General features: G+C 45.2%; 37 protein-coding genes and 1 pseudogene (2 of these 38 cut by a window edge). 27 read left to right on the top strand and 11 right to left on the bottom strand.

Translation table 11 applies throughout. The features are described from left to right. The 11 genes and pseudogenes from QTN95_RS00695 to traF all read left to right on the top strand — a co-directional run. Positions 1 to 3,220 carry the 3' portion of a condensation domain-containing protein gene (locus tag QTN95_RS00695; protein ID WP_331415972.1) on the top strand. It extends 14 nt beyond the left edge of the window, so the window shows 3,220 of its 3,234 coding nt (coding positions 15-3,234); its start codon lies beyond the left edge, outside the window; its stop codon occupies positions 3,218 to 3,220. 16 nt (positions 3,221 to 3,236) lie between these two features. Then, entirely contained in the window at positions 3,237 to 4,787 is a 1,551-nt protein-coding gene (locus QTN95_RS00690) for an aminotransferase class V-fold PLP-dependent enzyme (protein ID WP_331415971.1), read from the top strand. Then, a complete protein-coding gene (locus QTN95_RS00685; RefSeq protein ID WP_331415970.1) occupies positions 4,784 to 6,106 on the top strand; it encodes a polyketide synthase in 1,323 nt (440 codons plus the stop codon). The genes QTN95_RS00690 and QTN95_RS00685 overlap by 4 nt, the downstream gene beginning before the upstream one ends. Before the next feature lie 196 nt (positions 6,107 to 6,302). After that, positions 6,303 to 7,799 (top strand): acyltransferase domain-containing protein, encoded by a 1,497-nt coding sequence (locus QTN95_RS00680; RefSeq protein ID WP_331415969.1) that lies wholly within the window; start codon positions 6,303 to 6,305, stop codon positions 7,797 to 7,799. Continuing rightward, positions 7,783 to 12,027: a thioester reductase domain-containing protein gene (locus QTN95_RS00675; protein ID WP_331415968.1), complete on the top strand. Its 4,245-nt coding sequence runs from the start codon at positions 7,783 to 7,785 to the stop codon at positions 12,025 to 12,027. The genes QTN95_RS00680 and QTN95_RS00675 overlap by 17 nt, the downstream gene beginning before the upstream one ends. A 188-nt stretch (positions 12,028 to 12,215) precedes the next feature. Next, positions 12,216 to 14,576, top strand: a complete 2,361-nt coding sequence (locus tag QTN95_RS00670) for an efflux RND transporter permease subunit (RefSeq protein ID WP_331415967.1) — start codon at positions 12,216 to 12,218, stop codon at positions 14,574 to 14,576. Between the two features lie 11 nt (positions 14,577 to 14,587). Continuing rightward, the gene (locus tag QTN95_RS00665) at positions 14,588 to 15,343 is read left to right on the top strand and encodes an outer membrane lipoprotein-sorting protein (RefSeq protein ID WP_331415966.1); all 756 of its coding nucleotides are present in this window, start codon (positions 14,588 to 14,590) and stop codon (positions 15,341 to 15,343) included. Next, positions 15,343 to 16,554, top strand: coding sequence for a hypothetical protein (locus tag QTN95_RS00660; RefSeq protein ID WP_331415965.1), 1,212 nt, complete (start codon positions 15,343 to 15,345; stop codon positions 16,552 to 16,554). The genes QTN95_RS00665 and QTN95_RS00660 overlap by 1 nt, the downstream gene beginning before the upstream one ends. 78 nt (positions 16,555 to 16,632) lie before the next feature. Then, on the top strand, positions 16,633 to 17,400 hold the full coding sequence (locus QTN95_RS00655) for a thioesterase II family protein (protein ID WP_331415964.1): 768 nt from the start codon (positions 16,633 to 16,635) through the stop codon (positions 17,398 to 17,400). Then, positions 17,372 to 18,142, top strand: a complete 771-nt coding sequence (locus QTN95_RS00650) for a 4'-phosphopantetheinyl transferase family protein (RefSeq protein ID WP_331415963.1) — start codon at positions 17,372 to 17,374, stop codon at positions 18,140 to 18,142. The genes QTN95_RS00655 and QTN95_RS00650 overlap by 29 nt, the downstream gene beginning before the upstream one ends. Positions 18,143 to 18,233: 91 nt before the next feature. Next, positions 18,234 to 18,530 (top strand): annotated as a pseudogene (gene traF, locus QTN95_RS00645) (conjugal transfer protein TraF); the annotation flags it as partial. Between the two features lie 412 nt (positions 18,531 to 18,942). Here traF and QTN95_RS00640 read toward each other — a convergent pair. The 5 genes from QTN95_RS00640 to QTN95_RS00620 all read right to left on the bottom strand — a co-directional run bounded on the left by QTN95_RS00640 (position 18,943) and on the right by QTN95_RS00620 (position 26,099). Next, the gene (locus QTN95_RS00640; RefSeq protein WP_138972463.1) at positions 18,943 to 19,353 is read right to left on the bottom strand and encodes a hypothetical protein; all 411 of its coding nucleotides are present in this window, start codon (positions 19,351 to 19,353) and stop codon (positions 18,943 to 18,945) included. Beyond that, the gene (locus tag QTN95_RS00635) at positions 19,350 to 20,489 is read right to left on the bottom strand and encodes a PAAR domain-containing protein (RefSeq protein WP_331415962.1); all 1,140 of its coding nucleotides are present in this window, start codon (positions 20,487 to 20,489) and stop codon (positions 19,350 to 19,352) included. Before QTN95_RS00635 ends, QTN95_RS00640 begins: the two co-directional genes overlap by 4 nt. 15 nt (positions 20,490 to 20,504) lie before the next feature. Next, positions 20,505 to 21,197: a hypothetical protein gene (locus tag QTN95_RS00630; RefSeq protein WP_331415961.1), complete on the bottom strand. Its 693-nt coding sequence runs from the start codon at positions 21,195 to 21,197 to the stop codon at positions 20,505 to 20,507. Between the two features lie 254 nt (positions 21,198 to 21,451). Beyond that, positions 21,452 to 25,210: a hypothetical protein gene (locus QTN95_RS00625; protein ID WP_331415960.1), complete on the bottom strand. Its 3,759-nt coding sequence runs from the start codon at positions 25,208 to 25,210 to the stop codon at positions 21,452 to 21,454. Between the two features lie 115 nt (positions 25,211 to 25,325). After that, positions 25,326 to 26,099, bottom strand: a complete 774-nt coding sequence (locus QTN95_RS00620; RefSeq protein WP_331415959.1) for a helix-turn-helix transcriptional regulator — start codon at positions 26,097 to 26,099, stop codon at positions 25,326 to 25,328. A gap of 350 nt (positions 26,100 to 26,449) precedes the next feature. Here QTN95_RS00620 and QTN95_RS00615 point away from each other — a divergent pair, with 350 nt between their 5' ends. Beyond that, entirely contained in the window at positions 26,450 to 27,874 is a 1,425-nt protein-coding gene (locus tag QTN95_RS00615; RefSeq protein ID WP_331415958.1) for a ubiquitin-like protein, read from the top strand. 269 nt (positions 27,875 to 28,143) lie between these two features. Here the strand turns inward: QTN95_RS00615 and QTN95_RS00610 are convergent, their stop codons facing one another. Then, complete coding sequence (locus tag QTN95_RS00610) at positions 28,144 to 29,004, bottom strand: helix-turn-helix transcriptional regulator (protein ID WP_331416038.1); 861 nt, start codon at positions 29,002 to 29,004, stop codon at positions 28,144 to 28,146. A 138-nt stretch (positions 29,005 to 29,142) separates the two neighbouring features. On the opposite strand from QTN95_RS00610, the gene QTN95_RS00605 reads away from it, so the two are divergent. From QTN95_RS00605 to QTN95_RS00540, 14 genes are all read left to right on the top strand, one after another. After that, the gene (locus QTN95_RS00605) at positions 29,143 to 31,167 is read left to right on the top strand and encodes a hypothetical protein (protein WP_331415957.1); all 2,025 of its coding nucleotides are present in this window, start codon (positions 29,143 to 29,145) and stop codon (positions 31,165 to 31,167) included. Positions 31,168 to 31,267: 100 nt separating this feature from the next. Further along, a complete protein-coding gene (locus QTN95_RS00600; protein WP_331415956.1) occupies positions 31,268 to 32,392 on the top strand; it encodes a hypothetical protein in 1,125 nt (374 codons plus the stop codon). 188 nt (positions 32,393 to 32,580) lie between these two features. Next, entirely contained in the window at positions 32,581 to 32,757 is a 177-nt protein-coding gene (gene mads1 / locus QTN95_RS00595) for a methylation-associated defense system helix-turn-helix domain-containing protein MAD1 (RefSeq protein WP_009842282.1), read from the top strand. Further along, positions 32,754 to 34,253, top strand: a complete 1,500-nt coding sequence (locus tag QTN95_RS00590) for a type I restriction-modification system subunit M (RefSeq protein WP_331415955.1) — start codon at positions 32,754 to 32,756, stop codon at positions 34,251 to 34,253. The genes mads1 and QTN95_RS00590 overlap by 4 nt, the downstream gene beginning before the upstream one ends. Next, positions 34,250 to 35,125: a hypothetical protein gene (locus QTN95_RS00585; protein ID WP_331415954.1), complete on the top strand. Its 876-nt coding sequence runs from the start codon at positions 34,250 to 34,252 to the stop codon at positions 35,123 to 35,125. Before QTN95_RS00590 ends, QTN95_RS00585 begins: the two co-directional genes overlap by 4 nt. After that, positions 35,125 to 36,615, top strand: coding sequence for a type I restriction-modification system subunit M (locus tag QTN95_RS00580; RefSeq protein WP_331415953.1), 1,491 nt, complete (start codon positions 35,125 to 35,127; stop codon positions 36,613 to 36,615). Before QTN95_RS00585 ends, QTN95_RS00580 begins: the two co-directional genes overlap by 1 nt. Continuing rightward, positions 36,616 to 37,809, top strand: a complete 1,194-nt coding sequence (locus QTN95_RS00575) for a restriction endonuclease subunit S (protein WP_331415952.1) — start codon at positions 36,616 to 36,618, stop codon at positions 37,807 to 37,809. Continuing rightward, positions 37,810 to 40,872, top strand: coding sequence for a type I restriction endonuclease subunit R (locus QTN95_RS00570; RefSeq protein ID WP_331415951.1), 3,063 nt, complete (start codon positions 37,810 to 37,812; stop codon positions 40,870 to 40,872). After that, positions 40,872 to 43,490, top strand: coding sequence for a TrlF family AAA-like ATPase (locus QTN95_RS00565; RefSeq protein ID WP_331415950.1), 2,619 nt, complete (start codon positions 40,872 to 40,874; stop codon positions 43,488 to 43,490). Before QTN95_RS00570 ends, QTN95_RS00565 begins: the two co-directional genes overlap by 1 nt. After that, a complete protein-coding gene (locus QTN95_RS00560; protein WP_331415949.1) occupies positions 43,478 to 44,626 on the top strand; it encodes an RNA-binding domain-containing protein in 1,149 nt (382 codons plus the stop codon). The genes QTN95_RS00565 and QTN95_RS00560 overlap by 13 nt, the downstream gene beginning before the upstream one ends. Before the next feature lie 455 nt (positions 44,627 to 45,081). Then, a complete protein-coding gene (locus QTN95_RS00555) occupies positions 45,082 to 45,690 on the top strand; it encodes a class I SAM-dependent methyltransferase (RefSeq protein ID WP_331415948.1) in 609 nt (202 codons plus the stop codon). Positions 45,691 to 45,692: 2 nt separating this feature from the next. Next, positions 45,693 to 46,820 carry an HNH endonuclease gene (locus tag QTN95_RS00550; protein ID WP_331415947.1) on the top strand — a complete coding sequence of 376 codons (1,128 nt, stop codon included), beginning with the start codon at positions 45,693 to 45,695 and terminating at the stop codon, positions 46,818 to 46,820. Positions 46,821 to 47,054: 234 nt separating this feature from the next. Then, a complete protein-coding gene (locus QTN95_RS00545) occupies positions 47,055 to 47,528 on the top strand; it encodes an Hcp family type VI secretion system effector (protein WP_331415946.1) in 474 nt (157 codons plus the stop codon). After that, complete coding sequence (locus QTN95_RS00540; protein WP_331415945.1) at positions 47,525 to 48,304, top strand: DUF4225 domain-containing protein; 780 nt, start codon at positions 47,525 to 47,527, stop codon at positions 48,302 to 48,304. Before QTN95_RS00545 ends, QTN95_RS00540 begins: the two co-directional genes overlap by 4 nt. Positions 48,305 to 50,439: 2,135 nt before the next feature. Here the strand turns inward: QTN95_RS00540 and QTN95_RS00535 are convergent. Continuing rightward, the gene (locus QTN95_RS00535; protein WP_331415944.1) at positions 50,440 to 51,627 is read right to left on the bottom strand and encodes an MFS transporter; all 1,188 of its coding nucleotides are present in this window, start codon (positions 51,625 to 51,627) and stop codon (positions 50,440 to 50,442) included. A gap of 118 nt (positions 51,628 to 51,745) precedes the next feature. Between QTN95_RS00535 and QTN95_RS00530 the strand changes: the two genes are divergently transcribed. After that, positions 51,746 to 52,669 carry a LysR family transcriptional regulator gene (locus QTN95_RS00530; RefSeq protein ID WP_331415943.1) on the top strand — a complete coding sequence of 308 codons (924 nt, stop codon included), beginning with the start codon at positions 51,746 to 51,748 and terminating at the stop codon, positions 52,667 to 52,669. A gap of 62 nt (positions 52,670 to 52,731) precedes the next feature. Here QTN95_RS00530 and QTN95_RS00525 read toward each other — a convergent pair whose 3' ends face one another. The 4 genes from QTN95_RS00525 to manA form a co-directional block, all read right to left on the bottom strand. Then, positions 52,732 to 54,351, bottom strand: coding sequence for a methyl-accepting chemotaxis protein (locus QTN95_RS00525; RefSeq protein ID WP_331415942.1), 1,620 nt, complete (start codon positions 54,349 to 54,351; stop codon positions 52,732 to 52,734). A gap of 262 nt (positions 54,352 to 54,613) precedes the next feature. Further along, positions 54,614 to 56,008 (bottom strand): fructose-specific PTS transporter subunit EIIC, encoded by a 1,395-nt coding sequence (locus tag QTN95_RS00520; RefSeq protein WP_331415941.1) that lies wholly within the window; start codon positions 56,006 to 56,008, stop codon positions 54,614 to 54,616. A gap of 12 nt (positions 56,009 to 56,020) precedes the next feature. Then, a complete protein-coding gene (locus QTN95_RS00515; protein WP_331415940.1) occupies positions 56,021 to 56,461 on the bottom strand; it encodes a PTS sugar transporter subunit IIA in 441 nt (146 codons plus the stop codon). Positions 56,462 to 56,718: 257 nt separating this feature from the next. Continuing rightward, positions 56,719 to 57,671 carry the 3' portion of a mannose-6-phosphate isomerase, class I gene (manA, locus tag QTN95_RS00510; RefSeq protein ID WP_331415939.1) on the bottom strand. Its footprint extends 265 nt past the window's final position, so the window shows 953 of its 1,218 coding nt (coding positions 266-1,218); its start codon lies beyond the right edge, outside the window; the stop codon is at positions 56,719 to 56,721.

Below are 57,671 nucleotides of genomic sequence, written 5' to 3'. Positions count from 1 at the left end.
TATACATCAACTCAGCACACAACAACTCAATGCCCTTATCTCGAAAGTGAAAGCCAACACGGAGAGTTCGACTCAGCCGCCACAGGCAGTGAGAGTGGTGGGTGACACCTACCCGGTCAGTGCGTCTCAGCAAAGCGTTTGGTTGGTATCTCAAGACCCAAGGGCGAGTGCGGCCTATAACATCACGATGAACCTGTTGGTGAAAGGAACGCTCGATGTGATCAAATTGGGTCGAGCGTTGGATGAAGTGGTACAACGCCATACCCCCCTAAGAACGGGCTACCGTTTTGATCCGAGTGTGGGGCAAGTTCAACAGTTTCTGTGTGAAACGGCCCCCTCATCGCTGCGTGTTGAAATGTTCGACGACGAGTCAGATTGGCAGAAACGTATAGTATCACAACTCAGCCAACCGCTTAATTTCGAGCAAGGTGAGGTTTACCGAGCTCGCGTGGCCAAATTGGGTGATGGCGAACATATCTTGAGCCTAGTGTTCCATCATATTGCGTTTGACGGCTGGTCGCTGGGTATTTTCCTTCACGAGTTAAAAGCGTTTTATCTTGGTGAGCAGGGGCAGTTGCCGCCGATCAGTAACGATTACATTGACGTTGCACCGAGCGCACAAGGTGCGAAAGGCGGTGCCGCCTTAGCGTATTGGCAGCAAAAACTCGCGAACGCGCCAGTGACTCGATTACCCGCAGAAACGTCCTTTGCATCGGAAAATGCAGAGGCATTTGAAGGGGCGGTGGTGAAGCATCGTTTAGGCGTGGAACTGGCTGATGCGCTGTCTGCGCGGGGCCACGCACTGGGCATGTCAAACTTTATGCTCTTTAGCGGTGCACTTCAATATTTGGTCGGTCGCTACAATGACACTCAAGAATCGGTGATTGGCTCCTACGTATCTGGACGTGACAAGTTAGAAAGCCAATCGTTGATCGGTTGTTTTGTCAATAACATCGTGTTGCGTCAAGTCTGGTGTGAATCAGATAGCATCCAAGCTTTTTTGGAAAAGGTGAAAACCACGGGGCTTGAAGCATTAGCCAATCAAGCCGCCCCATTTCCCGAGGTCGTTAAAACGATGGGTTGGCAAGGGGATAGTCACCCAATCTATCAGGTGGGGTTAGTCATGCAACCTGAGTCGGTTTCCTTGAGCAATTGGGGGGAACTTGAATTGACTGCTTTAGATTCAGAGAGCTCTTATGCTCATATGGATCTTGAAGTGTATGTATGGCCCAAAGGCGACGCTTTTGAACTGGTGCTTAATTACGATTGTTCACGGTATAGCGCACAGCGCATTCAGTGGCTGGCTGAGCACTATGAACGTGTTCTGACCACGTTGGCTACCGCACCGCTCACTAGCCCGCTGCAAGAGCTGGAGATTATTACTTCTGAGGAGCGAGCCGTGTTGAACACGCTCGATGGCCGTCGCCTTGAGTGTCCGGACCGATTGTCGTCGCTGGCGGTGCGACTGGCAGCCGACAGCGATGATCACATTGCTGTCATCGTAAGCGAAAATGCGTTCCGTTCTAGTGCGCTAACACGACGTGTCACATTGTGGATGGAGACGTTCGCTCACCGAGCGCTTCAGACGGGCGATCGAGTGGCATTTTGGGGAGAAAGGGGCTTCGAGCAACAGGCGTTGCTCGCCGCGTGTGCGCTATACGGTGTGACCTACGTGCCAATGGACAGTTCACTGCCGGAAACGCGTTGCCAGCAAATCCTTGAGGATGCACGTCCTAATCTATTGGTCGTAGCACCGGAGAGGTTATCTGACGCGCTAAGATGGACGCAGGTGGAAGTTGTCGCATTAGAAGCCACTGCGAACCCGAGCGCGAGTTTCGCTTCCTTGCACCAAGATCTTGAGCCAAGGAAACCAAGCGATGAGTTCGCGCTGTTGTATACTTCCGGGACGACGGGGACGCCTAAAGGTGCCTCTCTTTCAGTCGCCGCAGCGAATGCACGGCTTAACTTTGCGCAGGAAACCTTGACGACTTTGCCAAGCGATCGCGTGTTGCAACGAACGCCTTTGGGGTTTGTTGATGCTCTTTGGGAAGTGCTCGACACCATGATTTCGGGTGCGACGAGTGTAGTCGCTCTAGGGGATGAGGTCGCGAATGTATCGCGCTTGACTGCCGTGATTAGCGCACAGCGTGTCACAAAATTGTACGTTGTGCCAAGCTTGCTGCGCATGCTAAGTCTCGGTGAAGCGCACTTACCTTCAGTGCGACACCTATACTCGACGGCTGAACCTTTTTCTCTGTCTCTGCTGTCGGAAGTGCAAACGACGTTTTCTAACGCGACAGTTTTCAATCTGTACGGCTCGACAGAAGTCAATGACGTTACCTGGCTTAAGCTTTGTGCTAACAGTGTGAAACACGGGTACTTAGGACAAGTTGTTCCGGGGGCCGCCCTTCGCGTGGAGGATAGATTTGGCCGTGTCATGCCAATAGGTTGCCCTGGTGAGATTGTGATCAGTGGGCAACAGCAACTTCGCCATTACACTAACCACCCACAGCGTTCTGTACACAGCAAGAATCAGCATGAAAGTGGATTCAGAATGGCCGACGTCGCGACGGTGCTGCCGAATGGCCAACTGAGGTTGCTTGGTCGCCAAGATGGCATGGTGAAGATCCGAGGAAATCGCGTCGAGGTACTGGAAGTTCAGTTGGCCTTACGTGAGGCGACGGGTGACAGTGGGGCGGTGGTGTATTTTGCCGCTGAACAACAAGCGTTGATCGGCTGTTGGACGGGGGCCAAGTGTGCGGATCATGTTCGTCAACAGCTATTACAAGCATTGCCAAACTACATGGTGCCGTCTCAGTTGTACGCATTGAACCACCTGCCTTTGCTCCCTCACGGTAAAGTCAATATGGTCGCGTTGAAACAGTTGGTGGCTGAGGCACAGCGTTTGGTAGAGTCGCAAACCTCATCGGCAGAAACCGAGCAAGAACAAGCGTTGGCAGCGATCTATGCCCGCGCATTGCAAGTGAGGTGTTGCGCCATCGATAAAAATGTCTTTGATCTCGGCCTGTCCTCATTGGAACTGAATCAGGTTCAACATGACATCAACACCACCTTGGGGCTGGCGGTGGATGTCGTGACATTGTTGCAATACCCAACCATTCGGGCGCTTGCCAACCACCTTGATGGTTCAAAAGACCAAACCACCAAACCCGCTCGACGCGGGCAGCGCACCACGATAATGCGCAGAAGAACAAAGTAAGCCAAAGGAATCTCAAATGAATATCTACTCAAACGCATTGGCGGCCGACAATAATCTTGATGTTGAAGGCTTATTTACCAAAGGATTTGGTCAGTTTGATGACTGGATTGATGAAATGTGCCAACAGTTTTTGCACTCGAATGACAGTAGTGACCCGATACCAGTTAGTGAGCTCAAAACGCTGTTTACCGACACAACGTTTCCTGACCAGCAGCAATCGATGGGGCAGTATTTGGACGAATTTCAGCATCAGATCTTGCCACATTGTTCGCATCTGGCGTCACCCACTTACGTTGGGCACATGACGTCACCGTTGCCCAATTTTGTCAGCCAATTGTCACGCTTGGTCATGATCCTCAACCAGAACATGATGAAAATCGAGTCTTGTCGAGGACTTAATTTCCTTGAGCGACAGGTGTTAGCGATGTTGCACAAAGAAGTCTTCCATTTAGATGAAGAGGCCTATCAGCAAAGCGTTCAGGATGCCAACGTCAATTTTGGCTGTTTTACCAGTGGCGGGACCGTTGCTAACATCACCGCGATGTGGGTTGCTCGAAACCAACGCCAACAGAAGCTAAAGGTGTCTGGCTCACGAGGCGTGATCATTGGTTCAGAACTGATGCATTACTCGTTTGATAAAGCTGCAGATTTGCTGGGATTGGATTTGATAAGGCTCCCGTTTGATAATCAGTATTGTCTTTCACTTCCACACCTTAAAGAGGCGTTAAATCAAGCACAGTCGAATGGCCAGCCAGTTATCGCCTTGGTAGCTATTGCAGGAACCACCGATTTTGGGAGTATCGACCCGATTGCTGATATGGCCGAACTGGCGCGCGAGCAAGGGGCTCATTTACACGTCGATGGTGCGTGGGGAGGGGCGATGGTGTTGTGCGATGAAGGCAAAGCCATGTTGTCTGACATACACTTTGCCGACTCCGTTACCATTGATGGCCATAAGCAATTGATGACGCCAATTGGCTGCGGTCTGCTGTTAACGCGCGACGTGGTTACACTAGGCAATATCCGCAAAGAAGCGCCTTATGCCATTCGCAGTTCCTCGCTGGACCAAGGCCGCTTTACTCTCGAAGGCACACGACCGGCGATGGCTTTGTATCTGCACGCAGCTTTTCATCTTATTGGCAAGTCTGGTTACGGTGAGCTGCTGTCGAAAAGCTTAGCTAGAGCGAAAATGCTGGCTCAGATACTCAATGAGACACAAGAATTTGAGTTGGTTCATGAGCCCAAAATGAACTTAATGGTTTACCGTTATTTACCCCAAGGCTATCGAGGACGGGGGCTGACGGAGGAAGAAAACGAGTTTGTGAATACGTTTAACGTGGTCTTGCAGAAACGGCAACGCTCGCTGGGTAACACCTTTGTCTCACGTACCAAGCGCGTGACCAACCTTTATCCTGATCAGCCTCTGGTTCTGTTCCGCGCGGTCATGTTGAATCCGCTAACCACACGCACGCATTTACAGACAGTCATTGCTGATCAATTGGTGATTGCTGAGAGTCTCGAAAGGGAACTGCATGAGCAAGGCCTAGATCTCGGAGGCTTGCAGTGAGCGACCAAGCGATTGCAATCGTTGGGATGGCGGGTGTCTTTCCGCGCGCCAATAGTATCGAGGCACTTTGGCAACGATTGATCAATAAACAAGAGACGATCGAAACCATTGCTCGAAAGGACTTAGTGGGCAAGGTTGACCCCTCGTGGCTCGATCACCCTCACTATGTGCGTCGGGCATCGTGCCTAGAGGAACCCGGCTTGTTCGATGCGGGATTTTTTAATATCACGCCTGGCGAAGCAGAAATGATGGATCCCCAACAACGATGGTTTCTGCAGGTCTGTTGGCAAGCGTTAGAAAATGCCGGCTACCCTGAACCTGAAATGAAGGGCCTCAAAACAGGTGTGTTTGGCGGATGCTCGATCGGGACGTATTTTGCGAACAACATTATCGGTAATCCCAAATATGCAGACCGTGACCCTGTGAGTGTCATGATGGCCAATGATAAGGACTTTTTGTGTACACGCGTGGCGTATAAGCTGAACTTGACCGGTCCGGCGATCACTATCCAAACTGCTTGCTCTACCTCGTTGGTGGCGGTACATCAAGCGTGTCAGGCCTTATTGTCTGGTGAATGCGATCTTGCGTTAGCTGGTGGTGCGTCCGTTTCTGCTTATGGTCCGGTGGGCTATCTTTATTCCCCCCAGGGGATACGTTCGCACGATGGCCGTTGCAGACCGTTTGATCATCGTTCGTCGGGTACCTTGTTTGGTGATGGTGTGGGCGCTGTGACATTAAAACGCTTGGGGGATGCACTTTCTGATCAGGACTACATTTATGCGGTTGTGCAAGGGTCTGCGATCAACAATGATGGTGCGAGCAAGGCCGGTTTTACTGCCCCAAGTCTTGCAGGCCAAACCGAAGTCATTCAAGAAGCCATGCAGGTTGCGGGCATTGAGGCATGCGACATCCAGTTTGTTGAGGCACACGGTACCGCCACTGAATTGGGGGATCCGATGGAACTGTCTGCGCTCAAAGCGGCATATGGTGAGTGTGGTACGCAGCGGTGCGCGATTGGCTCTATCAAGTCCAATATTGGTCATTTAGACTGTGCCAGTGGCATAGCGGCGTTGATCAAAGCCGCAAAATCGCTTGAACAGCGAACGTTGCCAGCTACATTGCATTACGAAAAGCCCAACCCGCGCTTGGGCTTGGAATCGAGCCCGTTTTTTGTCAACGCGCACACTGTTCACTTACCTGTGTCGGGCGAGGTATTCGGCGCCGTCAGTGCGTTTGGTTTTGGCGGTACCAATGCCCATCTGGTGTTGTCTTCTGCGCCTGAATTGCCCCGCACTTTAAGAGGGCAGTGTGATGCGTAGCCCTGATCATTATATCTGGCAGTGGTCGACCCCAAGTCACTCTCAATCACTTGAGAGTGTGCGGATTTTTGAACAAGCAGCGCCATTTGAACAGCATTCTCTCCAAGACATTGAGTGGACATTGCGGCATACAAGAAAAGCCTTTTCCCATCGGGTAGCTTGCGTAGTCGAGCCCGACCGGCCAGTGAGGGAGGGATTGTCGCGACCTATTGTCGCCTCTACAACGAGCGAGCAATTGGTGTATGCGTTCACGGGGCAGGGCAGCCAGTTCTCTGGTATGGCGAGTGGGATCTATAATCACTACTCGGCCGCGCGAGCAGTGATTGACCAAGGGTGCGCGTACATCGAAAACCGGTACGGTGTGTCGTTACTTCCCCTATTAACTCAGCGCAGTGAAGCGAATGACGCGGTTCTACAGGACACCGCGATGGCGCAGCCTGCGTTATTTATTCTTGCCATGAGTTATTTGGCGTTGCTCGAACGCAGTCAGTTGTCTTGCGATGCTCTGGTGGGCCACAGCTTGGGTGAATTTGCAGTAGCGTGCTATGCAGGGGTATGGGATTACGAAACGGCTTTAAATGTGGTGTTTTTACGCGGGCGTTTGATGGGGAGCGCCCCATCTGGTGCGATGCTGGCTTGTCAGTTGTCCGATACCCAACTAGATGAGATTTTGGGGGGGGATTGGTCGCAGCGTATCGATTTGGCGGCCATCAACAGTCAGACCCAACTGGTGTTGAGCATTCCCGAGGTTGAGCTGAACTGGGTATTGGAGGCGTTACAGAGCAAAGCGGTCCGATACACGAGGTTAAAGACCTCACATGCGTATCACAGCCGAGCAATGACTCCGATCTTACCAGCGTTTTCCTCTGTCATTGAACAGTCGTGCCCTCAGCGTCCTTCGCGTACTTGGTACAGCAATGTGACGGGGACAGAGATTGATGTGCAGTGTGTGACGACTGCCCAATATTGGTGTGAACACCTGCGCCAGACGGTGCGATTTGGTGACGCTGTTACTAATATCGCCCGTGAGTACCCCAATGCGCTGTTTTTTGAAATCGGAGCCAAATCTCAACTGAGCCCCGCGATCAGCGAAGTGACCCAGTCGGTGGCGGGAGTGGCCAATGATCCGGAGCGTTCAGGTGAAAGCCAATGGCTGACGACGTTGGCCACATTATGGGTCTATGGTTTTGAGATCGATTGGCCTGCATGGCGTAGCAATGAAGGACGGCGGCTTCCGCTGCCTGGAATTGCGCTCGCACCACAACATTACTGGGCAGACACCAAAGCGACGGTCACGCAACCCGACGTGGTACAAGCTGCGCACAGTCAACCCGCGAACGCACCACCGAATGTCAAGATGCTATGGTCGACGATTTTAGGTATCGACGTTGAGAACCTGTCTGATGAAGACCACTTTTTTGCCTTAGGGGGCAGTTCGGTTGATTTACTGGATCTGGTGCGACAAATCAGCGCATCCGGCGGACAACTGTCTATTTCTGAGGCCTATCAATGCCTGCATCTACACGCGATGGAGGAAAAGGTTAACGGTGGTTGCCGCGGTGTACCCACCGATGCGCCGTCGCAACGCGATTGGATCCTGCCATTTGAATTGAGCCGACTCTCACCACAAGAGATAACACGCATCACAGAGCAATGGAAAACGCGAGGAGAAAACTGTGGAACTTTGGAATAGCAGGGTGTCGGACGCGTTTCCGTTGACGGCAATGCAGTCGGCTATCCTCAATCAATCGTTACAATCGAAAGACGTACTGTACATTGAGCAATTAGTGGTCGAGATCAAGGGAGACTATCACGTCGAATATAATCAGCAAGCTTGGCAAGCGGTGGTGGATGCGCATCCCGCGCTGCGTACCCGTCTCTATTATTCGGGGTTGAACGAACCCCACCAAGTGGTACTCAAACCCTCTCGACACGCGATTCCCTGGACGTTCCATGACTTCAGAAACGCTGCTTTCGATATCCACCAATACGCCGAGCAAGACAAAGCCAAAGGCGTCGAACTGGAGAATGCACCTTTGTGGCGTGTTGCCGTGTTCCAAGTCGCGGACGACCACTACTACATGCTGGTTACGGTGCATCATTTGATCATCGATGGCTGGTCATTTGGCGTGTTGGCCAAAGAGCTTGCTGAGGTGTATGCCAGTCTATCGGCTAGTAAAAACGTGCAGTTGCCACCGGCACCGTCACTCGCCCACCATATCAAACGCGTGTCGTTGACTGATAGCGCGGCGACTACGGCATTTTGGCGAGATAAGTTAAAGGGCTTTGAAGTAGGGAAAGGGCTTGATGCACAGCAGGGGCATTCGGGATCTGGTCAAGCCAGTATTGAAGTGCTGCGCTCTAAGGCATGGCGCGATGAGCTTCAAGCAGGATGTCAGGCATTAGCGATCACTGAAAGCAGCTTGTTTCAAAGTGCGTGCAGCTTAGTTTTGGCGCGCTGGACGCATGATAATGACGTGGTGCTCGGTATGACCACGGTGATGAGATCGTTAGATCAGTATGATGAATCCCGTATCTTAGGCCCTTTGTTGAATACTCTGCCTCAGGCGTGGCGTTTTGACTGGTCTCAGTCGTGCAGTGCGTATCTGAAAGCACGCCATCAGGAGTTGAGTGCGAGTTTTCAACATAACCAATTGCCACTGAGCGATATCATGGCCGCGGCTAATTGGGAAGCAGGGTTGACGCCGTTTCAGGTATTAACGGTGTTTCAGTATGAAGGGCAAGTGGCCACGGACGAGTCATCGATGCCATTTCAAGTGTCGCCAGTGCTTGTTGAAGAGTCGGTCGGTTATCCTATGGCGATCTACGCATGGCCTGGTGAGTCGTTCAAAATCCAACTGAGATACGAGGCTTCACGCTGGAGTCCGGCGTTGATCACCGTGTTGGCGGATGCGGTCTGTGACGTCATGGTATCGCTGGTTCGCAACGGTGATCAGCCGCTGGGTGAACTGACGACCTCCGTTTCATCACCCCCAAGTCTGGCAAGCCAAAGTGAGACACCCCCACCGCTTGTCGGTCAGCGTTTAAGGGAACTGGTGTCCACTCAGCCTGAGTCGATCTTCATGGAAGACGCAATCTCAGGGCAGACATTCAGCTATGCTGCGGCTTGGCATGCGATCATGGGTCTTAAGGTCTTATTGGCTGAGCATGGGGTTAAAAAAGGACAGGTCGTGGCTTGCTTCAGTCGCAATGAGCCGCAATCAATTCTGCAGATGTTGGCGGTCATGGAGATTGGCGCTTGTTACTTGGGTCTTGATGTGCAATACCCAGAGCAGCGAGTGATGGATATGCTGTCCGACAGCGGAGCCGATCTTCTGCTGTTCCACAAGCAGCTCCCCTTTGGTTTGAACGACTATTGTTTGCAGCATCACATTCGCGTGATTAACGTCGCTGAAGCCTGCACGTCTAGTCAAATATCACCAAGCGTTACTGTCATTGAGCGCGATGACGTAGCCTATATGATTTACACTTCTGGGACGACGGGCAAACCCAAAGCCTCGCTAAACACCCATGATGGGCTAGCCAGTCGGTTGGCCTTCCTGTCCTCTACGATGATTTCATCTCACCGATTGTTGCAGTGTTCAGGGATGAGTTTTGATGCCGTGGTCCTTGAAGTGCTAATGTTGTTGTCGAGTGGTGGGACGCTGGTGTTTGATGATATTGACTCTGTGCGCAACCCGCAGTCGATCACAACACTGATTCAGTTGCATCGGATCACGATGATGTTCCTGCCACCCGCGCTACTGACTCATGTGGCGTTGAATGATGTTAAGCAACTTTCCTGGGTTGGGGTAGGCGGTGATCGTTGCCCGCCAGCTTTGGCTAAGGCGTGGGCTGCCCGAGGTCAGTTTTATAATTTTTATGGCCCTTCTGAAGCAAGCATTTTCTGTGTGGTCAACGCGGTCCATGATACGCATCAGTATGACAGCATTGGCTTAGCGTTACCTGACGTGCAACTTGAACTGGTCGATCAGTGTGGTCAGCCAGTACCTGCGGGGGTTTCCGGCGAGTTGCTTATTGGCGGGGTGGGCGTGGCAAAGGGGTATCATCACAGGGCTAGTTTGTCGTTGGAGCGATTTGTGTCTCGCCCTGGGTCAATGTGCTATCGAAGTGGTGACCAGTGCCAAAGAGATGATGACGGTATGATTTCAATTCTGGGTCGGCTTGATGCTCAGATAAAAATCCGGGGTGTACGCGTTGAACTGTCTGAACTTGAGCAGGCATTGGCAGCGTGTCGAACGGTTAAAGAGGCGCGAGTCATTCCAAGTACGCAAGAGGGGCAGGTAGAGGCGCTGCATGCGTTTTATCTTACAGAAGATAACCGTCCGATCTCGAGTGAGGTGTTGCGCCAAGATCTTTCCCTTCGCTTACCAAATGCGGTGATTCCATCAACGTTTACGTCTCTGCCAGCTTGGCCGCTGACCGCAAACAACAAAATCGATCTGACTGAGCTGGCCGCACGGATAAAACGCAAGCATGAATCACTCATTCCGGGCAGTGATATTGAGCAACAACTGGTGTCTGTGCTGGAGCATGTGTTGCAAAGCAAAGTAACTTCGCTGGCCGACAGTTTTTTCGCGATTGGGGGCAGCTCGCTGCAGGTAGCGCAATGTGTGAGTCAACTGAGAGAGGTGTTCGGGGTGGAAGTGGCGATGAACGAATTTTATCAACTGCCCTCTATGCAGGCACTGGCCGACTGGCTCCAACTGAGACAGCAAGGGCATGAGCCGCCTCTCGCGGACATCGTGACTCAGTATGATCTCGATGAGGAATCGGTGTTGGCGCCAGACATCGATTGCCAAGGGCTACCCTTGGCTAAAGATGGTGATTGGCTGCTGACTGGCGCGACAGGCTTTGTTGGTGCGCATTTATGCGCGAGTATTTTAAGAAATACGTCGAAACAGGTGGTGTGTCTAGTTCGTGCCCAAGATGCATTACAGGGTTTGGAGCGGGTAAAACGTCAGTTAATGGCGTTGAAGTTGTGGTGTGATGAGTATCAGGGCCGAATGTCGATTGTCGTCGGTGACTTATCTTTGCCCCAGTTGGGGTTAAGCGCCGATAGCTGGGATCGATTGGCACAGTCCGTCAGCCATATTGTCCACTGTGGCGCATGGGTAAACTTTGCGTACCCTTATGGTCTTCTCAAACAGGCGAATGTGGAGGCCACGCGCTCGCTACTGGAGCTGGCCTCGACGTCAACGCACAAATCAATGGATTTCGTCTCGACCATGAGTTTGCTCTCTGCGGCTTCGGATCTGACGTATGTGTCTGAATCTACCCCTATGCCGAATTGGCCATATTTGATTGGGGGATACAATCAGAGTAAATGGGTGGCAGAGCAATTGTGTTTGCAAGCGCAGTCACGTGGCATTGATGTGTCGATTTATCGGTTGGCGAGTATGGCTGGCGATCAAAAAACAGGCATCAATAACGAAAAAGACATCATTTGGCGATCGGTTCAGGCGTGTGATTTGTTGGGTGCGTATCCAGAATCGGGGGCCTTGGCTGATCTGACGATGACTGATGAAGTGGCTGATGTATTGGTCCGTGCTAAGGTCGATGCATTTCGCCGCCCAGTCTGGCATATGAATCAGCCTGAGCCGGTCTCTTGGTCGAGCCTCTATCAACAGACGTATGTGAAAGGCAAGGCATTGTCACCGCTGGCTGCTTCGTTGTGGCGCGAGGCTTTGTTGGCCAAACTCGATCAGTACCCTGAACTGAGCAATCTGGTGCCATATACAGTTGAAGATGATGAGGTCGCTCGGCAAGTGCCTTTAGTGGCGGACTGTTGCCTAACGCAAGGCTACATTGACGAGCTGGGCCTCTCATTGTCAGCCGTCGACCCCGTGATCTTTTCTCAATATGCGGAAGTACTGACGCCTATCGGACCAAAGAGTTGAACGATTCGGGGCTAAGAAATAACCAAAATACAACGGGCGATTGGTCATCGCTCGTTTTTGTATTCTAAACGCTACCTCAAGTGATAAAACGCCTCCCGATTCTGAATGGTAATTATTCTCGATTGAAAAGATAATCGCACACCATGGATATTTTAAGCAAAAGATAATAGAGGCGAGGGCGAAAATCGATGAGTTCACAATGGAAATTGGATGATCCACTGAATCAATCCAAAGTTAATCTCCACTTTCAAGCGTGGGTTCGTTTTATCATTCGGTTCCGGTACTGGGTGATCTTCGCTACGGTGTTGCTCGTGGCGGGTCTCTTTACCCGGTTGGAAACCTTGACCTTCGATAACAGTAACGAGAGCTTTCTCCCAGTTAACTCCTCCTTGATTAAGGATATGGAACGTTTCAAAGCGACCTTCGGCAATGAGGACACTTTGGTTTTGGCGATGCCCCTTTCTAAAACGGCGCCTGAGACGACAATTGCTCAACTGAATCAACTGACTCAGGAACTGGAAACGTCCGTCCCTTATGTCCGCGCCGCGACGGGCATTAATAATCTCGAGAAAATGCGCTCAGTCGGCGACGGCGCGATCGTGATTGATACTTATCTATCTGGGGCGGAATCAACCTCACAACTGCTCGAGAAAATCCATCAGCTATCCCAAGATGAGTTGTATCAAGGCCTGTTTGTATCGGGAGGTGGTCAGTTTTTAGGCGTGTTGGTGGAACTGTACCCATACCCGGCCAGCGAAGTGGATCCGCGTAAAAACATCGCTCCAGCCATTGCTACATTGCTCGAAAAAGACGCATATCGTGACCTTGGGATTATCGCTGTGGGTGACCCTATTTTTGACGCCGAAATGGAGCAGATCAGTAACGAAGAAACGGGAACCCTGTGGCTGATAGCGCTTGTGTTAGAGATGCTGATCATTGCCTATTTTACCCGTTCCGTCCGACTGACTTGGGTACCGATCTTAGTAATGGCATTGGCGAACATTGCGGTGTTCGGTTTGATAAGTTTTATCGGTTGGAAATTGACGTTCTTCGTCACGATTGTGCCGAGCCTGATCATGTGTATTGGTATGGCAGACTGTATTCACATCGGTTGTGCGTATCAAGATGAGCTCGCGAGTGGCAAATCGAAGAATGACGCGTTAGTGTCCGGTAGTGCGAAAGTGGCGCTGCCGTGTTTCCTGACGACCTTAACGACAGCGATTGGTTTTCTTTCTTTTCAAGGAACGGAGATCGTTCCGATTGGCCAATTGGGTGTCTATTGCGCCATAGGCGTGTTTGTCGCGTTAGCATTCAGTTACTGTTTGGTTCCTTCGCTGCTTTCGTTCGGTACTAAGCCGATTTCAGCCATGAATCGTCGCAAAAAAGACTGGATTGATGTGAGTTTAGAGAAATTGGCCGAAAGCGTGATCCGAGTACCTAAAGCATGGGCAGCGGGATTTTTAGCCAGTTCGTTGGTAATGGCGGCAGGGATAGCTTTTGTCAGCTTAGACACTAGCCCAATAGAAAACCTATCACCGAGGACGGAGCTGCGTCAAAAGGCAGATTTCATTGACCAGAATATGGGTGGTGCCATGACATTGGACATTGTTCTGAGCAGCAATGACGACACCTCGTTACTGACCGTTGATATTCTGAAACGTGTAGAGGTACTCGTTGCAGAAATTAAAACTAACCCACATGTGGTGACCGCGCGTTCTATCGTGGACATCGTCAAAGAGTCAAATCGTGTTCTACTGCCTGAACAAGGGGCGGCATTACCGACACAACAAGGCACCCTGTCAGATTTCCTCTTCCTGTATGAAATGGGTGGAGGCGAGATGTTGGATCAATTTGTTAGTTTTGATTCTAAGCAGATACGTATTGCGGTGCGTACCCGAGCCGTGTCGACGGAACAAAGTCACGCCATCATTCAGCAGGTTGAATCGTATGTGTCTACCGCGTTCGACGCAAACATCAAAGCCTCAGTAACGGGCCCTATCGTCCACATAAAGGAAACCTCGGACTACCTATATAAAGGCCAGTTTGACAGTTTTATTTGGGCGTTTTTAGCGATTTCTCTGGTGTTGATTGTGATGTTGAAGTCTTGGTCATTAGGCCTTCTGTCACTGCTACCCAACGTCTTACCCATTTTGGTCTCTGTAGGGTTGATGGGTTGGTTAGATATGCCGCTTAGCCAATCGTTAATCATTTTCTCGCCGTTGATTCTGGGTGTCGCGGTGGATGACACTATCCATTTCCTCAGTCGATTCAAAGTCGCGTTCGACCAAGAGGGAGATTACGCTGAGGCGATTCGATATGCCATCACTAAAGCGGGACGACCATTGGTGTTTACCACCACTATACTGAGCACTGGTTTTTCAGTCCTGACCTTATCTGTACTCAATGAGAGCGTCATATTTGGTTATATGTCCGGTATGGCGTTCTCGTGGGCGCTAATGGCTGATCTGATCTTACTCCCCGCCTTGTTGCTCATTTTCAAGCCCATGAAAACCACGCAGCCGCTGAACTTGGTTCAAGCAAATAGATAAAGGAAAATAACATGCAATTAAAACTGAATGTTTTACTGCTCACACTGTTAGCGCCTCTGGCGATGGCGGCACCGAGTGGAGAACAGGTCATGACCTGGTTGGACACGGCAGAATCCAGTCGTGACGTTACTCAAGACATGATCATGTTGATTAAGCGAGACGAGCAGATCTTGAAACGTGTGCTTAAGAGTGAATCGATACGCACAAAACAAGGGCGCAAATCTTTCATGGAGTTCTCACTACCCGCAGAAGTTCAGGGCACTCGATATTTAACCTGGTCGTATGATGCCCCCAAAATGGTGGACGACATGTGGTTGTATCTACCTAACGCAAATTTAACCCGCCGAATTTCAGGATCTGCCAACAAAGGCACCTTTATGCGCAGTGATTTGATTAACGAAGATCTTCAAAGCCGCTCCGTTCAGGATGACGCCCATACTTTGTTGAGAATGGAGGAGTGTGGCGATGTGCAGTGTTATGTGGTCGAAAGTGTCCCGTATGACGCCAAGCGCTCATCGTATCAAAAGCGCGTTACCTGGGTTAGAGAAGATATTCACTTGGTGCATAAGATGGAGCGTTATTCGAAGCAGGGCGAGCTTTTGAAGACAACATGGTATGGAGAGCACAAGCAATTTGGTAATTACTGGATGGCGCAGAAAATGATCACTAAGAGTGCGGTCAGTGAAAGCGAGACCCTGATTGAGTTCAAGAATATCCAAGTCAATGTCGGGCTTAACGAAGCAGACTTTTCTCAAAGCAGGTTGTAGTGAACAAGTGGTTACTTTTGTCGGTCATCAGTACCGGAGTTTATGCAGATGATCCTTTCGCCAGCTTCGACGATGTGGCGGTAGAGTCGAGTGCATCGAGTGTAGGAATGACGGGCTATGCCCAGTCATCCATGCAATACCTGCTGCGATCCAGTGAGTGGGGAAGTATGCGTCAGCGCATTTGGCTAGAGCCTTACTATCGACCAGACCATGGGAGGTTTGCCGTAGAAAGTACATTCTCGATAGATTGGGATCCAGCGGTTGGCGCGAGGGAGAATGCCAAAGAGTGGGAGCTTGAAGTACGCGAATTCTATGGCTCGATAATGCAATCTCAGCGAACTATCACGTTTGGCAAACAAATGATGATTTGGGGCTCAGGTAGTGCTTTATCCCAAGGCGCTTATTTCAACCCAACAGACAGTTCAGATCCTTTGGCATCCGGGCTGGCGGTAAACAATCTCGCTACGACAGCAATACGCTGGAGAGAGTACGTGGGTAATGATGTCTTCGATCTTATTGTTACCGCTGAGCCCAGTGTCAGCACATTGGCTAAGAAAGGTTCGATGTGGGATCGTGCACCGCCTATCGTGCGAGAGGCGTTCGAATGCGAGTCTTTTGATGAACCCGTCGAGTTTGGGCTTGGTTACAAAATCAACCGAATCGGTTTCGACCTGTTTGTCGGCGGGGCATATGTTTATCAAGATGACCCTGCGATAGTGCAACAGTCCCATGGCGTGAGACTCGAACGCGACAAATCCGCTAGTGCCTTTGTCCAATACAACGTCAATTATTGGAATGGAGTGGCGCAACTGCAGGCACGCTATGATCAGAATTTACGTGTGGTGAACACTCGTCAGGTGATCGAATCGGTTGAGCAGTGGAATTTATTGGCGGGTTGGAGTGGTTATCTTCGAGAGATCAGCACCGAAGTTGATGTCTTGTTGTCTCGTCACACTAACGGCAAAGTCATCCCGCAATTAAGTCAGAACTACCATTATGAGTGGGCGCAAGGCGTCTGGGCTGCCGATGTGGGAGGGGTGTATAACTTTTACGATCACTCTAGTCTTCTGGAAATCAAACTCAGTTATAAGCCGTCTGATAGCTTGGAGTACTCACTCGGTTACAACGGTTTTTATGGCGACATGCGCAGTAACTATGGGGCATTCAAAGCCAATACAATGGCTGTCGCACGCCTAAATGTTTATTTCTAGTCACGGTCGGTGACAACACTCAACTATGCATATCAAGAAGGGATCAATGTGAATACTCAGTGGCTGAGATGTTATAAGGTGAACCCAAACGCGAAGGTGAGACTGATCTGCTTTCCATACGCGGGGGGAAGTGCCTCTGTTTTTCATCCGTGGTTACAATGGCTGCCGGAATGGGTTGAACTGCACGCCGTTCAACTACCAGGCCGAGCGGAGCGAATCGTAGAACCTCACATCAACACCATGCAGGAATATATTAGTGGAGTTAAAGCTGAATTGATCGCATTGACCGATAAACCCTACCTGCTGTTTGGTCATAGCATGGGTGCTTTAGCCGCTTTCGAGGCATTGGTTATGGTACATCAAACAAGGTTACCTATGCCTGAACGTTGTGTTTTTTCCGCTGCCTTGGCTCCAAACCGTCCACGTCGAATGAAGCCCATCAGTGAGTTACCGCAACAAGCATTTATCGAAGAGCTTAAAAAACTGAACGGCACACCTGAGCAAGTATTTAACTCACCAGGTCTGATCGATTTCTGTTTGCCTTACATTCGGGCCGATTTTTCCGTGGTTGAACGTTTTGAGACAGGATTTTTGGGTCAATTACCGAGTCACTCGACGGTCATTTATGGTTCTGAAGACAAAATGACGGAACAGGACATGCAAGAATGGCAATCTTTTTTCTCCAACGAAATCAAAATCACGGCGTACATAGGAGACCATTTCTTTATTCATGATGACGAAAACATCAAAGCGGTGATTCACGAATTGCTCTATGGGGTCTTGCCTTTGACGAGCAAAACTAACAGGGAGGATCGCGGTGTTACTTCCGATTGTGTCCTCACGTAAGCTGATGAGCCATTTGGTTCTTGAAAAAGAGAAGCCTTTTGTCGATTTTATTGAATCTTTTCACAGGCATGAGTTTGCTGAATATTATCCTGACATCCGTGTCTATACTTGCCAATACAAAGTGGGGAAGTTCTGTGGCGATATCTATGAAAAATTACCGTTTGATGAACCCGAACATATACGCAATGCTGTTATAAAACGTCGAGCGGAGTTTCTGGCGGGCAGAATTGCAGCGATGGTGGCGTTGGAATCATTAGCTGCTCGTGAAGTTAGGGTTGCAATTGGTCCTCATCGAAACCCTATTTGGCCTGAGGGGTATCTAGGATCTATTACTCATACGAGCACAAACGCGATTGCTGTCGTTGCACCTAAAGGGAGCGTAACTTATTTGGGTATCGACCACGAAACTATGATCCCAATCAATGTAGCGACTAGAATCGCGCCTCAGATCCTGACTAGTGAAGAGATGGAACTTTACTATCAACTGAGTATTGGTTTTGACCAATTTTGTACCATAGTGTTTTCGATTAAAGAAAGCGTGTTTAAAGCTGTTTATCCGAAAGTAGAGCGATACTTAGACTTTAGTGAAGCAAAAGTTACCGATATCTGTTTTGAAAAGCGAGAATTTCGCGCTGAACTGTGCTCGGGACAATGGTGCGGTGACTTAAAAAAAGGAAAAGTGTTAAAAGGTCACTTTCGAGTGGCTGATGCATACGTTAGCACGATTGTTTGCACAAATTAAATACTCTATAACGTAGGCGGTTTGTGCGTTGAAGATGTATACACGTATTAGCTTTAGCTATGAAATTGAACCCTAGCATTTTATCCTATGGGTGACCATCCCAATCATTATTTTCTTTCTATTCATCTTGCCCGCCCATGCCAGTGATGGGCCATTCTATCAGTGTGGTCAGGAAGGCTGGTTTTGGTATCAGGTCATTCCTGAACCTGAACAGCCTGATGAGCTGATAGAGCCGGAAGCTGGTGTCGTGGAGTCCAGTCAGAGCGAACTAAAGCCCTTTAGTGCCGCATGGTTCCGAGAGCATATGCAATCGTTTATGGACAAGGCAATTGATGAGCCAACGAGTGAGAATGTCAGAGCCTATCTGTATCTTCAGCGAGCCCAGCTCCAGCTCCCCATACGATAGCACTAGACACGGCTAGAACCATCAAGCTAGCAACAACAGTAGGGGGGACAAATAACCCGCCAACTAATGCTACCCCTAAAACAGCAACGGCATGAACCAAAAGCTTAGCTTCATCAACTTTAAAGAACTTTTGAGCCATCCAGCTTGTAGCTTTAGAAACGCCTTTTCTTCCATGAAACAAGACATACTAATCGATAGCCCATGAAGGAAAGTTGGCAACCTCAATACAGCATAACGTCCTTGTATTTGTTCATGTTTCTGTAGTTTTAAAACCGACCAAACCATAACGAATAAGAAGAAAAAGGATAGGTTCGATATTGCCAACCATCCAAAAACGATAAGAAACATTAAGACAATAATATTTTCCAAATTTGCTCCTAACTAGCTACAGTAGTTAATCATTTTGGGATTTTAGCGTTTGGCACAGATCTTCAGTTATGGCATAGGTTCGGCTAGAGTAACGACTGGAGAGCTTGCGTTCACTTTTGCATTCCACATAGTTAGTTACGTTCGCGTGGGATTGATTATAAAGTCCTATAGCAAGCAATGGAGCCACAACCAAACCGAGGATCACTAAGACACGATTAGCATCTCCAATAGGTAAACGGAGAGTAAACTCATCTTTAATCACATAAATAATCAGGTATGGGCATATTAATAGCATCCCAAAGCTCGCCCAAATATTTAATAGGCCATCAAGCACAATCTTACCATCGTTTGAGAAAGCACTGGTGATTTGGTCACTGACCTGAATGTAAGCTCCAATAGTTACTAGAAGGCCAATTATTATTCGCACAAAGTTCATTCGAAATACTTTTCAGCCTCTTTTACAAAATCTTCAGAATAACCATACTCATTATCTATATGATCAAGTCCCTTACCGATGTAAAAAGAAGTTACCGTAAAAAATAATCCTGTTGCCAAAACGCCAATTGTTGCAGGGACAAAGGCTGCCGTAAGCAATGCTGCACCTCCCAATGAAATAAAGCCTTTAACCATATCGACAGAAGAGTTACCAACAAACTCTGCCATGGTAGCTTCATCTCGTAATGCATAGTCAAGGGCATTAATACCAATTGAAACAGCAAACTCTAAACCGACATTAAAGCGAACGTATCGAGTTGCTCCTTTTAGATCATTTAGCCCTAAGCTCATCTTAATAATTCTTGAGTTATTTGCTTTCCACTTATGACCACGCTCAAGAGTTTTCAGATGCTTGCGATAGTTTTTGATAATGATCCAGTCTTGACCATTAATTGTTTTTGTATAGGACTGGACTTTTAATCCACCTAAACCTTTAGCAACCATGTATGCATCATACGAACCTTTACCTAAACCCAAACCATAATTTTTTATATCACCTAACGTACTTTTGCCCCCTAAATCTTCATAGAGATTTTGGGCAAACTCTTCAGCTTCTTCAACAGATAGCCAAGCATAATCTTTAATTGGCTGCTCATAGATCACTTTCAGCTCTTTCTTTCCTTCAGGCGCTAATGGATTATAAGGAGGCCAATAAGCATTTTTAGGGTCTATCTGAGGAGTAGCAGCTTGAGAAGCCGTAGATGCATTTGAGGGGCTTAATTGCTGGCTATTAAGGCTTTGGTTCGAAGGTGCTGACGTCATCGAAACACTTGAACCAAAACTTACATTTTCTCCCACATTAACCGAACTATTTGACTCAAGAATGAAGTTATCTGGGCAATTACACAGAATCTGATATCCACTTAATGCCGCTTGCTGCCCATTAGGAAGATAGACTTTGTTACCATTGCCGACAGGAACAATAATCCCTTTACCTTTACAGCTTTTGCGCCCAGAGGCGCAAGAGCCGTATTGATGAATAGAGGTCGCTGGCTTCCCTTCAACAATCACATCATTATGACCTTCGAGTACAACACCGCCTGTTGTGGTTCCTGTCCCTTTAGTAACAAACTTCATAACAATACTCTTTGGTTAATGTTGAATGGTTTTCCAGCCTAATAATAGGAAACACGACGAAGCGTAGCGCTCTTCTTGAATCGAGGGGGAGTGCTCTGGGCATTGAAAATTGATTTTTTTGAAATGTTGAATTGCGAGATCATTTATCGTTTTATGATTCATCTTATTCACTTCTCTGACAAGAGTCAGATAGTCTCCAACTTCGGTATCAAATAGCTCGCTGATGAGCTTGAAATTCGAACTAGGGAATGTAATCGTTTCTTCCTTCCCTATTTCAATGAGCGTATCTAAAGAAACGTCTAAGTGATACGACACTGGCGCAAATATTCCGTTACGACTAAGGAGCGTTCCATCAGCAGAAGAGGCAAATCCAAAAATGAGGGAGAAACCAAACATGTCATGCCCGTAGTTAAATTTCATATTGATCGACATTTCTAAACGATTGAGATCGGAGAACGAATAAACCTTCCACTTTCCTTTTAAAGCTTCGTCACCATTTGCGTTCATACGTATACATTGAATATAAGCATCCAATTTTGAACAAAACAGAGCAAGCCCACTCCTATACCCCGCTGTGCCAATCCAAGAAGTTTCTAGCCAAGGCTTGTTAGAAATTGTTCGATCTTCTCTCGCTATACACCAAAGTGGCAGCTCAGCTTGATAGTTGTTGCCATTGGGCAGATAAAACGCGACTTTCTGATTCTTCATATGATTAATAGTGACTAAAACAAAAATCCCATCAGACTACAAAACCGGTTTAAAAGTAAGGTTAGCTTATACAAATAATTGAGTATTCCTTAGAGATAAAACGGAAAATGTGATTCCCATTCAAAGAGTTGAGCTAAGACTTAAGGTGCCTGTCCCTGCAACTTTTGCTGCAACTTTCTAGTGAGTCGTTTTTATGGCGCGGGATCAAGCGACCCAACGAAGAGGCTGCATATAAGCAGCCTCTATGGTATTGCCTACCGATAACCATCAAATCGATAAATTTGATCTAGGATTTCCCCTTGTCCGGAGCTGACATCGGGCCATGTGGTGTCATACCAGAAGGTTTTGAACGATAAGTCGCTACTGCCTGAATTAATTAGCTCGTTAAGTTCATACGATCCAGTGTAGTCTGGATGGGTCACTTCTATCGTTAAGCGCCCATCTACTACGTACCAAGTAAAACCAAACTCACCATCTTGTGCATCGACAAACGCACCTTCTCCATTGGGTTTAAAGTAGACTTGCTCCTCTTCAACAAAGATCCGTTGACCATTGCTATCTGCATAATGACCGACGAGCCAGTTGCCGCGAACATTGGGGTTTATACCAGCAAGCAACTCGGCGTTGAGCTTACTGCCATCACCCATCTGTTGATAACAGCTGACCAAGGCTGAATCGTAATCTTGCAATGTGCCATACGCAACTGGTTTGTCGTTGTCTTCATCCCACGGGGAGTTTTGTACAGAGCAACTGTTGGCCATGGACACATTCGGCTCGTAGGTGGTCAGTTCCATACCACTGATCTCACTAAATTCTACACCATCGTCTTGCCACCTAAAGAAGCCAAGTAAACTAAACTTCCCTCCTTGTTGGGCGATGTAGGCGAAATACTCTTGGTCACCACCGTTATTAATCGACACTATACCATTATCATCAATCGCCCAGCTAAAGGTGTCTCGGTAACCATCTGATTCATAATAATCGCCGCTGCCGTTGGCGAGGAACTTATAGCTAAGCCAAAAGGTATCGCTCTCCTGATAGTGCAACGTTAGCCCTTCTAAATAGCTGCTATCGATACCGATGTAACCGCAGATATACGCTGCTGCTAGATAGTCACTATACTCATCAACGTCACCTTGGAGCAGTAAGTTTTGCGATTCACAAAGGCGATAGCTAGGATTTAGGACTTGCTCTAAACGCTGCTCTGCCACCTGCTGATCGGTAAACAATTGACCAAGGTTACTGGTCCAGCTAAAGCGTTGTGGATCCATGTTTAAGTTATACATATCTATGCGTTGGCGATAGTAAGCACTCGGTGTTGGTTGGATATTATTGCCGTCAATCGGAGCGGTTAAGATAAGATCCGGACCGTTGCTGACAACATAGCTGTCGGGCAAAACACCATCGTCGGTTAAGGTAAGAGGAACCACGGTTGGCGTACCATCGGTCAAGCGTGGGTCTTGAGTAACCGCAAACCACTGACGTGGGGAGCCGTCTGCTAAGTATTGGAAAGTCTCGTTGGGCAATGAGGCGGCATAACGATTCAAGCCTGGAATGATTGAACCATCTATGTCGTACATCGATGTTCCACCAGAGCGAGCTGCTTCGATTCTTTCCGCAAGTTGAGAGACATCGGCGCTACCCCATTCATCAAAAGAGAGGGTTGTCCAAATATCATCTTGTTGGCGGCTGTAAATGCGATAAGCTTGACCTATGTTGTCACTTGCAGCTGTAAAGTTGTAGTCATCTAGCGCCAGATGTGCCCAAGTGACATACTCATTGCGTTCAGTGTCAGAAACATCATCAGAGTCCATTTGCCACCAGTGGAAGCGGTAACCTTCTGGCGACTGTCCATCCACTCGTTTGGTGTTGTCATCAGCAAGCACAAATCGTTGGCCGAAATGCTGCTGACTTCCATCAGATCGGGTAAGTAGCTGATAGTCGTACCAATAGCTAGTTAAGTTGTCCCAATTGTTCGCAGTGTAGTTAAAGTCGGCGTACTCCTCATGAATACCATCTTGTGGATTATCCCAGATCGGACGGGCATACCCATACTCGTAGCTACCATCCTGATTGTTGGTGAGACTTAAAACTGTATTAACGGTACCATCGGCCTCCCAATCTTGCTTATCTTCGACTTCAATATCGATAAGGTCCTCGATCACGGTACGATTATGGCTGATATAATCTTGTGGCTGTGTTTGACCGTTATTTAAGTCGAATCCTGCTACCACAAACTGCTTCATTGTCGTGGTCACGACTTGCTGGTTGTTATTGGTCGCAATATTTACGTTAAAGTGTTGAATAGTATCGATGCCTGTTAATTCAGTGGGGTGCTGACGTGAGCTGAAGTCAAGTCGGTCAAACTCACGTTGACCATCGCCATTTACTCCCCCTTCAGGGCTGGCATCGCTTTCGTCGACATAACGCCAAAATGTTTCAGTGTTACCACTAGGGCTGCGGCTGCCAATATCAAGCAGTTGCCCCTCGAACTGTGCGTTGCCATCGAGATTAAAGTCAAAGCTAAATTCGTGGACTCGGGTAAAGTTTCCTGCCAAAGCCCATTCGCGACTCTCGGTTTGACCATAGACTTGGTGGTCATCTGCGGTGTAAAGGTGGTTGAGCGTTGTGCGCAGCGAGCCATCATTTAATTGCTCGACTCGTTTGCTAACAGCAACATTAAGCAACATAGGTTGTCGATGATTGATGTTAAGTACGGCTCGATGTGCGTCGTTGCTTTGATAAGTGTCGGCGACGGATTTGGTGCTGTCATCAGGGTAGGCGTCGCTGTTATCACCCACGTTATCCTTATCTTGGTCTGCCCATTCGGTTGGATCGTCGTCGAATAGGTCGGCATTATCGCCTACTTGGTCACCATCGTTGTCGGCCCACTCTTCGCTATCGTTGGGGAATAGATCGATAATACTGTCTACACCGTCCCCGTCGTGGTCACCTGCGATATTGGGATTGTTGGCTTCACTGTCTTGTTCGTCTGGATAGCCGTCGTTATCATCATCCAAATCAGCATTGTCACCTACACCATCCAAATCAAAGTCTTTTGTCTCATTGGGGTTAAAAGCGAATGCATCTTGGTTGTTACCCACACCATCACCATCGCTATCCAACCATTCATCTCCGTCATTGGGAAAGGCATCGAGCGAGTTTGGCACCCCGTCTCCATCATCATCCAAGGGGGGATTATCCTGACTAGGAGGCTGGACCGGCGCTGGTGTATTGGCGAGCTGGTCCTCTTCGGTGTTATCTAACACCTGTTTGATTTTGTTGCTCACCGCTTCAACGACCATGAGTTCAGGAACCGTCTGACTCGCGTTGCTTCCCGCACTTTGTACATCCTGAACCAGATTGACCATTTGTTGTGGGGTAGAAGGTAATACCTGCTCGGATTTGACGATGTTTTGTGCCGCAAATGTCGATTTCTCGTTGCGAGTGGCGGGGTCAAGGTAGTCATCAAATAGAGCGTCAGGATCAAGCCCAAGTAAACTGGCTGCTTCATTAGCCGCTTGTTGCTTGAGCTGCTGATATTGCTCGGGGTCAGATAGTGCCGTCGGGTTCTTGTTCATGATTAGGTTGACCATCGACGACAGTGGCGTAATGTTGGCTTCGCCGGCGGGCGCAGAAAGTACCATGCTGCCTTGCATCACTTGACCACCAGGATTTGAGTTATTGATGGTGTCTTCATCGATTGTTTCACCAGCAATAGCGTGCACCACGATTTGATATTTTTGATAGTCTGGGATCGCAGAGACATCGAGCAACGCCACGCCACCTTCACCGGTTATCGCGCTCGGTTCACTTTCTGCGTCGAGCAGGAAGTCTTGGTTAATATCGAGCCATACCTTCGCGTTACGTAAGTAACCATCGATGGCTTTGACTGAGTATTGTGTTGCCGTGGTGGAGCCTGTGGAAGAGGGGTTATCTCCGCCACTGTCACACCCGACTAACAACAGGGCACCAGTTAATCCTAGCGCCAAGGCGACCTTGTTGACTCTCATTTTGCCTCCCTAGCAATTGCGCACTTCATTGGGTCACAATCAGCTTAGAAAGCAGTCAGTTAAAGCTCATCACCCATTTGGGGGATGAATGATTCTTAACTGCGCTCGGCTTGATTTATATCAATTCCGCTAGACGTGAAGGGGGACTTATCCATCGCTCAGTTGGTGCCGGTTTACGCTCAAAAAAATAACGACTCAGCAGTTGATTTTGATGGCGACAGTCGGTCTTGTGTAAGATTTGTTTGATTTGGCTGCGCACTGTCTCTTTCGATACATTACGTATTTTGGCGACCTCGCTGCCATCGTAGCCTTGTGACAGCAAGTAGAGGACTGCCAACTCCGCGCTGGTTAACAGTTCTAATGGCAATCCTGGAGAGGTGTGTGTGGTTAATTGAGCAAAGCGGTTCTCCATCTCGCGCTCCTCTAACCAAAAGTTGCCCCAACAACCTAGAAACTGCCAAACGTTTTGCAACTGAGATTGGTCACGCGGACTTAACCTCGCGTCGCCATGGCTACTTAGCATCAGGTAGTGTCCATGGTTTAGACGTACCAATCCACTATGAGAATGGTGAAGGTCGAGTGTGGGCACCAAGATGTCTTGAAAAATTGGGTCGCGAATGGTTTTAACCGGTAGCATCTGTTGCATGTACGTTAAGTCACCCATCAATCCAATCTTCATGTAGTGGTGAAAAAAAGCATCATGGTCGATGTGTTGCTGATAGATAGCCATTTGATGCATAGAAAAACCATGAACATATTGGTAGATGGGATTTTGACTGGCATCGATAATCATTAGCACAAAATAATCCAATCCCAATCGATTCAGCTCGGAGGTGAGTAAACACTCTAAATTGCGGCCAGACAGATTGACGTATGTTGACCGTTGCATGCAGTCATTCATTGGCACCACCTTGATTTGCATCCCACCTGAATCGTGGGCATTGACTCGCTACCCTAATGATAAAACTAGCCAAAAATAAGCAATATCAATACAACCTAGATCAAACTATTGAAATACCAAACGTAATAAGCCCCAATTGATTGACTTGCGTGCACCTTTGCGAACTAGAGTGCAGCGGCTGTTCCGTTACCTACCGAGCACGACTGTTCTGATCCTGATACACCCCACACAATACGAATTATTGAATGAATTGTTAATAGTGACGAGAGTTCTATATACTTCGCACCTTATAACTGGTCGGAGCTATAACGCTCGCTTGATGATTTGAGATCCATAAAATGCAAAAAACTATTAGTGTTGTTGTTTCAATGCTTTGTCTACTCGCGCCCCTTCCTGCATTTGCTATGCAGATTTTTGTTAAAGTGCCTAGTGGAAAAACGATCACCTTGGATGTTGAAGCGTCCGATAGTGTTGAAAATGTAAAAGCCAAAATTGAAGATAAAGAAGGCATAGCGATTGATAGCCAGAGTTTGATGTTTTCTGGTCTTGTGCTTGAAGATGGCAGAACCCTTTCTGACTACAATATACAAAAAGAAACCATTCTTCAGGTCACGTTAAAAAGTACTGATCCGGTTGAACCTCCAGCTATCGATCCTGATCGTGATAGCGTTCAGGACACTCCTCGCGCTCATGAGGTTGTTCAGCAACACATCGCAACTAACGCGACGCAACAAGCCAACCTTTTGTTGGCCGTGTTGCCTTCGACTGAACCGATTAAGAGTCAATCCAATCTTTCATCAAGTAGTTTCAATATAGCTAATCGAACGTCTGATAGTGGTGTTCGTATTTGGTCTAGTTTCACGGCGCAACAGACGGTGAAGGAGCGTGTCGGCTCTGTGGCTGGGTATGACGCAGAGACTAAGTACTTAGTCTTTGGCATGGACGCACCCGTCACCTCAACCTCTGTATCAGGGATCGCTTTGGGCGTGTTTGAAACTAAATTGTCGGCTGAAAATACCGCCAAATCGAGTGAAACCGGTTTTTCCGCTTTGCCATATTTTCAAGCCTGGGTTGATGACACTCTGTTTATTGAGTTTGCGGTTGGCAACCAACAAAGTCGCATTGAGCTTGAGTCACTATCCAGTTCAGCGAAAGGTAAGACCGACGCGAGTACATGGTTAGCTTCTGCTCAAATACAGCAAGAGATGTTTAATGCTGAGCGTATCCCGTTGGCGTTATTTGTGACCTCAGATTGGCTCTATACACACAAAACACTAGAGGCTTATTCAGATTCAAGTAATGCTTTTTACGATGAAAGCTCGTTTCGTAACAGCTTGCTTCGTATTGGTAGTGATGCAAAATACAGCCTTGAATATCAAGATTTCCTTTTAGACAGCGTTTTCGGGGTGAAATACCAAAAAGGGCTCTTAAGCGGCACACACCAAGACTACGATGCATTGGTAACACTGATGAAAATGAGTCTGGAGTGGCAGTCTTTCATCTCTCATCTTGAATATGAGTACTCACAAAGCAAGACGATACGCACCAAGCAACTTCAATTTGCGCTAGAGTATACCGCTCAGTTTAACCAAGATCTGACCATCAGCACATGGAGTAAAATGTCTTCTGCGCAACAATTTTCTCCTCAATATGCCAGTATTGGCACCAGATTCACTCACCGAGACTCGGGTATTAGTGCAGGATTCTCACTTCCCGTTATGACTACGGGAGAGGTGCTGTTGTCCTTTGACATCCCTTTGTGATGCCACACAGCAAGGCTCCTCACTCAACGCCCGCTTTCAATTTAAAAGACGTCCACGGACGTCTTTTTATTTGCCCAATACACCCACGGCCCATTATCAACAAACGGGGTAATGCTTCATCCCCTTCTCGTTGACGGGTTCTAAGGTATGTGTCCTTACAATGGAATCTAGCCTAGATATAATCTCGCAGGTACCGATTTGAAAAATGGATAATCGCGATATCTAATCTGAATTGGTACATATCATCAATGTGTTTCATCTCTTTCAAGTTAGAAGTATAAATACTGTTTAAGCTCCTCAAAGTTCCTCACAATAATCTGCTGACCTTTAGGGTTCGAATCCAATACATTAATATCGATATTATAGGCATCGAGAACATAGCGAACCAACGCAGCATTGGTTGGTATTGTGAGTCTACCTTTTTCCATACCGTAGTCATGTTCAACGATATTGGCCTGAGCTTTTGTGAGCCGTGGGTCAGGCACTAAATCAACTGTGAGGGGAGTATTCCATAACTCGTCATGCTCTCTTGCTTTTACTCTTTTGGCCTCAAGGCATGGAATGCCTCTTATGCGACTGAGCACAAAATCACGATAATCATTCGCATGTTCACAATAAGCCCGAACATGCCAGCGTAGAGGGGTGCAAACGAGGGTATGTGGAGAGATAATCCGTTCAACTTCAATACCGTCTTTGAGTGATGTGTAGCTTATATCGACACGTTTTTTCTCTCGTATCGCCTGTACTAAAGGACGTAATACTTGTGGTGATATATTGCGAGTTACAGGGCGAATCATCGAGACACTCTCAAACCCCATATCGAGTTCTTTAAATGTGATGGTAATATCTTCACTTCTTGAAAGAATGTGCAAATATTCGTCAGCATGACCCTTTGTTACTTGTGGGCTAAAGCTATCACTGGGCTTGTAGCCTTTCAGCTGTTGATCATAAACAAGGTTTCCTGGAGCGATATCGGCTAGATAGGTGTTGATGTCTTTCGATGCTTGCTGTCTGCCAATACCAAAGCTCTTAATCAGGTGATTGGTTGTTAACCGTCCTTCCCATAGTGCGATGACTTCTATCATTCTGTAGCGGAACAGTAGATCCCAGCGGATTGGCCATTTGTTCATCATCTAACTCCTGTCTAGTTATGCGACGTGTGTATGTAATCAGTATTTACCTGTCGTCATTGGCGTCATAATATTGTTGGGACTGAAAATCGTCAAGAAAGTAACCAGAACAGCGTAACGCACTTGCGGGTAGCCTTTATGAATTACATTAACAGCGATAACAAAAATGGTTTATGGGAACTTGCGATTAAAGGCATCGAAGGTCCAATATTAGCCAGTGATTATCTGGGGCTTTATGGTTCAACACCTGATGAAGCTCGTACAGCATCTATAAAGAAGAAAATTGTAGTTCATAGCGCGGAAGGTGAAGACTTTATTCAATGTGGTTATTGTGGGCTCCCTGTAAGGTATCGAGCACGAAGTGCGGCTAGTAGAGCAGCTTTCTATCATAAGCATATTCCGGAGTTGGATGAGGTAGATTGTCCATTTCACAGTGACTACCATGGTGATTTTGCATTTACTGAAGCTGAAATGCATGAAACTCAATGGCACTTTCGCACAAAGCACTTTATTGCCGGTATATTGAGGGAATCAGATCAGATAAAGCGTGATTCTATCCAAGTAGAAAAGTTTGTTTTTGCAGAAAAAGGCACTTCCAAAAAATGGCGCAAGCCGGATATTTACTTTGAAGACACCAATGGTAATCGATTCGCGATAGAGTTGATTCAAGGTTGGTGGGACCCAGAAATAATCCATGCTCGCGAGCAGTTCTTCTTAGGGGAAGAGATCAACCTGATTTGGTTGTTTAGTGAAGGTCGAAGCGATTCTATTTTCTATTACATCATGTACGGTACCGCCTTAGAGGCTCACCCTGAAAGTTTTTCGGAGTTTGAGAGCAAAGTGAAAGACATCCAATGTAATGCCTTTGTTTTCTCTCAAGAAGCGTTAGATAAAAGCCAAGAGAGTGGAGAGTTCTACTTCGAGGCACATTTCCCCGAGTTTGATTTTAAATCAACAGAGCTTTTCTTAGAGATGAGCTATGGGTGTCAAATGGTGGTATTGAGTGACTTAATATTGTCTCCAGAACGGCTACCATACGCAATCAATACAAAAGCTGCTTTGCATGGAAAGCAACAAGAACTGTCAGCTGCTATAGAGGAAAAGGCTCAACGAGAGTCTCAACAGGCAGTAAAACGAATTAAGCAACTTCTTGAACAAATTGCTTTGCGTGGTGAGCAAGGTGAACTTGCACTGCCAACACTTACTCACCTATCAGGTGAGATAACCGAATGTTTTGATTATGTATTGCTAGGATGTGATGAACGAGATTTGTTGCTTGAAGTTGTCCATCAAACCATCAAGCGAGAAAAGGTGAGGCTTGAAGAGCGACAAAGGAAAGCCGAGCGAATAGCTCATGCCAAGGAGCTTAGAGGATTACGCCATCAAATAGTTTATGTCCGAAGAGTGCTTAATCAAGGTGTAACAGTTCAAGAGTTAACGGATCTCAGATACCACCTAGCAGATGTTATGAGTGATTATTGGAATGTCATATCTAGCGATTTGTCTTCTCCCATCTGGCGGCGTTATTTGAACATTCTTTTAGAAAAAATTGGTGCTCAAACAACATCACTTGCCAAAGATCTACCTAAACCAGCGGCCATCTGGCGCATCACTAATGATCTTCTCAGCTACCCACTTGAAAAGCGAATACAACTGTTCGAAGTTCAAAGTCCATTGGCAATCGAGATGTCGAATCAGATTTCAGCATATTCTGTTAACAAATCATCTCAAGAGACTCAAGAACTAGAAGAAAAACTAAATGAGATTAAACGCAGAACAAAAGTGCAGTTCCTGAACAAAAACTGGAAGGCATTGATGGGGAACTGGGACCCGGAATATAGTTATCTTGAGACTTTTCTTCAAGCGGGAGATCTCTTGTGTATTGAAGAACCATCAGAGCTTATAGGACATGAACAAGATTGGGTTGAAGAGGCTTTGAACAAATTTGTAGGTAGGTTGGCTAACCAAGTAAATGAGTACTACTCAGCTGCTTTTGAAAGAGCTTATGCGAGGGTCGATAAAATTAGGCTAGGTAAGTTGCTGTTGTTTTGGGACTGGCTTGAACAAGGTGGGTTTCTCTTCGGTCAACTAGTTTCTGCAGAGAAAGCAGTTGAACTAAGGAAGTATCTGTCAGAGCAAAATTACGACGAAAGCAAGGTATGAATAATTTGTGTATAAATCTAACTGCCTTAAAGCTGACACAATACTTAACAACGCTGAGCAATGTGGAGTATTCACTAGAATTCATTCATAGGAGAGTGGTTTGCAAAATAAATATAAATTTCCAACGATAGACTTTATTCGTCCTACTCGTTCTTCGTGGTTACCTCCTCTTCAACTGACAGCTCAATATGCAGTACAGAAATGGAATTCAGAGAATAAAGTAGTTCAAATTATGCTGGATAATTGTTCTATACAGCATATGGAGTATATGTTCGATGAAGTTGATAGTCAGGGTAGAAGCGCCACGATCGAAGATGTTGAGAAGTTTGGATTGGCGCCTTTGGTGGAGTTGTTAAACGTACCAACAGTTTGCTTAAGTGCAAATGGCCTTGATGAAATGCCGGGAATTAAAATTACTCAAGCTTATAAGGCTTATGAACGATTTTGTAATGAGTTTTGGCCAGGACATGTTGATGATTCAGAGGCAACATATGAACCACTCGATAGAGTTTCTAAGGAAAAACGAGTTAACTTCAACGACCTTCCGGATGATGCTCGTCGTGTGTATGGTATTTCTTATGTGTGTTTTTTGCATTATCAACAGATCTATAGATGTCATTTCGATCTTACACCTGAACAGAAGTTCGAAATGTATCTCTATGGCGTGGTCCACTACTTGGACCTAATTAGTGCATTTGAATTAGAAATAATGAAGTATCTTTTGTGGGAGCCGAATCGTTCATTGCATTTAACACCTTCGAGTGTTCAAGAACGATACAAAAAAATAAAGGATAATTTTGGAAAGTCAGGTACCGATCTTGAAAGATGTAGATACTTGGCTTTTGATCGAGCAATAGATTCGATGCTATTAAAGATTCCCTGCTGGGTAGAAGACAATGGGGCTAGAGCAAATGATCTCCCTGGTGCTCCTAAGATAGAATTTTGGGTCGGAACGCAAGATAAGAAACTAGTTAGGTTATGTCATAGTATTCATTCGTCAACAACTACGGATTCTTGTATGGGGAGGCTGTGCGTTGATAGAGAAGATGAACTAAGAGATCTGCCATATTGGCGATATGTCGACAACTTGGCTAGTGATGTTTTGTTATCTCGAATGGGGACAACTAGAGCTAAGGGGCGGGATACTTTAGAGTTGGTAAATAGTGCGATTCAAGATATTGAATCAAATTTAAACGTTTACTTTGAGTCTGCAAACGGAAAGTGATGTTTATTGGCTTAAAATGGTATGAAAGATATCTAAGCAAGCCCCACCAGCGAAAGCTGGTGGCATTTGTATTTTTTCTATGCACTTAGTCTTGTATTGAGTTATCTCACATTGCTGATTCCCCAATTTTCCCATATTCTCTCACCATTAATTCTGATGAATAAAACCAACATGAGATAACACTCTGAATGGTAGACCAAATTTTAACCTTGAAAGAGGTGGCTGCTTACCTAAAGTTGGCCGAAAAAACAGCCTATAGATTAGCAAGCGAAGGAAAGCTTCCTGGTTTCAAAGTCGGCGGTTCTTGGCGCTTCAAACGTGAAGACCTTGAAGCGTGGATAGAAGAGAATAAGAGCAAGCAATGACATTAATAAATCTCAAAGACTTAGAAGCGCACCTTTGGCATGCGGCCCATATAATCACGGGCCCAATCGACGCTTCGGATTACAAAACCTACATATTCCCAATCCTATTCTTTAAGCGTATCTGTGATGTTTACGATGAAGAATTCGAAGAAGCGTTGGAGCAAGTGGGTGATGAAGAGCTTGCGAAAGGCGATATGTTTCACCGCATTCAAATTCCAGCTAACTGTCATTGGAAAGATGTGTTTGCAGAAACCAAGGATATTGGCCAAGCCCTAAAAGATTCATTCCGTGGCATTGAGCTAGAAAACCCACAGCTGCATGGCATTTTTGGTGATGCGAGCTGGACCAACAAAGAGCGTCTATCAGACGAACTGCTATCGACACTACTCAACCATTTCAACAAGGTTAACCTTGGCGTATCGAGTGTGCGTAATGATGATATGGGCCGTGCTTACGAATACCTCATCAAGCGCTTTGCTGATAAAGCAAACAAGAAAGCAGGTGAGTTCTATACACCGCGTACTATTGTTCGTCTTATGGTTAATATTCTAGACCCACAAGCTAATGAAAGTGTTTATGACCCAGCTTGTGGTACAGGCGGTATGCTGCTTGAAACCATTCACCATGTTAAAGAGAACGGTGGTGACCCACGTCTCCTTAAAATCAAAGGTCAAGAGAAGAACCTGACTACCGAAGCCATTGCTCGAATGAACTTGTTCCTACACGGGCAAGAAGATTTTGAAATTGTTCGTGGTGATACACTTCGTGATCCTAAGTTTCTGAAAAATGACCAACTAGAAAACTTTGACTGCGTAATCGCAAATCCACCATTTAGCTTAAAAGAGTGGGGTTATGACTATTGGACAAGTGATCCATATGGCCGAGCAAGCTTTGGTTTAGCTCCAAAAACCAATGGTGATTTTGCCTGGGTGCAGCATATGTTTGCTTCATTAAACGATGAAGGACGCATGGCGGTAGTGCTGCCACATGGTGTGCTTTTCCGTGGTGGTGCCGAAGGTAAAATTAGAACCAAGCTATTAAAAGAGAACCGCATCGTAGCGGTAATCGGCGTGGCTTCAAACTTGTTCTACGGCACTGGCATTCCTGCTTGTATTCTCGTATTGCGTAAAGCAAGACCTGAAGAGCATAAAGACCATGTGCTGATTGTGAATGCGGAAGATATCTTTACTAAAGGCCGAGCGCAAAACACCTTGTCAGAGCCTCAAGCTGATGAGATCTATGACATCTATCAGAAGATGCGTACCAAAGGCCCGAAAGCAGACGATATTGAAGGTGTCGCACGTTGGGTGCCACATAGCGAGATTGAAGAGAACGATTTCAACTTGAACATCGCTCGTTATGTACAAAAGCCGCTAGAAGAAGAAACCATTACGGTTGAAGAAGCATTGAAAGATTTCCAGCAAAAATTAGCAGCCTTAGAAATGGCTGAACAGGAGCTCGAAGCTTTGTTGAACAAGGAAGGTTTTGAAATATGAAGTTAGAAAAATCCTATTCAATTGAGCTGAAACGAAACATTTCTCCTGTAGAAGCAGATCTTAAATATCGTGAAGGTAAAATTACATCCAAGTTCGCATTTGAATGTCCTGATGACAATTGCCATGCAGCGGTAACATGCGCCAATTTGGATAGACCAAAAGAAAAAAGAAAAGTAGAGCCTTACTACAAAGTCGTTGAGGTGCATTCCGAACGATGTTTGATAGGAAAAGATCTTTCTGGGGTTAAGAGAAAGAAATCTAAATATTCCGATTATTCTGATACTGATGAATATATTTCAAATGCAGTTAGGTTGAACTTGCGTCCTCACAGCACGAAGAGACCTGTTGAAAAAGACGACATGCCGGAAGATGAGTTTATCACTAAAGGGCGACCGATACGTGAAAGTGATGGAGAAGAGAGCAAAAGGAAAAAACAAGCTTCGAAAGTACTTTCATCCATGGTTGATTCATTTTTGAACGATGAAAACATCTTAGTGCAATTACCTGAAATTGGTACTATGCCAATTCAAGAGTTGTTCGTTGAAATTGATGGGCAAAAGATAGAAAGCTTTGCTGATGAGTTCAGAATCTACTTTGGCAAAGCATGGTTCAATAAGCATGAAGCTGGTTATTCAGTCGTTTTTGCTAATAGGCTAGAGCATGACGAAAATGTTGTACGCCCTTCATTTTTCATTCCTAATAGTTTGATAGAAGAGACATCTTACCGACTATTTCAAGAGAAAAAGCTAAATGGGTTATTGGATAAAAAGCCAAGGCTAGTTTTTATTGCTAGTGAAACTGGACCTTTCTGCAAGGACAAATACATCAATTTCTGGCTTGAAGGGCTTGAATACTTGGAATATCGCACATAATGAACAAGAACAAACTAGAAGACTTACTTTGGGGCGCTGCAGAGTTCCTGCGTGGCCAAATTGATGCGTCTGATTACAAGCAGTACGTATTCCCACTGCTGTTCTTTAAGCGTCTATCGGATGTATATCTAGAAGAGTATAACGAAGCGCTAGAGCTGCACGAAGGTGATGCTGAATATGCGGCTATGCCGATGTACCACCGTTTCGATATTCCAGAAGAAGCAAGCTGGGAGAAAGTTCGCAACACTAGCAAAGACATTGGTGAAGCGATTCAAAATGCTTTGCGTTTGATTGAAGCAAAGAATGAACGACTGCACGGTGTATTTGGTGATGCGCAGTGGACCAACAAAGAGCGCTTACCAGACCATTTGCTATCAGATCTTATTCAGCATTTCAGCAAAATCCCGCTAGGTATTAAGTCTGTTGCTCAAGATGACTTGGGGGAAGCTTACGAGTACCTGATCAAAAAGTTTGCGGATGATTCAGGGCATACTGCTGCCGAGTTTTATACCAACCGGACAGTCGTGCATTTGATGACTCGTATCATGAAGCTCAAGCCTGGCGAGAGTGCGTATGATCCAACCTGTGGTACGGGTGGTATGCTGCTGAATGCTGTGATGGATTTACGCTCTCAAGGTGAAGAGTGGCGCGGTGTTCATTTGTATGGCCAAGAAGTAAACCTGCTAACTTCTGCCATTGCACGTATGAACATGTTCTTACATGACATTGAAGAGTTCGATGTTATGCGTGGTGATACCTTAGGCGACCCTAAGTTTATTGAGAATGATCAGCTTAAACAGTTTGATGTTATTTTCGCTAACCCACCGTATTCCATTAAAAAATGGAACCGTGAAAAGTTCGCGGCTGACCCGTATGGGCGCAATATGTACGGCGTGCCACCACAAGGTTGTGCAGATTACGGTTTCTATACCCATATCATTAAAAGCTTAAAGCCTGATACTGGCCGCGCGGCCATGCTTTGGCCTCATGGGGTGCTGTTCCGTGACTCAGAGCAAGCGATCCGTAAACAGGTGATTGAATCTGACATCATTGAAGCAGTAATCGGCCTCGGTCCAAACTTGTTCTACAACTCGCCGATGGAATCGTGCGTAGTGGTGCTTAACTGCAATAAGCCAGCTGAGCGCAAAAACAAGATTCTCTTTATCAATGGTGTAGAACATGTAACCCGCGAGCGTGCTCACAGCCGCTTATCTGATGATGATTTAGATGTGCTCTGCGAAGCTTATTTCAAACCAGATAACCAAAGTGACATTACTGCGTTGGTTGATTTAGACACTATCAGTGAAAACCAACATAACTTATCTATTCCACTTTACGTCAAAGCTAAGGTTAGCGGGGAAGTACATGATACCGAACATGCTATTGAGGCATGGAAAATCAGCCGTGTGCAATTGAGACAACAGACTAACAAGTTATTCCAGAGCCTTGCAGAGCTTGGGTATACCGTTGAAAGCAAGGTGGAGCAGTAGATGAAATACCAAAATATTCCGGATGGCTGGCAGATGGTTAAGTTTGGCGAGATTGCTAAGCAAATATCTAAGCGCGTCGAACCTAGCGAAACCGACTTAAGTATTTATATTGGCCTAGAGCATCTAGACCCAGGTAGTTTGAAAATTAATCGTCACGGTGTCCCTGGCGATGTTAAGGGACAAAAGCTACTCGTTAAAAAAGGTCAGATAATCTTTGGTAAGCGTCGAGCTTATCAGCGTAAGGTAGCTATTGCTGGTTTTGACTGTATTTGTTCTGCCCATGCCATGGTATTGGAAGCTAATACAGATAAGATAGTCCCAGACTTTTTACCATTCTTTATGCAGTCTGACGAGTTCATGAATCGTGCTGTTGAAATTTCTGAAGGCTCTTTATCACCGACAATAAAATGGAAAGTGTTAGCGAATCAGGAGTTCATGATCCCAAACCTTGAAAAACAAGGAGCTACAGTTGAGGTGTTAAGAGGCATAGCCAATGATTTAGAGCACATAGAGCTTGCACTTGAATCCGCCTATAACCTCAAGCAAAGTGTATTAGCTAACTTTCTATTAAAAGGTATTGGCAATAAAAATTTCATCGATTCCAAGTTTGGTAGTTACCCCGAAAACTGGCAACTTGTAACTGTTGGTGATTTAACCTTGGAACATAAACAGGGCTTTTACACAACAGAAAAGTATGCTGCTGAAGGGTGTTATTTAGTTCGAATTTCTGACCTTGATAATCCTAGGGTTATTTTTGATGAGATGCCAAGGTTGAAAGTGGATGCTAAGACGGTCGAGCAATTTAAAGTCGAGAAAGGCGATTTCTTATTTGCTAGAAGCGGAACTATTGGTCGATATGGTATTTATGATTCTGAAGAAGAAGCTATTTTTGCGTCTTATGTGATCCGCTTTCGATTCAACGAAGAAAAAATACTGACTAGTTATTTTGGTTATTTTTATGAGTCAATCTTGTGTGCTAGACAACTAAGAGGCATAGCGCAGCAAGGCTCAAATGTAAATATAAATGCAGAAAACATTAAAAAACTAAAAGTACCTCTTCCATCAATAGATGAACAAAAGGAAATACTCAAGATTATTAATGAAGTTGAACTTTCAATTGAAAAGCTTAATAGCAAGAGAGAGACAACAACAATATTGGTCAAATCACTATCACAAGAGATGATAGGAGGATAGATGTTTAACGAACAAACCGTCACAGAAAATGGAATCATTGACCGTTTAAGAGGCTTGAGCGGAGTTAAGTGGAATTACTGCCATGGTGAAAGCTTACCCAAACAAACACACGATATCTTCGTCGATACCTGGCTTAAAGAGGCGCTTTGTTCGTTAAACCCTGATATTGGAAACAATCCCGACTATGCCGATGAGGTGATCTACAAACTTCGTGGCTCGATGTTGGAAGCTAAGCATACGGGCTTAGTTAAAGCCAACGAGAACTTTCATGAGTGGTTGATGGCAGAGAAAAGTCTGCCGTTTGGTGAAAATGGTGACCATATCACTATTAAGCTGATTGACTTTGATACTCCTGAAAACAACCATTTTGTTGTTTCTCAGCAGGTTCATTTCATTGCCGCGACAGAAGTGTTTTTCGATATCGTTCTTTATGTGAATGGTATCCCGCTGGTGGTGGGAGAAGTAAAATCTGCTACTCGTCCAAGTGTCACCTGGCAAGATGGTGCTGCTGATTTTATGGGTGGCCAAAAGTACTATTGGGAAAATGTTGAGCCGTTCTTCGTGCCAAACCTTCTGTGCTTTGCTTCTGAGGGACGCACCTTTGCTTATGGTGCTATTAATGCCCGAGTGAAAGATTGGGGGCCATGGCATAAAACCGATCAGCGAGATGAGATTCCAGCTAGCTTAGCTACCGTACTTGATAGCTGTGAAGGTTTGTTAAACCCAGAAACCTTGCTGCAAATGCTTGAGTCTTTCGCGCTGTTCTCTACTGTTAAAACAGGCAAAGACACCCCACCTAAACGCATTAAAATTCTGCCTCGTTATCCGCAATTTGAAGCTGCAAAACAAATTGTAGAACGTGTAAAAAAAGGCTACCCGAAAAAAGGGCTTATCTGGCACTTCCAAGGCTCAGGTAAGTCTTTGCTTATGCTTTATGCCGCTCGTATGCTCCGGGCTGATAATAAATTGAAAAATCCAACCGTCTTGATTGTGGTAGACCGTCGAGATCTCGATAGCCAAATCAATGAAACCTTTGGTGGAGCGGATGTTAAAAACCTCATCAAAGTGCAAAGCTGTAAAAAGCTTGGTGAGCACATAGAACAAGATAGTCGCGGTATTTTGATCACCACCGTCTTCAAGTTTAAAGATGTCGAAATCGATGAGAGCAATGAAAACGGTCTGAACAGTCGTGACAACATTATTGTGCTGGTGGATGAAGCGCACCGTACTCAAGAGGGCTCCCTCGGCGATAAAATGCGCTGGGCGCTGCCTCATGCTCACTTCTATGGTTTAACAGGTACGCCGATTTCTGGTATCGATCGCAATACCTTCAAACTCTTTGGCGCCGAAGAGGATGAAGGGCGCTATATGAACCGCTACAGCTATAAGCAATCCATACGAGATAAAGCGACCAATGCAGTGAAGTTTGAGCCTCGTTTGGCTGAGCTTCGTGTAGATCGTGCCGCTATCGATGAAGCCTTTGAGCAAATGGTCAAAGACAACGATCTGGATGATGATGAGAAAATGGCATTGTCTAAACGTGCTGGCCGCCTAGCGATTATGCTGAAGGCGCCAAAACGGATGGCTGCGGTAAGTGAAGATATTGCCAATCACTTTGTAAGCCATGTAAAGCCAAAGCAGATGAAAGGCATGGTTGTGGTCTATGACCGAGACGCTTGTGTTCAGATGTATTATTTACTCGGTAAGAAACTAGGCTTTGATGCGGTTGAAGTAGTCATGAACGTCGATCAAGCACCGATCAAAGATGAAGACGCAAGTAAGAAAGGCAAGGTTAACAAGGACTGGCGTAAATGGAAGCAAGACCTTGAGCTGCCTATCAAAGAGTCCGACTTTGAACGTTGGCAAGAGATTGATGGTAATGACCAAAAGCAGAAGAGCCTGATTGAAGATTACAAAGATCCTAAACAACCACTTCAATTGCTGATTGTTACCGCAAAACTGTTAACCGGATTCGATGCGCCTATCTGTTACTGCATGTACTTAGATAAGCCATTACGTGACCATACTTTGTTGCAGGCAATGTGTCGTACTAACCGTTTGTACGAGACGGACAACGTTAGTAAGCAAATGGGCCTCATCATTGATTACCTTGGCGTATTTGAGAACTTGCGTACCGCACTTGCTTACGATCCTGAAGAAATCGATGGTGTTGTAGAAGGCATTGAGGCCTTTAAGGAGCTCCTGCCAGCTCAGCTAGATAAGTGTTTAAGCTTCTTCCCTAACGTCGACAGAACCATCGACGGCTTTGAAGGAATTATGGCAGCGCAAGCTTGCTTACCGACTAACGAAAAGCGTGATGAGTTTGCAGCCTCTTTCGGCGTATTAGCTAAGTTATGGTCTGCAATTAACCCAGATGCTTTCCTTACGCCTTACAGAGCCGATTATAAGTGGTTGGTACAAATCTATGAATCAGTTCGTCCGGTAGGGCAGACAGGCTCTCTTGTTTGGGCAGCGCTAGGCCCAGAAACCATTAAGATGATTCACGAACATACTGACATCAATCGTATTCGCGATGATATTGATGAGTTGGTGATGGATGAGCACGCAATCTTCACCTTGACTGAGAAAGAGCAAGAGAAGCGCGCAAGCCAGTTAGAAATCGATCTAATGGGCCGCCTACGTGGCAGCGGTAATCCTAAGTTTATCGCTCTCGGCGAGCGCTTAGAAAAACTACGCCAAGATTATGAAGCTGGCGTAATCAAAGCAATAGACTGGCTTAAAGGACTACTTGATACGGCTAAAGATACAGTTCAAGCCGAACGTGAAACGGGCGATTCTCCAGTAACCCAAGAAGATAACAAACAAGCACTAACCAAGCTGTTTTTAGAAACTCGCCCAGAAAGTACGCCTAAGCTAATCGGCGATGTTGTAGAGCAGATAGACAAGATTGTAAAAGCCAAACGCTTTAAAGGTTGGCAGAGCTCGAACAGTGGCCCAAGAGAGATTCAAAAGGCACTGCTACTGACACTTGCTCAGTTTGGTTTAGGAAAAGACAAAGAACTGTTCGCCAAGGCGTATGGTTATATTGAGGAGCATTATTGATGAGCAATGTACATTCGCGATTTAGTCATGGGAGTGAGTGGGTTCGAGCTGATTTCCACTTACATACCCGCGCAGATAAAGAATTCAAATATTCGGGCAGTGAGAATGATTATATCAATAGTTATATTGCTGGGCTCGAACAAGCGGGTATAGGCCTTGGTGTGATTAGCAATCACAATAAATTTTCACTTGATGAATTTAAACAAATTCGTAAAAAGGCACGCAAGAAAGAGATTGGACTACTTCCGGGAGTAGAGCTATCAGTCAAGGATGGGCAGGCAGGTATTCATACTTTAGTTATCTTTTCTGATGAATGGATTATCAATAAAGAAAATGAAAACTATATACAGAGCTTTCTAAATGTCACCTTTGCAGGGCAAGCTAATTTTGAGCAAGAGAATGCACGTTCAAATCATGATTTAAAGGAAACGATACGTGAGCTCGATAAGTTTGAAAAAGACTACTTTTTAATCTTTGCTCATGTTGAAGCGGATAATGGCTTATGGGGAGCACTAAAACCTGGCCCGATTGGTGATTTATTTGCCAGTGAAACATTTAGAAAGCGAGCTTTGGGGTTCCAAAAAGTATCGACCCATGACAAACGAATCAAGCTTGCCTCTGTAATGGACGGGTACTTGGTTGCAGAAGTTGAAGGGAGTGATCCCAAAAGTATCGAACAAATAGGTAAAGGGAAAGCAAGCTACCTCAAAGTTGGCGACTTTGTATTTGATGCTGTGAAATTTGCCCTGATTAACCATCAATGTCGTGTGAGTGACAAGCCGAAAAAGATAGAGCATTCACATATTGAAAGTATTCATTTTGAAGGTGAAGGTTCACTTGGCGGTCAAATAGTCACTCTTTCTCCAGAGCTGAATACATTAATTGGCATTCGAGGGAGTGGCAAATCTTCACTGCTAGAAGCAATTCGATACGCCTTAAACATTCCACTAGGCACTAAGTCTATGGATAAGGAATATAAGCAAGGGCTGGTACATCATTTATTGAATAATGGCGGTGCGGTATGTATCAACGCGGTAGATCGACATGGGCAGCCGTACCAGATTAAGAGAATCAACAATCAAGCTCCTGATGTGCTAGTTGATGGCGTTATCCAGCCTGGTGTGTCCATTCGTGAAACTGTATTACACAACCCTATTTATTTTGGTCAAAAGGATTTATCAAGCAGCGGCGAAGGGTTTGAAAAGGATTTAATAGAAAAACTAGTGGGCGATTCACTTGAGCCCATCCGCCAGAAAATTGCAGACAAGAAACAAGCAGTCCTAGATATTATTGGCAAAATTAAAAAACTGTCGAGTGACAAGCAAACTAAACAAGAGTGGACTCAGAAAAAGCAGGATGCTGAGTTCAGCTTAAAAATCTATCAAGACAACGGTATTGAGGAAAAACTCCAGAAGCAGATTGAGTTTGATCGAGATGAGAGAAAACTCAAGGATGCAACCGATACTGCCAGGAGTTTTTATTCAGATCTTCAAGACTTCGTTGATGAACAGAAAGGTGTTCTCCAACTAATAACTCACTACCAATCTAAAGAAAATGAGGTTTTCTTTGAAGAGTATCGCAAGCTATACCAACCAGTATTAGAGCAGCTTGACTTAATGGCAAAAATGGTTGCAGGGGCTCCTGAGCTTATCGTGCAGCTAGAAAGTAAGTTGCAAAGTTTTGTTGAGGCAAAAAACGCAAATAAAGAGGCATTTGCCGAGATGGAGCGTAAGCTCTCTGCCGAACTTCGAGAAAAAGGTGTTCAATCATTAAAGATCGAGAACTTCAGAAAGATAAAATCGCAGATAGAGCAGGCAAGCAAGGTATTAAAAGCGTTAGATTTGAGTGAGAGTAAGCATCAGAAACTTAGAGGCGAGTTGAGTTCTGAACTAGCTCAACTAGAACAGTTAAGAATCGAAGAGTTTAATCAGATCGAAAAGTGTATTGAGCGAATCAACCAAAAGGAATCGCCACTAAAAATATTGGCGACCTATAAAACAGATGCAGAGGCTACTTTAAAGGTTATGCAGGATGCTTATAGAGGAAGTGGTTTGCGCTCAACTACTCTTCAGGGGCTTGTAGGGAAGTTCGGCGATTTTTGTACAATGAGAGACGCTTGGGATGAGGTTAGGAAAGAGGTTTCTAGTTATGAAGTGTTCAATGAGTATTTTCAACGAAATATTGAAGATTTTTTAATTTGGCAAGTGCCTAACCAGTTTGAGATCGAATACCATGGCAAAGCATTAAGGCATCATTCCTTAGGGCAGAGAGCGTCCGCTTTGATGCTTTTTGTGTTGAGTCAACAAGATAATGATGTTGTTATCATCGATCAGCCAGAAGATGATTTAGATAATCAAACGATTTATGATGATGTAATAAAAATGCTGGTTCAGCTTAAACCGTCGACCCAGTTTATATTTGCAACTCACAACGCAAACATCCCAGTACTTGGTGATGCTGAGCAGGTAATTTGTTGTCACTATGAAGATCAAAAAACAGGCCTAGAATCAGGCAGCATTGATAACAAGCAGACTCAACAGCAGATAGTCTCAATAATGGAAGGTGGTCAAGAAGCCTTCGAAAAACGCAAACAGGTGTATGAAGTATGGAAGTCATAGAGCTTATTGAATTAATTGCTCGTGGTGAAGATAGCAAGCATCAATTTAAAGAAAGAGTCACTCGCGCTAAAGATATAGCAAAAGAGCTAATTGCTTTTAGTAATAGTCAAGGGGGAAAGCTGATTATTGGTGTAGCTGATGACCATAGTGTGAATGGTTTATCTAGTGACGACCTTGAAACAAGTAATCGATTGATTGCAGATGCAGCAACCAACAATGTAAAACCAGCTATTAACCTGACTACTGAGAATGTTGAACACCCAGACGGTATGGTGATAGTCGTCACTATTGAACAAGGCCTTCGTCCTTGTGCTGATAACGATGGGCGCATTTGGGTGAAAAATGGCTCAGACAAACGTGCGGTTACAGCAATTGAAGAAATGCAGAGAATGTTCCAAGCTGCGACTTTAGTGCATGCAGATGAGTTGAAGGTGCCCAATACTTCTGTTGACGATATTGATGCCGACTATTTTTCAGAGTTTTTCCAAAACGTTATAGGAGAGGAACTCTCCACTCAAACGCAAAGCTATGAAGAACTGCTAGAGTCAATGAACCTATTCAAGGAAGGAAACCTTAATCTTTGTGGTGCTCTTTTGTTGGCAAGGCAGCCTCATTTTAAGCTGCCTGCTTTTGTTGTAAAAGCAGTTGCTTTCCCTGGCATAGATATTACAGATCAAGATTACAATGACAGTAGAGATATCCAAGGGAAATTAGGGGTTACTTACCAAGAGTGTATGAGCTTTATCCTCGCAAATATACGTCATGTCCAAGCTGGGCAGGGTTTTAATTCTGTTGGTGAGCCAGAAATTCCCAAGATCGTTTTTGAAGAAATTGTGGCAAACGCTTTAATTCATCGGGATTACTTTACACAGGCGCCAATCAAGTTATTCGTTTTTTCTGATCGAATTGAAGTTATTAGTCCAGGGCATTTACCAAACAATCTAACCATTGATAATATTATCAACGGAAATTCAAACAGCCGAAACCCGATTATTTCTTCTTTTGCAAGATATGTTCTGCCATACCGGGGGATTGGTAGTGGTGTTCAACGAGCACTGAGAAATTGGTCAAATATAGATTTCATAGATGATCGAGATAAAAATGAGTTCAAGGTAGTAATAACGAGAGACTCATAAAGGGATGTGTAGCATGTTAACAATAGTACTATTTTGATGGCTTTTTATAAGTAATACCCTGAGTAATACTTATGCCATTACTTTTTGGTAATGTCATTAATTTTCAGTGTGTTAATGATTTAACTCTGCCGCCTCACTCTCGCCACATTCTAAAAGGTCTGATTTATCAGGCCTTATTTGATATCTGAAGGTTCTACATGATAGCAATAGCTCACAATGGAGCTAACAAATGCTACCACGCTCGTATCTTTAGTGGCGTTATTCGAGAGCAACATATGCTTGATTTGTGTTCAGAGTAGGCGCTTAAACATCACACTAGATTTACGGCGTTCAAAGTTCTGCGGATGGCTTTTGTATAAGATTTTCATCACAGAATCTAATTCATTTCTAATACTTTATCGCCTTATGCAACCGAGCCGTATATCATGCAGGCACAGTGATGCTCGGTTTAATATATGTCCGCAACTACTTCTTTTTACAACAACAATGCCTCAAAGCTAGCTCAGCAATACGATTCCCTAGAATTCGAATCTGTTCACCAGTCTTGGACTGAATATTGGCCTCAATCGGGTGATGTTGTTTTGGATGTTGGCGCTGGATCTGGAAGAGATGCAAGGTGGATGAGTGCCCGTGGCTGTGAAGTGTTTGCTGTTGAGCCATCAACTAGATTGCTTGAGATCGGCAACTATAACTGTTCGGAGCAAGTCGTCTGGTTACATGACTCATTACCTTATTTAAAACACGTGATCGAGCTAGAAAAGCAGTATGACTTAGTTCTGTTGTCGGCGGTTTGGATGCATCTTCCCGTTCAGCAAAGATCTATCGCTATAAAGGCATTGTGCAGTCTCCTGTCAGACGAGGGTGTCTTGGTTATTACATTACGTCACGGCGAGTTTAAAGATGCTCGTGAGACTTTTGGTGTCTCCGTATTTGAGCTGGATAAATTAGCTAGTGATGTCGGATTGGTTATCTGCCATATCGAAGATGGCAAAGATTCGCTGAAGCGAGAAGAGGTTACTTGGCAAACTGTTGTGATGAAGAAAACCTCTGGTTTGGAGGTGTAAACATGTCATACAACTTTTATCCAGACAAGTTTCGTAACCTGAATATGAACATCTCGGGTGGTAAGAAAAGCCCTCATAAAGTATGCATGCTCCTAGCGGTTATGGATTTAATCCAAGCAGGGCATATCGCTTTAAACAAAATCGAACTCAATCAGCCGCTAAAAGAGAGATTCACAGAACACTTCAACAACTTTTCTCACGGCAAAGACAAAAACACACCAGAGAACCCATTCTTCCATCTGAGAAGCGAGGGATTCTGGCACCTCGCCTATCACGCTGGCTATGACGAAATGACGACCAGTCGCTATTCCTCAAAAGCGATCGCCTATGCGTATCTAGACGATGAGCTATTTAACGATATGAAAAGCTTTATCGTTAGCAATGAGCTGAAAGAAGCGCTGGTTTCAAATTTTACAGACTTTGCATCCCTTTACTATCAGTGGCTGATGGATATTGGTAAGTCGGAGAAAACCGCAAAAAATTATCTTGGAGCAATTCGTGGTTCAATTTCAAACTGGTTAATGGATACGGGGGAAATCTGTGAGCCATTGACCGAAGTGACTTCCTACCGTCGATTTACTCAGTATGAAGAGAAAGTCAGACAGCTAGAGGTTTTTAAACTAACGGATCGCAAGGGTAAAGGAATGTACAGCGCTGCGCTGACCCATTACAACAAGTTCCTAGCCGATTTAGCTCAAATAGATGTGAACGCAGACATTCGGCAGGTCATGGTAGACAAAAAGCTAACCGACACCGAAAAAAGCATCATGGTCAAAACCAGAATGGGTCAAGGTCACTTTAGATCTCAGTTGGTGCAGATGTGGGGAGGTTGTGCCGTTACAGGGTATCGCAATACACAACTTTTGCTCGCTTCCCATATAAAACCTTGGCGCGCTTCAAACAATAAAGAAAGGCTGGATAAGTTCAACGGATTGCTGCTGCTCGCTAACTTAGACAAAGCGTTTGACCTCGGTTTTATCTCCTTTGACGACAACGGCAAGGTTCTTATCTCAGAGTATCTTGAAGCGCCAGAAGTCATCGGCCTAAGAGACGATATGTCGTTTAGGATCGTGCGTGAGCATAAACCATATCTGGCACATCACCGAGGTGAGTTGTTTAAGGGGAGGTAATCTGCGTTCCTGAAAGCGCACTTGCTCATGTTCCCTTCATCCAACCTTAAAGGAGCGCATGGGTGTTTGGCATGATTTGCCACCCGTGCAGATATCTGATTTTCCATACCATTTTAAGGTAATTTCGGCGTAATTAATGAATATTGCTTCAAATCCCGCCAGTTAGCAGTCGTCCATAACGGATCTATTGATATACGATATGTTTACCGTCCCATAAATATAAACGAGTAAATTATGGCTCATACGGCATACTTATCTATCATGGGTAAAAAACAATACTGTATCTCTCAAGGCTGTAACACCAAAGATTCAATCGGCAACAAGGCTCAAGAATCTCATAAAGATGAAATCACGGTTCTGGCTTGTAACTTCACCTTAAACAAGCAGGGAGGCCCAACGGAAGTGGCGATTACCAAACCCGTAGATAAGTCTTCGCCATTACTCGGCAACGCCCTTTCCAAACAAGAGCATTTGCAATGCACTATCAAATTTTATCGAACCAATGAGCATGGTCATAACGAAAACTTCTACACGATTGAATTAGTTGATGCGTTGATTACCTCTCTGTCATTTGATCAACCAAACGTACTTACTTCCGGAGATGAAGATATGTCTGAGACATTCCATCTCACATACCGCGACATAATCTGGAAACATAACATGGCCAGCACAGAAGGTTATCAAATATGGGATAGATACTTAGGATGAGAAACCAAACCGCGCCAGACTCATGGGACATTCGTGAAGTCGAAAAAGCCGCTAAAGGGCTCACTATGCAAGCTGTTACGCTTTCACATCGCCACATCTCGAATGGCGGTCTGAAGATGCAGTTTGTTCGTGAAGTCGACCGGTTTGAGCAATGCTTAGTGAACGATTATAAAAGCGGTAAGAAGGACAAAGAGACAGTATTCAAAGAGCTTCAAAAAGAAAAACAAAGTCTGATCGAGCAAGGTAACTTGATCTTTAAAAACGGAATTGGCTTTGTCGCTGGTGTCATGCAGGTAACAACAGGCGCGGGAATATGTTACGCCTCAGCGGCGGTCTTATGCTTAATTGGTGGTCCAATGATGGCTCATGGCACCAACAATCTGTATGAAAATGGCAAGTACTTTTGGGATGGCGATGAGAATGCAACAGGGCCAGTTCGCAAAGGCTATCAACATGCAGCGGAATCGCTAGGTTACTCAAAATCTCACGGTGATATTGCCTACTATGGGGCAGATTTAGCCTTGTCTGCTTATGGGGCATTCGCTAAAAGCACTACGGTTAAAAATGCTTCCGAGGCGTACCAGATTGCCTCCAAACCTAACTTGAATCCGATGCCATGGACAAGAACCCGAAAAGCCAAGCAGTTTAAGTTATTTAGGTATAGTGCTGAAGATTATCTAAGAGGGTATCAGGCTGCTAGTAAGATATCTCTTGGTGCTAGTGTTTTTAGTGATGGGATGACTGTTGATCAGTTACATAAAGAGCTTTATAAATGATTAATATTGTAATATTTATATTAATATCACTAATGATAATGGTTACTGCTAGGAAAATAAAGAAGTGTAGGTTGACCAAAATTCAGTATTACTTATATGTTCCGTTATATATAGCAATTGGAGCACAGTATTACTCAATATTTAATTTTGGAATGAACCATAATGGTTTGAAAGTTGAAGTGATATTTTTTGAAAGTTTCTTTTCTGATTTTTTGCCAAATAATACAATGCAGATATTTAGCTTAGCTATTGATGCTTATCTTCTGTTCTTTTGCTTTCCCAAACACTATGATTCGACAGAATAGTAATGACAATTCAGTATACATATACGTTTACATTGTTTCGGTATAGTGCAGAAGATTATTTAAGAGGTTATCAAGCAATGAGCAAATCTGCGTTAGGGGCCGAATTGGGATCAGATTTCTACAATATCGATACAATTAAGGAATTGAATAATTGAAAGATGTTATGTTCTTTTTGACTACGATTGCGATTCTGCTCACTTTAAGGCGGATATCCTACTTTACCTTTAACAATTCAGTATACATTTACGTTTACATTGTTTTGGTTATTGGTTTTACTGGTGGTAATTACTACTCAATTTTTATGAATGGAACTTTATTAATGAACATGCTTCCAGAAGTATCATTCAAAAATAATGAAGTAATACGTTGGTCTAGCATCTTGGTTTGCTTATATTTAGGGCTATTAATACCAAAAAGGCGTCATAAATAAATCCCATTTTTTGATTTGTTTGATCTCAAGTTATGACGGGGTAAAGCGGGGGGATTCTTGTATAGAGGGGCTAAAAAATGATCACTATTACATACATACTTACCTCATTTTTGCTTATTTACCTTCTATGGCGAGTAAACCGAAAACCATCTAAAGGTGTCATTCTGATAGGTCAGTTATTGTTGTTTTTAGTTTTAGGAGGGCAGTTTTGGTCGATTTTTCAGTTTGGGACAAAAACGGCGGGGTTCCATCAAAGATACTGTTGTACGAAGATTTTTTTATCAAGCACCTTGATTTATCTAATCTTGGGATGCAATGGCTCTCATGCGGTTTATTTATAATCACACTGATTTTTTGCTTCCCCCAAAGATCATAATAAATGATTGATGTAGTGATATTTTTAACAATGACTACTGTGATAATCTTTGTTTTCCGTAAGGTGGCTGGCTATGAATTCAAAAGCAACATTCTAAGATTAGCTTATTGCATTTTTGTCTTCTTTCCGATTCTTTTAAATTACTACTCTATTTTTATGAGTGGTTATCCATTTTTTAAAGCGCTTGAATTATTTATACCTAATTACTCGAACAATGACTTGATTTCTTGGCTTAGCCTCAGTGTATGTATTTACTCAGGATTCCTTATCCCCAAAAATCCGGAATAATCTGGATGAGAATCTCATACTTATATTGGATTGACTATGATTACATTAATGTTGTTTTGGACGTTTTCTCTCATTCTTATCTATGCCACAAGAAAGTTGTTTCGTTACAGCAAGAATAAATTTTATGCTTTCTGTAAGTTCGTGGTGTGCATAGTTATTGGCTCTCAATATTATTCCATTTTCAACTATGGTTCCTTTATCTATGGAAGAACCCCTTCTGGAATTAATCACTTTGAAGAAATGACAGTAGAAGTTCTTAATTTACCTAATAGTCAGATACAATGGTCAAGTCTAGTAATAATGCTTGCTTTTGCTATTTTGTGTTTCCCCAAATATATTGAACATTAGGACAATAAATATTGAACGGATTTTATTTCTACAATATCGATACTTTTTAAGGATGAGAAATGCTGAAATGAATTTTATTTACTTGATTATGATTTTGTATCTTAATAATTATGATAGAGATAAAGCAGTAATCATTGTATAGAGAGACTCAAAAATGATAACGGTTGTTTGGTTTTCTATAATGTCACTTGGCTTAATTTATCCACTATGGCGAGTTAACCGTGTGCCATGCCAAAGTGTTGTATTACTGTGTAAATTCGTTTTACCTCTTCTGTTGGGGAATCAATTGTTTTCCGGAAGGTAGCTGGCTATGATTCGACGGCTACATCAAAGGCCTGAGTGAACAGGCCTTTATGATTCTAATTAAGGTGAGTAGAAGTATTCTTGCTCAGCTACCTAACCTTGGTTCTAACTCAGTTTGTTGGCTTTCCTTGCGGTTGGCTTTGGCAATAAATAGCAGGCCAATCACAGGCACAAAAATCGCTGCGTATGGGATCATGCTTGCACCCATATGGCTGTCGAGAACCATACCACCTAAGAATCCACCAAATGCATTGGCTAGGTTAAAGGCAGAGATGTTTGCCGTTGCAGCCAGTTCTTGGCCCTCGCCACCGTGATTCATCACTCTAAGTTGCATCGCTGGTACATTAGCAAACGAGGCAATCCCAAATATAAAGGTTGTAGCTACAAACAGGATTTTGCTCTCGACAGTCAAGCCAACAAGTAGCAGGCTTGTAATCATGGCAACTGCCCAAAACATCGAGGCTTTTTGCAAGTTTTTGTCCGATGAGCGACCACCCAGCGTGTTACCAATGATTAGACCAACACCGATAATGACCAGAATCCAAGTCACTGCATTGTCGCCAAACCCCGTAATGTGTGTGGCAATTGGTGCAATGTAGCCATACAAAGTCATAAAGCCCGACCACGCAAATACCGTAATGGCTAAGCTAATCAATAGCATTGGATTTTTGAATGCAGTTAGCTGCGCTTTTACATCTTTGGCTTCGTCATGGCCGCTGGATTGAATTACAGAGGTAATAAACACCAGTGCGATGAAACCAAATGCGGCAACGGTCAAAAATGTCGTATGCCAGCCGAATTGTAAGCCAATCCACGTGCCGCCAGGTACGCCCAACACGTTAGCTAACGTTAAGCCTGCAAACATTTGTCCTACTGCACGCCCAGCTATTTTCTCACTAACCAAATTGGTCGCCACCACAGCGCCGATGCCATAAAAAGGTCCCTGAACTAACCCCGTAATCACTCGGCTAACCATCAGCACAAAGTAGTTAGGTGCAAAAGCAGACATCAAGTTACCAAGAATAAACAACACCATTAGCCCAGCTAACACAGATTTTTTGTTGAAGCGTGCTAGATAGATAGTGAGAAGTGGTCCACCAAAGACGATGGCAAGAGCATAAGCACTGATTAAGTAGCCCGCTTGCCCCTCGGTGATAGCAAGTGAGTAGGCGAGTTGAGGAAGAATACCAGCAATGACAAATTCAGCAGTGCCAATGGCAAAAGCGGCAAGTGTCAAAATCCATACCTGAAGCGGCATTTTTTCATTTTTCATGGTTATTCTCCAATCTGATTTCGATGGAGCCAGTATATTGCTTGGATAGAATTTGATAATTGGCTAGTATTTGAATTGATTATTCGGTTTTTATGAATAATGAGATTAAGGAGCATGCGTGGATAAGTTTACAGATATGACCTTGTTTATCAGCATCGTCAAGAATCAAGGGTTGGCCGCCGCAGGAAGAGAGCTGGGGTTATCTCCAGCCACGGTAACGGCAAGGTTGCAGTCTCTTGAAGATAGGTATGGCGTAAAGTTGATTAATCGTACTACCAGGCACATTTCGTTGACGGACTCCGGCGCACTCTATCACAAAGCTTGTTTAGACATTATCGACAGCGTTAAAGAGACGGAAAATCTACTTCAAACCGGAACAACAGAGGTACGTGGCACGCTAAAAATCTCTGCGCCTCGTGATATTGGTAAGCAATACATATCGCCAATCTTATCGGAGTTTAGTGAGCTCTACCCAGAAGTGATTCCTTACCTCTATCTTAACGATAACTTATCTAACATTGCTGAGTCTGGGCTCGATATTGTTATCCGTTATGGGGCATTGGCAGATAGCTCACTCATCTCGCGTAAGCTCGCCTCTAGTCGACGAGTTCTATGTGCGTCGCCACAGTATTTGGCCAAGAGGGGGACACCGATCACGCCACAGGAACTGGCTCAACATGATTGTCTCGCCTTGGTACGGAGCAGTGAAGAGCTCAAAACATGGCATTTCCAAGACGACCAGCAGCATAACGTTGTCACCGTGATACCAAAACGATTTTCTGATGATGGGGAGGTGATTCGTCAATGGGCATTGGATGGAGCCGGAATTGCCCTGAAATCGATTCTCGATGTTCAAGAGGATATCAAGCAGCAGCGCTTAGTGACGCTGCTTAATGGATATATGAAGAACTTCAATACCTCGATATCGCAAGCAGGCGCAGACTTAAACGTCATCTATCAGAGTCGTCAGTATCAACCTAAGCGCTTGCGCCTGTTTATCGATTTCTTGATTGAACGATTCCATCGTCAGTTTCCCCAATAGCGGCTTAATCGAGGGCGATTCGTGTTGCTAAAGGCGTATTTGTATTTGTCACTGGCTACGTATCAAACCTTAAAGTATCTCAGTTGGGCGGTAAGGTGCTCTGCGGTATTCGCCATTAACTGGCTATCTTCCGCGAGCGACTGAGAAGCGTGCAATACTTCGTTGGCAGCCAAGTGGATGCCAGTGACGTTTTCATTCATTTCGGTCGCAACAGCGCTTTGCTGTTCTGAGGCTGCGGCAATTTGAGCCACCATATCATTGGCGTTTTGCATTTCATCAACGATTAAATCGAGCTGCTTGCGTGTATTCTCTGAAGCTCGAACACTCTCCTCAACGTTTTCGTTACTGGTTTGCATCGCCGCGAAGGTTTTCTCTGCTTGGCGTGTGAGTTTTTCGATGGTCTGTTGCACTTCGTTGGTTGAGTTTTGCGTGCGACTCGCGAGGTTGCGGACTTCATCAGCCACAACTGCAAATCCACGACCTTGTTCACCCGCTCGTGCGGCTTCGATTGCAGCGTTAAGCGCTAGAAGGTTAGTTTGCTCAGACACCTCTCGAATCACACCGACCACATTGCTGATCTCTTGGACGCCAGATTGCAGGTCGCGCACCAGCTCGTTCGCTACTGAGATATTATCAGACACATGTGCAATAGACTCCGAAGTACGCTTCATTGTCTCGTCGTTGTTGTGTGCATGGTCGACGACTTTGTTGGTGCTCGCGGCGGTGTTTTCAGCATTGGTCGCAACATCCGAGATGGTGGCGCTCATTTCTGTCATCGCGGTCGAGAGCAACTCTAGTTGCGCGTGTTGTGAATTGACACTGGTAGCGGCTTCTTCACTAGCCTGAGCAATTTGGCATGCCATGGTGCTAGATTGAGCCGCAGACTCATTCGCCGTACGTAATGTTGACTGGAGTTTGTCCATCATTTTATCAATCTGGCTACTCATGTCGCCAAGTTCGTCTTTGCGCTTCATGTTCATACGAACTCGTAAATCACCATCGGCAATCAAATGGGTGTGATCAATCAGTCGATGAAGTGGGATCAAAATGTTGTTGGAAATCATATATCCCATGCCAAACAGTAACGCAGATAAGAGAAGGGCAACAATCGCTTCTTTAATCGCCAAGGCATAAAACGCTTCTTGAATGTCGGCAACCATGATTCCGGAGCCGATAATCCAGTTCCACTCAGGAAACAATTGTACGTAAGAGATTTTATCTTTTAGCTCTCCGTCTGGGCTTTTCCACTGATACTCTAAAAAGCCTTTTTGAGCTGGCGATTTGGATATCGAAACCATCTCACGCCAGTGGAATTTGCCACCGCCGTCTTGAAAGTTTTCCGCACTTTTGCCATTAAGCGCTGGCTTGATAGGGTGGAGCACGACCGTGAGGTTTTGATTCAGAATCCAGAAATAGTTGTTGCTGTCATATCTAAGCGCTTCGATTGCAAGTAGAGCTTGTTGCTTCGCAACATCATTTCCTAACAGTTGGCGCTGATCGTAATAGTGCTTTGCTAAACTGACTACTGCTTCTACTTGGGCGCTAAGTTTGCTTTCACGCTCAAGCATGGAAGAGTTGCGTTGTTGAATCAGGTTATAGGCACAAGCCATGGCAATGAGTATTGCCGATAAAACCACGATGGATGCGAGCTTTGATTTGATAGAGAGATTACTTAGCCTCATTGTTAGCCCCTTAGAGTTATAATTATTGATATTTCTGACGTTGAATTGGAATGAATGTAGCAATTCTTCTTTTATCTGTGGCGATGTAGCTCATAATTTCAGTTGATACATTTTGTTGCACAGCGATTAAGTGCATTTGATCAAACTAACACTAAAGAGTAAGGTCTATGGGGCGGGATATTTGTATCACTCGCGGCGACTATGCCATACATCAAAAGGCCCCAGCAGAGTGCTAGGGCGCTAGATTTCAGAGGGATATTGATTAGTGTTGAATCAGTTGTGCGGCTTTCTTCATCGCTTCTTTAGTTGAGCATTCAATCACATTGGCGTTAGCGAAGCGTTGCGCGTCTTTAACTTGAATGTCGTGGGCTAAGATAACCAGCTTCGCGTTAGCGACATCTAGGTCGGTGATGCGGTTCTGGATACCATTTTGACCTTGTGTCTCTACTTTAATCTTGATGCCAGCTGCTGCGCCTGCTTTTTCTAGTGCTTTAGCAGCCATAAAGGTATGCGCCACGCCTGATGGACAACATGTGACGGCTACGATGTCGTATTCGCCCTCACCCGCAACAGGAGCGACTTGTGCAGGAGTCGCTTCGGCTGTTGCCTCTTCCGTCTCTTCTTCAGCGACCGGTTTCCAGAAGCCCACAATAAGAGCCGTTGTTAGTGAGCCCAGTGCAATACCGACCACATACATTGGAATGTTGCTTGAGACTGGCGCAGTAATCAGACCGCCCCATGGTGCATGCAGTAGTACGTCAGTGAGGAAGCCGAACACACAACCTACGATACCGCCAGCAACGATGGATGGCAAAACTCGCATTGGGTCGTTTGCTGCGAATGGGATAGCACCTTCAGAGATACCAATTGAACCCATGATAGCGGCTGCTTTACCGGCTTCTTGCTCTTGCTTAGTGAACTTCTTCTTGAATAGGAAAGTAGCCAGTGCCATACCGAGTGGAGGCGTACAGATTGCGATACCTACACCGCCCATTAGCCACGGTTGTGTGTCTACTTGAGTTTGAGCGAACAGTGTGGCCACTTTGTTGATTGGGCCACCCATATCGAACGCTGTCATACCACCCAGAATGGTACCTAGCACCACTTTAGAAGCACCAGCCATCGAGGCCAAGAACTCGTTCATTGAAGCCATAAAGATCTTAATTGGCTCACCGATACCCCATAGTACGATGCCTGCAGAAATCAGCGTACCAATCAGAGGGTAAATAAAGTACGCGCCTAGCGCGGTCATGTTGGCTGAAAGAGGGATCTTTTTAAGTTGGAACACCACACCACCAGCGATAAAGCCTGCCACGATACAGCCTAGGAAGCCGCCGCCCATATCCGCCATTATGCCAGATGAGATCATAGCTGGCGCAAGGGCAGGTTTGTCGGCAATGGAGTAACCGATAAAGCCACCAAGGATGATAGGGAAAAGCACCAAGCCTTTAATGCCGATGTTTGAGATATCTGCCAGTAAGCCGTCAGCAGGCACCGCACCTTTACCTGATGCCATGACCGCCAGTGCCAGCAATACACCACCGGCTACGATAAACGGAAGCATATGAGAGGTACCAAATAAAAGGTGACCTTTCATGGTGCTAAGTAGTTTTTTAAAGTCGCTATTGTTTGTAGCTTGAGCTGTTAGGGTACTCATAGTTACTACGCCTTATGAATTGATTAAAATATCTAGGATTTGTTGTTGGTCTTTTGCGTTGTGAATATCTTGAATAAATTCATCACTGAATTTTCCAAATAATTCTTGTAGAACATAAATATGATGATCCGCACCGTTATCCGGAGAGGCGATCATAAAAAATACGGTCGGTTTGATGCCGTCTTCGTCGCCGTAATCGATACCTTCGCGCTTTACGCCAACAGCGATTGCTGGTTCTGTCACTGCTTGACTTTTAGCGTGTGGATAGGCGATGCCGTCCATTGACGTAATGCTTTGTGACTCGCGATGATGGATATCATTTAAGAACGCTTGTTTGTTATTGATACGCTGGTCGCTTAATAACATTTGGGCTAACTCTTCAAACACTTGTTGTTTATTATTTGCTTGAAGGTTGGCGTTAATTAGGCTGACGTTAGTTAGTTTTGTGATCATTTATTTAACTCAATCTTTATTGAACTTCTGAGTTAAAAATTAATGGATTGTGGCCAGTGGCGAAATAGTAAAAAAAAGCCTTTCACTGTACATTTGTATCCAGCAAATCTAACTGTGATTAGCGTCATTATTCGTGAATGACATTCTTGTGATGTTAGTCATAAATATTAATAGATTCAGTGCCTTGTGAACGGTTGAAAACAAAAATGCCTCGCAGTCGCGAGGCATTTTACATTGGTGCAAAGTGATTTTTTTACTTAGCTATACGCGCGTGCTACACGCCCATTGCAGTCAACGATGTAACTGTTGGCATAGGCCGGAATAAATACCGACTGGCCTTTGTCAATCACGCAGCTTTCACCGCACTGGTGCGTCAGTGTCATAGCCTCATCCAGCGGCAGCAGAATCTCGGCACCTTCGGTTTTAATCTCGCGCTGGTGGGAGTTACTGAGGATGGCAAACTTAAAGTCATCAACTGGGATCGGATATTCCATCACACCATCTTGCTCAAGGGGTTGCAGTAGCAGTCTGTCGATAGGTTTTTCATTGAATTTGGTACAGGAGACCAATTCCTCTACATCCATATATTTTGGTGTCAGACCTGCACGCAATACGTTGTCTGAGTTGGCCATGATCTCAAGCCCAGTCCCCTTGATATAGGCGTGGGGCGTTTCTGCATCCAAGTACATCGCTTGACCGGGTTTTAGCGCAATCACATTCAGGATTAATGGAGCGAAAAGACCAACATCACCAGGGTATTGCTCTTCAAGCTCACTGATCAGGTTAAACAGCGGGGTCGGTGATAATTTGGCTTTCATGATTAGCATCATCAACGCTATTTCTTTCTGCTCACCTTGCAGTGACAACAAACCCGAGAAAAAGCTCGCTAAACCATTCGGTGTTTGATCGCCTGCTAAGTCGTGAACCAATGACGTGAGTTCAGGAATATCAAGGTAGTTAAAATGGGCAAGGATCTCGCTAATCGGTCTAAAACCATTCATTGCCGTGTAGTCAGTTAGCGCGTAGACCAGCTCCGGTTTGTGGTTAGGATCTTTGTAATTGCGGTTGCCAGCTGTGAGCGGGACCCCTTGCTGCTCTTCAAACTGATAGCCACGTTCCGCTTGTTGTTTGTTTGGGTGAACCTGAATCGACAAGGCTTTTTCCGCTGCAAGCACTTTAAACAGATAGGGCAACTCACCAAAGCGTTTGG

It is taken from the genome of Vibrio sp. M260112 (assembly GCF_036533775.1).
In the GTDB taxonomy this organism is placed as follows: Bacteria; Pseudomonadota; Gammaproteobacteria; order Enterobacterales; family Vibrionaceae; genus Vibrio.
This window is presented reverse-complemented; position numbering and strand designations above follow the sequence as displayed.

What these genes read in the sequence shown, in the direction of transcription:
- QTN95_RS00540 (WP_331415945.1), top strand. Translation starts at nt 47,525, where the DNA reads ATGAGAAACCAAACCGCGCCAGACTCATGGGACATTCGTGAAGTCGAA.
- QTN95_RS00580 (WP_331415953.1), top strand. Translation starts at nt 35,125, where the DNA reads ATGAACAAGAACAAACTAGAAGACTTACTTTGGGGCGCTGCAGAGTTC.
- QTN95_RS00630 (WP_331415961.1), bottom strand. Translation starts at nt 21,197, where the DNA reads ATGAAGAATCAGAAAGTCGCGTTTTATCTGCCCAATGGCAACAACTAT.
- QTN95_RS00520 (WP_331415941.1), bottom strand. Translation starts at nt 56,008, where the DNA reads ATGAGTACCCTAACAGCTCAAGCTACAAACAATAGCGACTTTAAAAAA.
- mads1 (WP_009842282.1), top strand. Translation starts at nt 32,581, where the DNA reads ATGGTAGACCAAATTTTAACCTTGAAAGAGGTGGCTGCTTACCTAAAG.
- QTN95_RS00665 (WP_331415966.1), top strand. Translation starts at nt 14,588, where the DNA reads ATGCAATTAAAACTGAATGTTTTACTGCTCACACTGTTAGCGCCTCTG.
- QTN95_RS00690 (WP_331415971.1), top strand. Translation starts at nt 3,237, where the DNA reads ATGAATATCTACTCAAACGCATTGGCGGCCGACAATAATCTTGATGTT.
- QTN95_RS00670 (WP_331415967.1), top strand. Translation starts at nt 12,216, where the DNA reads ATGAGTTCACAATGGAAATTGGATGATCCACTGAATCAATCCAAAGTT.
- QTN95_RS00515 (WP_331415940.1), bottom strand. Translation starts at nt 56,461, where the DNA reads ATGATCACAAAACTAACTAACGTCAGCCTAATTAACGCCAACCTTCAA.
- QTN95_RS00550 (WP_331415947.1), top strand. Translation starts at nt 45,693, where the DNA reads ATGTCATACAACTTTTATCCAGACAAGTTTCGTAACCTGAATATGAAC.
- QTN95_RS00635 (WP_331415962.1), bottom strand. Translation starts at nt 20,489, where the DNA reads ATGAAGTTTGTTACTAAAGGGACAGGAACCACAACAGGCGGTGTTGTA.
- QTN95_RS00620 (WP_331415959.1), bottom strand. Translation starts at nt 26,099, where the DNA reads ATGCAACGGTCAACATACGTCAATCTGTCTGGCCGCAATTTAGAGTGT.
- QTN95_RS00545 (WP_331415946.1), top strand. Translation starts at nt 47,055, where the DNA reads ATGGCTCATACGGCATACTTATCTATCATGGGTAAAAAACAATACTGT.
- QTN95_RS00590 (WP_331415955.1), top strand. Translation starts at nt 32,754, where the DNA reads ATGACATTAATAAATCTCAAAGACTTAGAAGCGCACCTTTGGCATGCG.
- QTN95_RS00555 (WP_331415948.1), top strand. Translation starts at nt 45,082, where the DNA reads ATGTCCGCAACTACTTCTTTTTACAACAACAATGCCTCAAAGCTAGCT.
- QTN95_RS00605 (WP_331415957.1), top strand. Translation starts at nt 29,143, where the DNA reads ATGAATTACATTAACAGCGATAACAAAAATGGTTTATGGGAACTTGCG.
- QTN95_RS00565 (WP_331415950.1), top strand. Translation starts at nt 40,872, where the DNA reads ATGAGCAATGTACATTCGCGATTTAGTCATGGGAGTGAGTGGGTTCGA.
- QTN95_RS00525 (WP_331415942.1), bottom strand. Translation starts at nt 54,351, where the DNA reads ATGAGGCTAAGTAATCTCTCTATCAAATCAAAGCTCGCATCCATCGTG.
- QTN95_RS00625 (WP_331415960.1), bottom strand. Translation starts at nt 25,210, where the DNA reads ATGAGAGTCAACAAGGTCGCCTTGGCGCTAGGATTAACTGGTGCCCTG.
- QTN95_RS00560 (WP_331415949.1), top strand. Translation starts at nt 43,478, where the DNA reads ATGGAAGTCATAGAGCTTATTGAATTAATTGCTCGTGGTGAAGATAGC.
- QTN95_RS00615 (WP_331415958.1), top strand. Translation starts at nt 26,450, where the DNA reads ATGCAAAAAACTATTAGTGTTGTTGTTTCAATGCTTTGTCTACTCGCG.
- QTN95_RS00610 (WP_331416038.1), bottom strand. Translation starts at nt 29,004, where the DNA reads ATGAACAAATGGCCAATCCGCTGGGATCTACTGTTCCGCTACAGAATG.
- QTN95_RS00570 (WP_331415951.1), top strand. Translation starts at nt 37,810, where the DNA reads ATGTTTAACGAACAAACCGTCACAGAAAATGGAATCATTGACCGTTTA.
- QTN95_RS00535 (WP_331415944.1), bottom strand. Translation starts at nt 51,627, where the DNA reads ATGAAAAATGAAAAAATGCCGCTTCAGGTATGGATTTTGACACTTGCC.
- QTN95_RS00585 (WP_331415954.1), top strand. Translation starts at nt 34,250, where the DNA reads ATGAAGTTAGAAAAATCCTATTCAATTGAGCTGAAACGAAACATTTCT.
- QTN95_RS00575 (WP_331415952.1), top strand. Translation starts at nt 36,616, where the DNA reads ATGAAATACCAAAATATTCCGGATGGCTGGCAGATGGTTAAGTTTGGC.
- QTN95_RS00640 (WP_138972463.1), bottom strand. Translation starts at nt 19,353, where the DNA reads ATGAACTTTGTGCGAATAATAATTGGCCTTCTAGTAACTATTGGAGCT.